Raw genomic sequence first — 56,461 nt, 5'->3', positions numbered from 1 at the left:
GGCGGCCCCGGCGGGTGTCCCTGAGTCAAAATCCTTGGTTGCCATTTCAAGGACAATAGTCCATCGGACCCGCAGGCGCCCGGTCGGCGGCCGGGAGCGCAGGGAAAGCAAGCAGCCAGTTTCAGTTGATGACAAGAAAGGCCACCAATGCTCGAAGTCAGTGTACTTCGCTGGACTATCACCATCGGACTTATTCTCGGGCTGCTCGCCCTGGATCTTGGACTGGCTGCCGCACGGCCGCACGTCGTGAAGTTCCGCGAGGCCGCAATTTCATCGATTCTCTATATTGCCGTGGCCATTGCCTTCGGACTGGTCTTCGCAATGCAGGTGGGCTGGGACTTCGGCGCAGAATACTTCGCGGGTTATATCGTCGAGAAAAGCCTCTCCATCGATAACCTCTTCGTCTTCGTGATCATCATGTCGACCTTCGCCGTCCCCGAGAAGTACCAGCAGAAAGTCCTGATTTTCGGCATAGCACTGGCCCTGGTCCTGCGGGCGATCTTCATCGCACTGGGCGCAGCACTGCTCCAGCTGTTCTCCTTCATGTTCCTGATCTTCGGCCTGATCCTGATTGTGACGGCTGTGCAGCTTTACCGGCACCGCAACGCCGACCCGGATGTCCATGACAACGTGCTGGTCCGTGTGGCCCGCCGCGCGCTGACCGTCACAAAGGACTACGAGGGCGGGCGGATGTTCACGCGCAGCGCCGGCCGTAGGGCAGTGACGCCCCTGTTTATTGTGCTGCTCGCAATCGGCAGCACCGACCTGCTGTTCGCGCTCGACTCAATCCCGGCTATTTTCGGTATTACCGCCGAACCGTATATTGTCTTCACCGCCAATGCCTTCGCCCTGCTAGGGCTGCGGGCCCTGTTCTTCCTCGTTAAGGGGCTTCTGGACCGCCTGGTCTACCTCTCCACAGGTCTGGCGCTTATTCTGGCATTCATCGGCGTGAAACTTGTTCTGCACTGGGGGCACGGCATCGATGGCCGCGTGCCGGAGATCAGCACCAACATCAGCCTCATCGTCATCGCAGTCATCCTGACAGTGACCACAGTCGCAAGCCTGATCAAGGTCCGCAGGGACCCCACCGCACGCGCCCACTCCGGCTCGCTGACAGCGGCGGACCCGTCCGATTCAGACCGGACCGGCTGACCAGGCACATGAACTTGTTGGTCATCGGCGGAACAGTTTAGCGGCCGGCTGACACTACGTGCCCTGCTCGAGCAGCCGAATCCGGCTGGCCCCTTTCCGTCTCCGAGGGAATTCATGACCCACCCAAACGCTGCCCTCACACCGCGCCACCGGCTAAAGGTCGCCCGCCTCGTCGTCGATGACGGTTGGCCGATCAGCGAAGTTGCCGCCCGATTCCAGGTCTTGTGGCCCACGGTCAAGAGATGGGTCGAGCGGTACCGAGTAGACCAGTCGATGCAGGACCGATCCTCGCGGCCACACCACTCGCCGAACAAAACCAGCGCGAAGACCAGTCGTCGATGCATCACCCTTCGTTTGCGTCTCCCCGAGGGGCCCGTTCAGTTGGCTTTCCGTTTGGGATTGCCCCGTCGACGGTTCACCGCATCCTCACCTCGGTTCACCTGAACCACCTGTCGCATGTCGCATGTCGACCGTGCTACCGGTGAACCGATCCGTCGATACGAGCATGACCACCCCGGCTCCATGATCCATGTAGATGTGAAAAAGCTCGGCAACATCCCCGACGGCGGAGGCTGGCGCTACGTTGGCCGCCGACAAGGCGAGAAGAACCGCGCCAAGACACCCGGCAAGCCGCGCAACAAACACAGTGACCCACTTCTGGGCTACGCCTACGTCCACACCGTCATCGACGACCATTCCCGCGTCGCCTACGCCGAAATCCATGATGACGAAACCGCCCAAACTGCCACAGCGGCGCTCGTTCGCGCTGTCGAGTGGTTCAACCAGCGGGGCATCACCGTCGAGCGCGTTCTGTCTGACAACGGTGGCGCCTACCGCTCACACGTGTGGCGGGACACCTGCGCCGAACTTGAAATCAAGCACAAGCGCACCCGCCCGTATCGCCCACAGACGAACGGCAAGATCGAGCGCTTCCACCGCACACTGGCCGACGGCTGGGCCTACGCCCGCTGCTATACCTCCAAGGCTGAGCGTCGTGGGGAGCTACATGGCTGGCTGCACTACTACAACCCTCACCGACCCCACACCGCATGCGGCAGCCAGCCGCCCTTCTCACGATTGATCAACGTGTCCGGTCAGTACATCTAGCTACCCCCGGCCGATGAACGGCATTCCCGCAGCAGTGATCACCACCGAGCCCACACTGGCCGACGACGGCATGCCGGCCATCAGGAGCACGGCTCGCGCGGCGTCCTGCACCGGGAAAGTGGGCTCCACCCTGCGGCTGCCGTCAGCCTGCAGGGCGCCGGAGTCCACGCCGATGGTGGACATGATGTCCGTGGCCGTGTTGCCGATGTCGATCTGGCCGCAGGTGATGCCGAAGCCCCTGCCGTCCAGCTCGATGCTTTTGGTCAGGCCCGTCATGGCGTGCTTGGTGACCGTGTAGGCCACCGTCCGCGGCCGCGGCGAATGCGCTGAAATGGACCCGTTGTTGATGATCCGGCCACCCTGCGGCTCCTGGGATTTCATGGCCCGTACGGCAGCGGCGGCGCAGAGCATGGAGCCGGTCAGGTTCACTGCCACCACCGCGTCCCAGTCGGCCGCGCTGATTTCATCCACCGACGCGGCCGGGCCGAACACGCCCGCGTTGTTGAACAGGACGTCAACTCTCCCCCACTTTCCGAGAGCCGCAGCGAAAAGGCGCTCGACGTCGTCGGGCATTGTCACGTCGCAGGGCACCGTCAGCGCCTGGCGGTGGCCGGCCGCGGACTCCAGCAGCGGAGCCTCACGGCGGCCGGCCAACACCACGCGGTACCCGTCGGCCAGCATGAGCCGCGCCACCGCCCTGCCAATCCCGGAGCCTGCACCGGTCACGACGGCGACCGGTGCCGGCCGGTGGGGATGTGCGGGCCGGTGGGTTGCAGTCATGGGTCGCTCCTTGAGTTGATGGCCGGGCTAAGGCGCAGCGGGCACGTCCGCTGCCGTTATTGGCCAGCCTATGACGGTCTTGGGCCGCGGGGTGGCGTAGGTCCGGACCTTTGAGGTGCTCAGCCGCAGCCGGACCAGCGATTCAGCGATGGTGACGGCAGCAGCCACGCCGTCCACCACGGGGACTCCGGCACGCTTCCGGATTTCCTCGTCCAGACCGGCCATGCCGCCGCACCCCAGGACAATGACTTCCGCCTTGTCCTCGCGGACAGCCAGCAGCGCCTGTTCGATGATGGCTTCCACAGCGCGCTCCGGCTCCTCCTCCAGTTCCAGGACGGCCATGCCGCTGGCCCGGACCGAGGCGCACCGGGCGTCTAGGCCGGCCAGCTTCAGCCGGTCCTCGATCAGCGGCACGGCCCGGTCCAGGGTGGTGATCACGGAGTACTTGTGGCCCAGGAACATCGCGGTGCTCGCGGCCGCCTCGGTGATGTCCACCACCGGAACGTCCAGGAGCTCCTGGAGCCCTTCGCGGCCGTGCTCGCCGTAGCCGGCCTGGATGACCGCGTCGAACGGCTCCGGATAGTTGACCACGGCGTCCATCACCGCGATCGCGGCGAGGTAACTCTCAAAGTTTCCCTCGCAGGAATCGGCACCAAAGCGGGGCGTGATTCCAATGATTTCCGTTCCGAGTGCCGCCACACTGCGGGCCGAGGCGGCGATGGAGTCGGTCATGGACTGTGTGGTGTTGACGTTGGCCACAAGGATGCGCATGGTGCTTTCCCCTTTCGGGACGGGTTGGTTAGTGGGTGCTGACGATGGCGATGGGCTCGCCGTCGACGTCGTCGAACTGCTGCCTGCGATCCGCAATCAGGTAGTACACCACTGCCGCGATGCCGGCTGCGAAGAACCAGGAGAACGGGGCGGCTCCCTCGAAGGCCGGGACAAAAGCGATCACGAGGGCGACGGTGGCAGCCGGTATCAGTGCCATGATCGCCTTAGGGTTGTAACCCTTTTTGTAGAAGTAGGCTCCCGTGGGCGACTCGATGTAGAGCTCCGGCACGTTGACCTTGCCGCGGCGCAGCAGCCAGTAGTCTGCCATGACCACGCCGAACAGGGGCCCCAGCAGCGCGCCCAATCCGCCGAGGAAGTACACAATGACCAAGGGGTTGTTGTAGAGGTTCCAGGGAAGGATGATGAGGCCGATCGTACCGCTGACCCAGGCCGCCTTGCGGAAGTTCAGGTGCTTGGGGAACAGGTTCGTCAGTGCATAGACGGGGGCCACGAAGTTGGCCATCAGGTTCACGGCGATGGTCAGGATCAGCAGGGCCAGGCAGGCCAGGACAAGAAAGAGCGTGTTCGGGATGGTCTGGACGATGTCCGAGGGGCTCTCGATGATCTTGCCGCTGATTTTGAACTGGCCGCCTGCCATGACGACCACGATGGCACCGAAGACCAGCATGTTGATGGGGATGCCCCAGAAGTTTCCGCGGACCACGGCCTTCTTGGAGACCGCCGAGCGTGTGAAGTCGCAGAAGTTCAGGACGAAGGTTCCGTAGATGGAGACCCACAGTGCGCCGCCGGCAAAGATGGTGCGCCACATGTCGGCGCCTTCGAGCGCATTGTCCGGTGCCCAGGCGATGGAGCCGCCGGCTTCCGCGAAGATCCAGATGGCGATGGCAGCCATGGTCACCAGGATGATGGGCCCGGCGAAGGCCTCATACTTGCGGATCATTTCCATGCCGAAACTGACGATGACCAGCTGGACGATCCACAGTGCAACGAAGGCAATCCAGCCGAGTGTGGACAGGCCCATAATGGAGTTGCCATCCAGCTCCTTGAGGGAGGGCACCATGGCCACGAGCATTACGCGGAGGACCACCGAGGCCAGGTACGTCTGGATCCCAAACCAGGCGATGGCGACGGCGCCGCGGAGCAGGCTGGAGATCTGGGCACCGCGGATACCGAAGCTGATCCGGCTCATGACCGGGAACGGTACACCGGTCTTGACCCCCATGAAGCCGGAGAAGTTGAGCAGGGCAAAGAGCAGCACGGCTCCGATGCCCAAGGCAAGGAGGATCTGCCAGCCTCCAAGCCCAAGGGCGAAGAGGCCGATGGCGAAGGCATAGTTGCCGAGGCTGTGGACGTCGTTGGCCCAGAGCGTGAAGATGCTATAGCCGGTCCACCGGCGGCCTTCACGCTTGGTGGGGGCAAGGTCTACGTTGTACAAGGTGGGGCTGATGGCCTGGCCTGAGACGGCGGTGGCTGAATCACAAAGCGCGTCGACACCCATAGAGGGGTGGGCCGCTTTGCCCAGGTCAGCTTCTGTCTCGGGTGCCGGGTCAACGCCGGTCAACGGTGGTGTTTGCATCGTTATCTCACTTCTTGAAGAGGTCTTCCATGCGTTCCGCAATGGGATTCGCGCCGGAAACTACCGGCAGGAGCGTCATTGCAATTTCCACAATGCGGAAGATGGGTATCGAGTAGTGAAATAACGGTATGACCTAGGTCACGCATCAGTCAAGGGGTCGCCGGATCACGGCCGGTCACAAACGGTCAGCAATGGTGTCAGCGGGAGGGAACCAGCCCTCCGTCCTTCAGACCCAGGTAGATCTTGTCCCGGCCGATCGGCAGCTCCGCGAACCGGACCCCCGTGGCGTTCCGGATCGCATTGGCCAGGGCCGGGGCCACCGGGTTGAACGGGCTTTCGCTCATGGACTTCGCCCCGAGCGGGCCCACCTGGTCGTTGGTGGAGGCGAAGTAGACCTCGCTGCGCGGCACGTCCGCGAAGGACGGGATGTGGTACTGCCGCAGGATGTCCGTGGTGACCCGGCCGGCGTCGTCCACCCGGACCTCCTCATACAGTGCAGCGCCCAGCGCCTGCGCGATGCCTCCCTCGATCTGGCCGCGGCACTGCCGCGGATTAACCACCACGCCGGCGTCGGCTGCCTGCACGCTCTGCAGGATCCGTAGCTCCCCCGTGCCGGTGTTGACCGCCACCCGGAACCCGTGGACGTTGAACGCGACCGATCGCGGGGTCCCGTCCCAGTTGCCCTCGACGGCGAGCTGCACGCCCTGGTGCCGCGCGGCGTCGTGGATGTCTGCGAGCGGAACCCGCCGCCCGGCACAGTCCACGCCGCCGTAGTCGAGCACGCACTCGGTCTCCGGAACGCCGGTCAGCGCCGCGGCGACGGTGACCATCCGGGAGGCCAGTTCGGTAGCCGCCATCAGGGTGGCCTTGCCGGCCACCACCGTCCCGGCCGAACCGAACGCACCGGTGTCGTGCTCCACCAGGTCGGTATCGGACTGCCGCACGGCCACCTTGCCCGCTGTGGTGGCGAGCGCCGTCGCGGCCAGCTGCGCGTGCACCGTGGTGGTGCCGTTGCCGAATTCGGCGGTCCCGACGTCGGCCGCGAACGTGCCGTCCGGGAGCAGGCTCACGCGGGTGTGGGCGAAGTGGCCGCGGGGCGGGACGGTGTCGATCATGGACAGCGCGGAACCTTCGCCGGTAACCCAGTCCGGACCGAGGTCATCGAGGCCGGCGTCGCGGTAGCGCTGCTTGCCGCGGTCCAAGGCATCACGCACCAGGGAGATGCACTGGTCCAGGCCGTAGCTGCCGTAGTGGACGTCCTCCTCGGGCTCGGGGTTGGTGGAGAGCATGTCATCGCCTTCGCGCACCATGTTCCGGCGCCGGAATTCCAGGGGATCCATGCCGATGCCGACAGCCAGTTCATCGATGGCCGACTCGATCGCGAAGATCATCTGGCTCAGCCCGTAGCCGCGGAAGGCCCCGGCTGGCACGGTGTTGGTGTAGACGGCATGCGCGTCCACTTTCTTGTTGGCGCACTTGTACACGGCCAGCGATTCGCCGCAGCCGTGGAACATCACACCGGGGGCGTGGTTGCCATAGGCGCCGGTGTTGGTGACCGCGTCCAGCTGCAGCGCGGTGAGGAGACCGTCCTTGCTGGCGCCGGCCTTGAGTTTGATGGTGAAGGGGTGCCGCGTGGTGGTGGCGGTGAACTGCTCCGTGCGGGTGAACTCCACCTGCACGGGCCGGCGCAGCGTGAGCGTGGCGAGGGCTACGAGGTCCTCGGTGAGCACTTCCTGCTTGCCGCCGAAGCCGCCGCCCACGCGGCCGGCCACCACGCGGATGCGCTCCTCCGGCAGGTCGAACACGCGGCCCAGTGTGCGCCGGACCAGGAACGGGACCTGGCTGGAGGTACGGACCACGAGGCGGTCTTCTTCATCGAGCCAGGCGATGGAGGAGTGCGTTTCCAGGGCGACGTGCTGCACGCGCTGAGTCCTGTACGTGTGCTCATGGATGAAGTCGGCAGCGGCGAAACCGCCCGCCACACTGCCCAGCTCCGAGTGCAGCTCGGCCACGACGTTCTGCCGCGGCCGCGAGATCCGGGCCTTCACGGCGTCCTTGTCCCCGTGCAGTGCCGGGGCGCCGGGGAGCATGGCGTCCTGCGGGCTGAAGACGGTGTCCAGCAGCTCGTATTCCACCTGCAGGGCGCGGGCCCCGGCCTCGGCGGCACTCACGGATTCGGCCACGACGGCGGCCACCCGCTGGCCGATGAACCGGACCACGTCATCGAGGACGCGGGTGTCGTCGGGATCGTCGGTGTAGAGCTCGTGCTGGGCGGTGGAGAAGTGCTGCGCCGGGGCGTCCTCGTGGGTGAAGACCGCGACGACGCCGGGCACCTGGAGTGCGGCCGTCCTGTCGATGGATACGATCCGCGCGTGCGCGTGGGGTGAGCGCAGCAGCTTCAGGTGCAGCAGGCCTTCTAGCTCGTCGGCGGGGACGTCCAGGGTGTAGCGGGCGGTGCCGGTGACGACGGCGAGGCCCGCCGGGGCAGGCACGTTGTCGCCGAGCTGCCCGGCGGGGGCTGCCGTGGTGCCGGCGGCGGTATTGCTCACTGCGGTGCCGGCGGCGGTGGTTCCGCCCGCGGAAGCCGGACGGACCGCGCCAGCTGCCGCGCCGCCGTCGTGATTGTGCTTGCCGTGGGTTCCGCACACTGCGTCCGCGATGGAACGGTAGCCGGTGCAGCGGCAGAGGTTGCCCTTGAGGCTGCGGGGCAGGTTGGCTTTCTGTTCGTCGTCGAAGGTGGCTGCGGTCATCATCATGCCGGCGGTGCAGAAGCCGCACTGGAAGCCCTGTTCGGCCAGGAACTGCTCCTGCACGGGGTGCAGCGCACCTCCCGCTGCACCGGACGTCCCGGTGAGCCCTTCGATGGTGGTGACCGCCTTGCCGTCGGCGCGGACGGCCGGGTAGATGCAGCTGTGTACGGGGGCGCCGTCCACGTGGACGGTGCAGGCACCGCAGTCGCCGCCGTCGCAGCCTTTCTTGACCCCGAAGTTGCCCTGTTCGCGCAGGAACGTGCGCAGGCACTGGCCCGGGCGGGGTGTGGCCGGGGCGGCGGTGCCGTTGATTTCGATTGCCATGCTCAGGCCTCCTTCTGCTGCTTGTTCTGCGCTGTGTCGGGTTGCGCGCTCGGCTGCGGCGAGGTGGCGTGCGGCCGGCCCGTCCAGAAATCGCCCGACACGGTGAGCCGTTCCTCCAGCAGTTCCGCACGGATCTCCTCGGCAAGCCGGAGGGTCATGTCCCGGCGCCACTCGGGCAGCCCGTGGATGTCGTCGTGGTACAGCTCCGCGGGAATGGCCTTCCCGACGGCGGCCGCCAGGGCGGCGGGGCCAGCCATCTTGGCAGCGGTGAACCGCAGCTGCACGGGGCGTTTGGTGGCGGCGGTGACTGTGATGACCAGGCCGCCGTCGGCGTCCCGCCGGCCGATCAGCAGGACTCCGGAACGGCCGAGGTTGCTGAGCGAGAGCCGCCGGAAGGCCACCTTCGCGGACAAGGCCGACGCCGGCAGATGGATGCTGCGCAGGAGCGCGCCGGGTGCCAGGCTGTTTTGCCCGTCCCCGGTGATGAACGTGGCCACCGGGACCGTGCGGCTGCTGCCGCCGGGGCCGAGGATGGTGGCGGTGGCGTCCAGCCCGGCGCAGAGCGAGATCATGGGCCCGGCCGGGAGCGAGGTGCACAGGTTGCCGCCCACGGTGGACATGTTCCAGACCTTGAACGATGCCACGAAGGAGTCGCAGCACGGACGGAACAGGTCCAGGCCCGGCCACTCCCTGCCGGCAACTTCGTCCGAACCCGGGAGGGCGTAGAGCTCCGCGACGGTGCACGTGGCGGCCAGTTCAATCCCTGCATCGCTCACGGTAACGGCGGGCCAACCCGCTTGGCCAAGGTCCAGCAGCCGCTTCAGGACCGTACTCCCGTAGGAGAACAGGACCGTGCCGCCAGCCAGCCAGGCATCGCCGTCGCGCCATTCGGCGGGGTCCGTCGTGGGCACGACGGCCTCGATGGTGTTCATGTCCATGGGTCCTCCTGGCGGGGTGCGTGGGTGGAGCGGGGTTCTGATGTGGGGTGGATGGGGCCGCTGACGTCCTTGAGCGAGGGCGCCTTGAGCGGCGCCGGCGTGGTGCTGCCCCGTCCTGCCCGGCCGCGGGAGGCGATAATCTCGGCCGTAATGGACACGGCGACCTCGGCAGGCGTGACCGCGCCAAGATCCAGGCCGATGGGCGAATGGAGCCGCTCCAGCGCTTCCGCCGGCGTGCCGTCCGCGAGCAGCGCGTCGATCCGCTGGCGGTGGCTGCGCCGCGAACCCATGGCGCCCACATAGGCGAGGCCCAGGCCAAGCGCGGTTTCCAGCAGCGGGATATCGAACTTGGGGTCGTGGGTCAGCACGCACACCACGCTCCGGCCGTCCACGCGTCCTGCGGCTGCTTCTGCGGCAAGGTAGCGGTGCGGCCAGTCCGTGACCACTTGGTCGGCGGCGAGAAAGCGACCCTGGTTCGAAAACGCCGGCCGGGCATCACACAGGGTGACGTCATAGCCCAGCAGTTTCCCGGCCGGGAGCAGCGCGGCGCCGAAGTCGTTGGCTCCGAAAATGAGCATGCGCGCGGCCGGGAGCCGGCTTTCCACGAACAGGGTGATGGGTTCGGGGTGGGTCTGGTCCCGGCTGTCGGAGCAGCCGTCGGGTGGTGCCACGCGGACCAAACCGGCGCGGCCGCCTTGGAGCAGCGGCTCGAGCTGGGCGGCTGCCGCGTAAACGGTAGCGGGATGATCACCCACCAGCCGGGCAAGTTCCGGGGACTCCATGGCGCGGAACCGCACAGGATCCTGCACGACGACGGCTCCCCCGCCGGCGTCGAGCCTGCGGATCAGCGCCAGGGCAGTGATGGAGTGGCGGCCCGCCAGGCTGTTCAGTATGGCGAAGTCCATGGCCTCCAGCGATGATCCGAGCGGCTGGATGTGGACTTCCAGCTCTCCTCCACAGGAGAGTCCGACGGCGAACGCGTCCTCGGCACTGTAGCCGAACGACTCAAGGCGGCTGCCGCCGTCGCGCATTACCGCAAGGGCGGCGTCCACTACGGCGCCCTCCACGCAGCCACCGGAGAGGCTGCCCAGGACGTCCCCGTGTTCCGACACAAGCATGGACGTGCCGAGCGGCCGGGGCACGGAGCCGCCCGCGGCCACGATGGTGGCGACGGCGCAGCGCTGGCCGGAGACCGCGGGCCGCCAGCCTCCCAGTGAAGGTATTAGGTCCAGCATGGCAACACGTCCTTTACCACTGAGGTCCCGGACGGGAAGCCTGTCCGGAACAGAGCGCGGTCTTGCCTCATAATCTCATTCCTTGCTGGTGTAGAGGGAAAGTCAGGGGAGTTGTTTGAGGGGACCGGGGCGGGGCCTCTAATCCCGCCCCGGTCCGTGACGGCCCAGCCGCACTCCACCGCCGCCCGCCGTCGTGGGTTCCGGTGCGGTGGACCACGGCGGCGGACGCCTACTCGATGCGGTGGGTGCGGATGGACCGCCGTTTAAGGCGCCCGAATGGGCGGTTGCGCCGGGACCTACGCGCCCAGAAGGGCGTTGATCGGCCCGCGGGCGAAGTAGATGATGAAGCCCGCGGTGACCACCCACATGAGCGGATGGACCTTCCTGGCCCGGCCGGACGCCGCACTGATGACCGCGAAGGAGATGAATCCGACGCCAATGCCGTTGGCGATCGAGTAGGTCAGCGGCATGGTGATGATGGTCAGGAAGGCCGGCAGTGCGATCGAGAACTTGCTGAACTTGATCTCGCGGATCTGTGCCATCATCATGGCACCCACCACCACCAGGGCGGCAGCCGCCACTTCGAGCGGCACCACCGAGGTCAGCGGCGTAAAGAACATCGAGCCCAGGAACAGCACTCCGGTGACCACGGAGGCCAGGCCGGTGCGGGCACCTTCGCCGATGCCGGCCGCGGAATCGATGTAGACGGTGTTGGACGAGCCGGACGTTCCGCCGCCCACCACTGCACCCATGCCTTCGACGATGAAGGCCGACTTCAGCCTGGGGAACGTGCCGTCCTTGTGCGCCACTCCGGCGCTCTTGGCGAGCCCGGTCATGGTGCCCATGGCGTCGAAGAAGTTGGTGAACACCAGGGTGAACACCAGCATGGTGGCCGCGAGGCCGCCGATCCTTGCGAACGAGCCGAAGAGATCGAACTGGCCCACCAGGCTGAAGTCCGGGGCGGAGACCAGCTGGCCGGCGAGCACGGGCACGTTAAGGTGCCAGCCGCCGGGGTTGTCGGCGCTGCCGGGTCCGATGTGCATAACGGCCTCGACGACGGCGGCGAGGGCGGTAGTGGCGACGATTCCGATCAGGAGGCCGCCCTGGATCTTGCGGGCCACGAGGATTCCCATGACCAGCAGGCCGACGATGAAGACGAGGGTGGGGATGGAGGTGATGGAGCCGTCGGTGCCGAGCTGGACCGGCGGGCCGCCTTTGGTGGGGCGGACAAAACCCGAGTCGACGAAGCCGATGAAGGCGATGAACAGGCCGATGCCGACGGTGATGGCGGCCTTGAGTTCTTTGGGGACTGCCTTGAAGATCGCCGTCCGGGCACCCGTGGCGCCGAAGAGGACAATCAGGATGCCGTTGATGACCACCAGGCCCATGGCTTCGGGCCAGGTGACGTCCTGGATGACGGCCACTGCCAGGAACGAGTTGATGCCCAGGCCCGCCGCGAGCCCGAACGGCAGGTTGGCGACGAGGCCGAACACGATGGTCATAACGCCGGCGGTGAGCCCGGTAACGGCCCCCACCTGCGCTGCCGAGAGCCAGCCGCCGGCGACGTCCGTGGGGGCGTTCTCGGCCGAGAAACCGCCGAGGATCAGCGGGTTGAGGATCACGATGTAGGCCATCGTGAAGAACGTGACAATGCCGCCGCGGAATTCGCGGGCCAGCGTGGAGCCACGCTTGGTGATCTGGAAGAAACTATCCAGGAAGGATTTCGACGCCGGGGGCCGGGGTGCCGCCGTGTGCTCTGCGCCTTCGGGCGCAGCCTGCTTTTCAGCTGCGGTTCGCATTTCTGCGGGGTCCAGGATTGTCATGTCAGCCACCGGATCCTAGTAGTCAATCCTGGAATCGAGCGTGTTCCAGGTGTTGAACGGTTCCAGGATGGCGGGAGCCTGGGGGTCGCCCAGTTCCAGCTTGGTGACCGGCATCAGTGCATCCCGGTCCTCGTTCTCGAAGTACTCGTAGAAGACGGCGTCGTCGAAGCCCACGGAGGCTGCGTCGTGCCGGTCGGCGGCGAAGACCACGTTGCCGATCCGGGCCCAGAGGGCCGAGGCCAGGCACATGGGGCAGGGCTCGCAGCTCGTGTAGAGGGTGGCTCCGCTGAGATCGAAGGTGCCGAGCTCGCGGCAGGCATTGCGGATGGCGGTGACCTCGGCGTGGGCCGTGGGGTCGTTCGTGGCGGTGACTCTGTTGACGCCTTCGAAGGCCCGGCCATCCGCGGTGACAACGACGGCGCCGAACGGGCCGCCGCTGTCCAGGACGTTGGCTGTTGCCAGATTTATGGATGCGGCCAGGAAATGTTCGGCCGTGACGGTTGTGCTCATTTTGCGACTTCCTTAGTGGCAAGGAAGCCCAGTAACCCTGAGTCGGGGACGCGCCAGTGATACGGCTACCAGGCTTCAGCATGTGCTTTTGAAGGTTCGCCTGGTAGATAGCTTCCCGGAGTCCGGGTGCCCGCCTTTGGCAAGATCGAGATTAGCACCGGATGTGTGAGCAGCGCCATAGTTTTCTGGAAACTTAATTTCGTGATGTGAAATTCAGGTTTCAAGCGGGTCACATTGACGCGCTTCCGCGTGCGTCCTACGCTGATTGCCACCGGCTACCCATGGGCAGACCGGCATCCTGGATCAGCAGACAGGGCATCACTGAGCTGGAACGCATTTGTTGCCGACCAGACAAGGAGCCATCCATGGCCCACCCGCACATCCCATCCCCAGTCCCGTCCACCGCCCCATCCCCGTCCAGGCTCTGGATCAAGAACCCGCTCGCCGCTTTCACCGCCAACGGGCTCGACGCCGGCGGCGGCATCGTGGTCAGTGGCGGCATCATCGCCGAGCTGGTTCCGGCCGGCGGGCAGCCGTCCGCACCCTGCTCCTCCGTCTTCGATGCTTCCGCGCATGTTCTGATGCCGGGCCTGATCAACACGCACCACCACTTCTACCAAACCCTCACGCGCGCCTGGGGTCCGGCGGCCAACTCCCCGCTGTTCCCCTGGCTGCAGAACCTCTACCCGGTCTGGGCGCGCCTGACTCCGGACAGCCTGGAACTCGCGGCGAAGGTGGCCCTGGCCGAGCTGCTGCTCTCCGGCTGCACCACGGCAGCCGACCACCACTACCTGTTCCCCGCGGGACTCGAGGGCGCAATCGACGTGGAGGTCGGCGTCGTACGCGAATTGGGCATGCGGGCCACGCTCACGCGCGGCTCCATGACGTTGGGAACGGACGACGGCGGCCTGCCGCCACAGTCCACCGTGCAGCGGCCGGAGGTCATCCTGGCGGACAGCGAACGCCTCATTTCGAAGTACCACGAGCGCGGCGACGGTGCCGTCATCCAGATTGCGCTGGCCCCGTGTTCGCCGTTCTCGGTGACCAAGGAGATCATGGCCGAGAGTGCCCTGATGGCCGAGCGGCTCGACGTCCGGCTGCACACGCACCTCGCCGAAACCGTCGACGAGGAAGACTTCTGCCACTCGATGTTTGGCTTACGAACCGTGGACTATCTGGAAAGCGTCGGCTGGCTGGGCAACCGCACCTGGCTGGGCCACGGCATCCACTTCAACGACGAGGAGATCGCCCGGCTGGGCGCCGCGGGCACAGCCGTCGCGCACTGCCCGACGTCGAACATGCGGCTCGCGTCAGGCACCGCGCGCGTGCTGGAACTCGAGGCAGCCGGGGTCCCGGTGGGGCTAGGAGTGGACGGATCGGCGTCGAACGATGCCTCCAACATGATCCTCGAGGCCCGGCAGGCGCTCTATCTGCAGCGGCTGCGCTACGGTGCGGACGTGCCGGTGGAGCGCGCTCTCGGCTGGGCGACGCGGGGCTCGGCAGCCGTGCTGGGGCGCTCCGATATCGGTCAACTGGCGCCAGGGATGCAGGCCGACCTGGCACTCTTCCGCCTCGACGAGCTGCGCTTCTCCGGGAGCCACGACCCCATTGCGGCACTGTTGCTGTGCGGCGCCGACCGCGCGGACCGGGTGATGGTGGGCGGGCAATGGCGCGTGGTGGACGGGCAGATCCTGGGCTTGGACGTCGCCGGGCTCATTGCGGAGCACTCGGCTGCGGCGCGGAAGCTCGTGAACGGCTAGGCCAGGGCAGGCTGCGGGCTGCGTCCGTTCCCGACGACGCGGAAATCGGCAGGCGACGCGCAGATGCCCTGTCGCTACCGGAATATCGGTAGCGACAGGGCATATCCGCATCATGGGGCCTTTCGCGCGTTCCACGGCGCACAGCCAGGGCCCGGCGGCGCAGACCACGGGGCACGCAAAAGCGGGCGGCACCTCCCCAGGTGCCACCCGCCCGTTGCTCTGTTGCGCAGAGTCCGCCCTGAACAGGGCCCACAGCCGCAGGGTTCCCTGTCCGAGCTTGCGAGGAGAGGGGCTGCTGGGGATGGAGCTCTTAGGGACGCTGCCGGCCGAATACCGGGAGCGCGCGCATCCAGCGGGAGAACCCGCCTGCACGGTCACAGTCGGCCGGAATATAGAAGTCGGGATCCGTGGCGCCGAACGGCAGGTACAGCTCCTGGCCGGGGGCCGGGAAATCCACGACGTTGTTCTTATCCTTCGAGTCCATCTGTTCCTCCTCGTTCTTGCTGTTTGGCTTTTCCGCACTTCGGAAAACTTTTATTGTTATGTGGAAATTCTATGAGCGCCCGGGATCCGCGTCAAGACCTCGGCCGCAGGGACGCGCCCCCGGCGGTCACAATCGGAAAGTACATAACAATTCCCAGGAGGTGATGTACACCACTGCCAGGAGTGGGCTACGCTTTTTTCACTTCGTGGCGCAGGTCACGTAACCTGGGAGCAGCAGGCAGGGTCGTAATGAGCTGGCATCAATGGATGCCGGCTCTTTTTTGTTGGGTCGGCTCCACCAGAAACGCGTTGGAAATACGCGCTTAATTTCGTTGGTGGACCGTAAAGGTTCCACCTCGCAGAAGTTGGGATATGACCATGAGCAACAAAATCGTCCTCGGCGACAACCAGTACGGCAAGGCAGAAGTCCGCGTCGTCAAAGTCACCCGCGACACCGACCGCCACCAGATCGAAGACCTGAACGTCACCTCGCAGCTGCGCGGCGATTTCGAGGCTGCGCACCTCAAAGGCGACAACGCCCACGTCGTCGCCACGGACACCCAGAAGAACACCATCTACGCCTTCGCCCGGGCGGGCGTCGGCTCCCCCGAAGCCTTCCTTCTTCGCCTCAGCGAGCACTTCACGTCAGGCTTCGACTGGGTTACGGGCGGCCGCTGGGAAGCCGAGTCCTACACCTGGGACCGCATCCAGTCGCACGGCTCCGAACACGACCACAGCTTTGTCCGGAACGGGCAGGAAGTCCGTACCGCCGTCGTGGTCCGGGACGGCAACACCACGCACCTGATCTCCGGGCTCAAGGACCTGACCGTCCTGAAGACCACCCAGTCCGGCTTTGTGGGCTACCCGCGAGACAAGTACACCACCCTGCCCGAGACCACGGACCGCATCCTGGCCACGGATGTTTCCGCCCGCTGGCGCTACAGCACGGGCCTGGACCACACGGCCACGGACTTCAACAAGAGCTACGAGGACATCAAGGCCCTGCTGCTCGAGGGCTTCACGGAGAACTACTCCCACGCCCTGCAGCAGACCCTGTTCGACATGGGCAAGAAGGTCCTGGAAGCACACGGCGAAGTGGACGAGATCAAGTTCTCGATGCCCAACAAGCACCACTTCCTGGTTGACCTCAGCCCGTTCGGGCTCGACAACCCCAACGAGGTCTTCTTCGCCGCGGACCGCCCCTACGGCCTGATCGAGGCCACGGTCCAGCGCGAAAACTCAGGCACGGCCCCCGCCGCCTGGAACGGCATCGCCGGCTTCTGCTGATCTGCCCACGCTGATTGAGCCCGTCGGGACCCTGGGTTTCGACGGGCTCAACCACCGGACAACCCCGGTGGTTGGGCACGTCTCCGGTGATTGAGCCCGTCGAAATCCCCCAAATTGTTAGCCAGACATTGTTAGCCAGACGAAGGCGTCTGCCATGAACCAAGAAAGTCTGCCATGAACAGCAAGAAGAATTCCCGGCCCGCGCCGACTAGTTCCGCGGCCCGCCCCGAGGACAAGCGCCTCTCCATCGGAAGCACGTTCGCGTACGGCTTCCAGCACGTATTGACCATGTATGGCGGCATCATCGCCCCGCCGCTCATCATCGGAGCCGCGGCCGGCATGTCCGCCACGGACATCGGCCTGCTCATCGCGGCCTGCCTGTTTGTGGGCGGCCTCGCCACCATCCTGCAGACCGTGGGCATCCCGTTCTTCGGATCGCAGCTGCCGCTGGTCCAGGGCGTCTCGTTCGCCGGCGTCTCCACCATGGTGGCCATCGTCCAGGGCGGCGGCGGCATCCAGGCCGTCTTCGGCTCCGTGATTGTGGCGTCCCTGATCGGCCTGGCCATCACGCCGCTCTTCTCCAGAATCATCAAGTTCTTCCCTCCCGTGGTCACCGGCACGGTCATCACCACGATCGGCCTGACCCTCATGCCGGTCGCCGCCAACTGGGCCATGGGCGGCAACGCCAAGGCCGAGAACTACGGGAGCGTGGCCAACATCGGCCTCGCCGCGGCCACCATGGGCATCGTCCTGCTACTGAGCAAGGTGGGCAACGCCGCCATCTCCCGCCTGTCCATCCTGCTGGCCATGGTGATCGGCACCGTGATCGCGCTGTTCACGGGCATGGCCGATTTCTCCAAAGTGGGCCAGGGCGACGTTGTCGCCTTCCCCACGCCGTTCGCCTTTGGCCTGCCGACCTTTGAGATCGCGGCGATCATTTCAATGCTGATTGTCATCCTGGTGACGCTCACCGAGACCTCGGCGGACATCATCGCCGTCGGCGAGATCGTGGACACCAAGGTGGACTCACGCCGCATCGGAGACGGCCTGCGTGCCGACATGCTCTCAAGCGCCATCTCGCCCCTGTTCAACTCCTTCACCCAGAGCGCCTTCGCCCAGAACGTGGGCCTCGTGGCCATCACGGGCATCAAGAGCCGCTTCGTGGTGAGCGCCGGCGGGCTCATCCTGGTGATCCTGGGCCTGCTGCCCATCCTTGGCCGGGTGGTTGCAGCGGTTCCGACACCCGTCCTGGGCGGTGCCGGCGTCGTACTCTTTGGAACTGTGGCCGCCAGCGGCATCCGCACGCTCGCCAAGGTGGAGTATAAAAACAACATGAACCTGGTCATCGTGGCCGCCTCCATCGGCTTTGGCATGATCCCGATTGCGGCCCCGAAGTTTTACGACCAGTTCCCGTCCTGGTTCTCCACCATCTTCCACTCGGGCATCAGCTCCGCCGCCGTCATGGCAATCCTGCTGAACCTGCTCTTCAACCACCTCAAGGCCGGAAACTCGGAGAACCAGTCAGTGTTTGTGGCCGGCACCGCCCGGGTGGTCACCGAAGCCGACTTGAAGATCCTGGCCGACGGCGACCGTTACGAAAGCGGCAAGCTGATCGACGCCGAAGGCAAGGAAGTCCCGGTGGAGTCGTCGTCGAAGTCTGACCACTGACGTCACCCCACCACCCACAACCCCAAGCGCGAACGGACACTTGGGGCCCAGAATCCGCAGATTCCAGGGCCCCAAGTGTCCGTTCGCGCTGTTGTGGTTAAGGGCTGACGACTGCGGGACGCATCAGTTCTGGTTGAGCTCCGCCGAGATCGCCATCGCGGCCTGGCGCAGCAGCGGCACGGCGCGGTCTGCAAAACTCTGGTCCACACGGCTAATCGGCCCGGAGACCGAGATGGCGGCAGGGGTGGGCGCGTTGGGCACGGCCATCGCGAAGCAGCGCACGCCAAGCTCCTGCTCTTCCTCGTCAATGGAGTAGCCGCGCTCACGGATCAGCTTGAGGTCCGCCAAGAGGGAATCTATGTCGCCGATGCTCTTGGCCGTGGGGGTGGGCATACCGGTACGGGCCACGATGCCACGCACCACGTCGTCGTCCAGCTGGGCCAGGATCGCCTTGCCGACGCCGGTGTCGTGCGTATGGGCGCGGCGGCCCACCTCGGTGAACATGCGCATGGAGTGCAGGGACGGCACCTGGGCCACGTAGATGACCATGTCCGAATCCAGCACGGCCATGTTGGAGGTTTCGCCGAGGCGCTCCACGAGGTTCTTCAGCTGCGGGCGGGCCACGGCTCCGAGCTGCTTGCTGGCGCCTTCGCCGAGCCGGATCAGCCGGGGGCCCAGTGCGTAGCGGCGGTTGGGCAGCTGGCGGATGTAGCCAAGCGAGACCAGCGTGCGGAGCAGGCGGTGGATGGTGGGCAGGGGCAGGTCCGTGGAGGAGGAGAGCTCGCTGAGCGTCACGTCTCCGCCGGCGTCCGTGATGAGTTCCAGCAGTTCGAAGACGCGCTCGACGGACTGCACGCCTCCGGAGGCTTTTTCAGCCATTCCGTTGCCTCCTTGGGGCTCAGATTCTGACAACTCTTATCCACATCGTGAAAAGAGTTGCTTAGAACACTCAACATACAGCACCGCCGGGCCGGACGCGATGCCCCCAAACATGACCGTCAGGGGGTTGCATTTCCACTTTGCAGATAATAATATCCATAATACGAAAACATTAGGTTGCATGAGTGGTCCGGGAACGGACCCCACGAGGAGGAAATTCAATGGCGAACCCGAGCCCCGGAAATTCGATCACCCTGCGCGTCGCGGCGCCGTCCAGCTTCACCGCCACGAGTGAACTCGCTGCCGCCGTCGGCGGAGCCGGTGCAGCCATCACGGCGCTTGACGTCACCGAATCCCACCACGACACCCTGGTTGTGGACGTCACCTGCAACACCACCGACGACGACCACGCCGCCCGCGTCAAGGACGCCCTGAACGCGCTCGACGGCGTCACGGTCCAGCACGTCTCGGACCGCACCTTCCTCATGCACCTCGGCGGCAAGCTCGAGGTGGTCCCCAAGGTAGCCCTGCGCAACCGCGACGACCTCTCCCGTGCCTACACGCCCGGCGTCGCCCGCGTCTGCCTCGCGATCGCCGAGGACCCGGCAGCGGCCCGCAACCTGACAGTCAAGCGCAACACCATCGCCGTCCTCACCGACGGTTCGGCCGTCCTGGGCCTGGGCAACATCGGCCCCTCCGCGGCGCTGCCCGTTATGGAAGGCAAGGCCGCGCTGTTCAAGCAGTTCGCCAACGTTGACGCCTGGCCGGTCTGCCTGGACACCCAGGACACCGAGGAAATCATCATGATCGCCAAGGCCATGGCGCCCGTCTACGGCGGCATCAACCTTGAGGACATCGCTGCGCCGCGCTGCTTTGAAATTGAGAAGCGCCTGCGCGATGAACTCGACATCCCCGTCTTCCACGATGACCAGCACGGTACGGCCATCGTCACCCTCGCGGCCCTCCACAACGCCCTGCGCGTGGTGGACAAGAAGCTCCCCGAGGTCCGCATTGTTGTCTCGGGCGTTGGCGCCGCCGGCTCGGCCATCATCCAGCTCCTCAAGGCCCAGGGCGCGCAGCACATCGTTGCCGCCGGCCGCTCCGGAGCCATCCACTCGGGCGAGCAGTACGACGACGAGCACCGCGCCTGGATTGCCGCGAACACCAACGAGGAAGGCTTCTCCGGAACCCTGCACGAGGCCATGACCGGCGCCGACGTCTTCATCGGCGTCAGCGCCCCGCACGTGATCGGCGAGGAGCAGGTCGCCGCCATGGCCGAGAATGCGATCGTCTTCGCCATGGCCAACCCGACGCCGGAGATCGACCCTGTCATCGCGTCCAAGTACGCCGCCGTGGTGGCCACGGGCCGCAGCGATTTCCCCAACCAGATCAACAACGTGCTGGCCTTCCCGGGCTTCTTCCGGGGGCTGCTCGACGCCGGTGCGAGCGACATCACGCCAGAGATGCTGGTGGCCGCCGCCGACGCCATCGCCAACCGGGTAGCTGACGACGAGCTCAACGCGAGCTACATTATCCCCAGCGTCTTCGATCCTCATGTAGCCGCCGATGTGGCTGCCGCAGTGGCAGGCGCCGCTCACGCCGCCCGCGCTCTCTAGAAAAGGACTTACGAATATGGCTATCACTGTTACCGACCGCCAGCCGGTCGCCCGCGCCGAAGAGATCCTCACGCCCAAGGCCCTGGCCTTCGTCGAGGAGCTGCACCGGCGCTTCGCCGGAACGCGCAACGAGCTGCTTGAGGCCCGCCAGGCCAAGCGCGACGGCGTCGCCCGCACCAGCCGCCTGGACTTCCTCCCGGAGACGCAGGGAATCCGCGACGGCGACTGGAAGGTCGCCGAGGCGCCCGCCGCGCTGCAGGACCGCCGTGTCGAGATGACCGGCCCGGCCACCCCGGCCAAGATGGCCATCAACGCCCTGAACTCCGGCGCCAAGGTATGGCTGGCGGACCTCGAGGACGCCAGCACGCCCACGTGGCCCAACGTCATCGACTCCATCCGGAACCTGCGCGACGCCGCAACCGGCACCCTGGCCTACACCTCGCCCGAAGGCAAGGAATACACGCTCCGCACCGACGCGCCGCTGGCCGTCGTCGTGGCCCGCCCCCGCGGCTGGCACATGCCGGAAAGGCACCTGCTGATCGACGGCGAACCCGCCGTGGGTGCGCTGGTGGACTTCGGCCTGCACTTCTTCCACACCGCCAAGCAGCTGCTGCTCAACGGCCACGGCCCGTACTACTACCTGCCCAAGATGGAATCGCACCTCGAGGCCCGCCTCTGGAACGAGGTCTTCGTGTTCGCCCAGGACTTCCTCGGCATCCCGCAGGGCAGCGTCCGCGCCACCATGCTGATCGAAACCATCCCGGCCGCCTTCGAAATGGACGAGTTCCTTTACGAACTCCGGGACCACGCCTCGGGCCTGAACGCCGGCCGCTGGGACTACCTGTTCAGCATCATCAAGTACTTCCGCGACGCCGGCGAGGAGTTTGTGCTCCCGGACCGAGCCTCGGTGGTTATGACTGCTCCATTCATGCGGGCCTACACCGAGCTGCTGGTGAAGACCTGCCACAAGCGCGGCGCCTTCGCCATGGGCGGCATGGCCGCCGTCATCCCCAACCGCCGGCACCCCGAGGTCACCGAGGCCGCCTTCGCCAAGGTCCGTGCGGACAAGTCCCGCGAGGCCAACGACGGGTTCGACGGCTCCTGGGTGGCCCACCCGGACCTGGTCCCCACCTGCCGCGAGGTGTTCGACGCCGTCCTCGGCGAGCGCCCCAACCAGCTGGACAAGCAGCGCCCCGAGGTTTCGGTTACCGCTGACCAGCTGATCGACATCGCCTCGGCTGACGGCCAGGTCACCGAGGGCGGGCTGCGCCTGAACCTGTATGTTGCCGTCGCCTATACCGCCGTCTGGCTCTCCGGCAACGGCGCCGTGGCCATCCACAACCTCATGGAGGACGCCGCCACGGCCGAGATCTCCCGCTCGCAGGTGTGGCAGCAGATCCGCAACAAGTCCGTCCTCGCCGACACCGGAAACACCGTCACCCGCGAACTGGTCGAAAAGATCCTGGGCGAGGAAACGGAACGGCTCCGGACCGAATTCGGCGACGAGGCCTTCCGCCTGTACTACCAGCCGGCCAGCAAGCTGATCGCCGAGATCTGCCTCTCCGAGGACTACACGGACTTCCTCACCACTCCGGCCTACGAACTGGTGGGCTGAGTCATGGCGGTCTCCCCCACGCCGTCGCTCTCCGCGGCGGACCTCGCCGCCATCGACGCACAGCTGGCCGCCACCGACCAGCTGCTGGAACGTAATTACCCGGGCGACGACGGCACCCGCCAGCCCGTGCACACCGTGTACGTGCCGGCGGACCGTTTCACGCCGTCGTTCGCGGCCGACTGGGGTGCCCAGGCGCTCACGACGGCGGAGGCTCACGGCGGGCTCGAGAAGCTCGGCGCGCTGCTGGGCCAGGAGCCGGAGCTGGCTGCCACCGTCGCCGCACGGGTCGGCGCGAAGCTGCGCACGGAACCGATCGAGGACCTTCGCCTCGACTTCGAGGATGGCTTCGGCGACCGCGGCAATGAGGCAGAGGACGTGGCAGCGGTCGCAGCGGCCAACGCTGTGGCCACCGCCGTCGCGGCCGGCACCGCGCCGCCGTTCATCGGCATCCGCTTCAAGTGCTTCGAGGCGCCCACCCGCGCCCGCGGCCTGAAGACACTGGACCTGTTCGTCTCCACGCTCGCCCAGGCCGGCGAACTTCCTGCCGGACTCATCCTGACCCTGCCCAAGGTCACCACCGTGGCCCAGGTCCAGGCGATGGACTTCGCCGTGTCCCGTCTGGAGGAAGTCCACGGGCTTCCCGCTGGCCGGCTCCGCTTCGAGGTCCAGGTGGAGACGCCGCAGCTGATCCTCGGACCGGAAGGCACCTCCCCCGTGGCGCAGTTGCCGCACGTGGTTCCGGGACGCATCAGCGCCCTGCACTACGGTACCTACGACTACTCCGCATCGCTGCAGATCTCGGCCGAGTACCAGTCCATGGAGCACCCGGTGGCGGACTTCGCCAAGGAAGTCATGCAGCTGGCCGTCGCCGGAACGGGCATCCGCCTCTCCGACGGCTCCACCAACATCATCCCCGTCGGCGACGCCGTCGAGGATGCCTGGAAGCTGCACGGACGCCTCGTCCGCCGCTCGCTGGAGCGCGGCTACTACCAGGGCTGGGACCTGCACGCAACCCAGCTGCCCAGCCGATTCGCCGCCACGTACGCGTTCTACCGGCAAGGGCTTCCCGCCGCCGCGGCACGCCTGCGCACCTACGTGGAACGAGATAACGCAGACGGCACCGAAGGCGGGGTCATGGACGAACCCGCCACCGCCCGGGCCCTGGCCGCCTTCGTCCTGCGCGGCGTCCAGTGCGGCGCAGTGGGGACCGAAGAGGTCCAGGCGCTCGCCGGCGTCGAACTTTCCCAGCTGACCGCACTGGCGCACCCGCGGCTGGCACACTCCACTTCAAAGTAAGGATCCAATGATGGGCAAGTACTACTACCCCCAGGGCGGGCTGCCGCCGCAGACGCACCTCACCACGGAGCGGGCCATCGTCACGGAGGCCTATACGGTCATCCCCAAGGGCGTTATGACCGACATCGTGACCAGCACCCTGCCGGGTTTCTCCAACACCCGCTCCTGGATCCTGGCCCGCCCGATCTCCGGGTTTGCCACCACGTTCTCGCAGCTGATCGTGGAGATTGGCCCCGGCGGCGGCGCTCCGAAGGCCGAGTTTGAGCCCGGCGTTGAGGGCGTTGTCTTTGTCACCAAGGGCAAGGTCAACCTGACCCTCGACGGCGAACTGCACCAGCTGGAGGAAGGCGGCTACGCCTACCTGGCCGCCGGCGCCACCTGGGGCCTGGAGAACGTCTCCGACGACATTGTGTCCTTCCAATGGATCCGCAAGGCCTACGAGCGGCTGGAGGGCTACGAGGCAAAGTCCTTCGTCACCAGTGATGCCGAGGTGGAACCCACGGCGATGCCGGATACCAACGGCGCCTGGAAGACCACCCGCTTCACGGATTCCAGCGACCTGGCCCACGACATGCAGGTGAACATCGTGACGTTCCAGCCGGGCGGGGTAATCCCGTTCCCGGAGACCCACGTTATGGAGCACGGCCTGTACGTACTGGAGGGCAAGGCCATGTACCTGCTCAACAACGACTGGGTCGAGGTGGAGGCCGGCGACTTCATGTGGCTGCGCGCCTTCTGCCCGCAGGCCTGCTACGCGGGTGGCCCGGGCGAGTTCCGCTACCTGCTCTACAAGGACATGAACCGCCAGATCAAGCTGACCTAGGCCGCCGCTTACCGGCCGCCGCTTACCGGCTGGCTCTACCGGCTGGCCGCAGAAATCGCTGGAACCATACCGGGTCGCTGCAAATTTGCGACCCGGACATGGTTCCGGCGATTTCGCGTTAACGGCCCATTCCCACCCCGCGGAAAATAAATTCCCACGCCATGGGAACTTTTTAATGCCGTCTGTGATTCCAGCCACTAACGTCGCTCTTATGCGTACAGATCCGAGCCAGTCCGTGATATCGGAAGGCAACGCCTCGCGGTTCGTCGACATCCTGCTCGAATTCGCGCGGCACCGGACTCTGACTGCAGCCCAGATCAGCAAAACAACGGGCATCCCCGCCAGCGCCGTGTACCGGCACCTGACACTGCTGGTGCAGTCCGGGCTGGTGACGCAGGCCAGGCGCCGCGGCCAGTACAGCGCCGGCCCGGAAACCCTGCGCCTCGCCGCCAACTTCCACCAGGAGGCCATGGTCAAGGGCCGCATCTCGGAGCAGCTACAGCTGCTCTCGGATGAAACCCAGGAGCTGGCCGCCTATCTGGTGGTCCGCGGTGCGGAAGCACTGTGCGTGGATGCCATCGAAGGCCCGCAGATTCTGCGCTGCAGTTATTCGCCGGGCCGCTCGCTCCCCCTGCTGAAGGGCGCCAGCGCCATGGCCCTGCTCGCACACCTGGACCCCCAGGAGCAGAGCAGGATCGTGGCCGGGCTCGGACTCAGCTCCGAGGACGCAGACAACCTGAACCACGAGCTCCAGCTCGTCCAGGGCCGCGGCTTCGGCCTCAGCTACGGGGCGGTGGATGCGGGCGTCTGGGGCGTCAGTTTCCCCGTGTTCGACGACGGCGGACGGCTTTTGGGTGCCGTCAGCACCATGGCTCCGGCGGACCGGGCGGTCCGGCGCGAAAAGCAACTCATAGCAAGCACCCGTGACGCCGCATTGGCGCTCGGACACGGAGAAGGATCCCGATGACCAACCCCACCACCCAGCACACGTGGACGGGCCGCGACGACGGCCACGGCCCAGAGCACCGGCGCTGGCACCACGCAGTAAACACGGCCCAGGCCGGCACCACGGGAATCGCCATCCTTGGGTTCCGCAGCGATGAAGGCGTCCGCCGGAACAAAGGCCGGGTCGGCGCCGTCGACGGTCCCGCAAGCATCCGCTCCGCTCTGGCACCCATGGCGGCGCCGGCGGAACTCCTGGTCCACGACCTTGGCGACACCAGCGTTGTGGACGGAAACCTCGAGGACGGCCAGGAGCGCCTCGGTGCGGCCGTCCGCCAGGCCCTGGACGCGGGCCACCTGCCCGTCATCCTTGGCGGCGGCCACGAAACCGCCTTCGGCACGTACACGGGCCTCCGCGCCAGCCAGGTCACCGGTGGACGCCGGATCGGCATCCTCAACCTGGACGCGCATTTCGATCTCCGAGCGGAGGCCATCCCGTCCTCGGGAACACCGTTCCGGCAAGTGGCCGAAGCGGAGCAAGCCTTGGGCCACGGGTTCAGCTACACGGTGGTGGGCATCAGCCAGCCCGGCAACACCGAGGCCCTGTTCCAGACAGCCCGGGAGCTCGGCGTCACGTACCTCCTGGACGAGGAATGCACCGAGTCCAGGACTGAGCAGGTCCGGCAGTTCACGCAGGACTTCATCGACTCCGTGGACGTGGTCTACCTGACCATCGACCTCGACGTCCTCCCCGCGTACGTCGCCCCCGGTGTCAGCGCACCGGCGTCGTACGGGGTTCCGCTCTCCGTCGTCTTGGACGTATGCCGCCAGCTGGCCCGCTCCCCCAAGCTCGCCGTCGTCGACGTCGTCGAACTGAACCCCAGGTTCGACATCGACTCCCGCACGGCACGCACGGCCGCAAGACTCATCCACACGATCGCCGCAGAGCGATCCGGGCACCGGCATGCGTAGCCGCAAGCCCGCCTCCCCTCCCCAGAAACTCACGGTCAGGGCTCAGTAGCCGTCCGCGGTTCAGGTTCGATTGCCCATGCGACTTCGTGCAGGAGACTGGCCAGCCGCCGCTGGAAACGGGCCAGTCTCCTACGTGCGCGTCCGGCTTGTCGTGGTGCCACAACGGGGGCATCGGGCAGGGCACTGCGGCTGTCGTTGTTTATGAGGTGGATGACTGCCCAAGCCATCATCAGCGAATTATCCATGGTTCTCTTCTTGTTCGGTGGGGCTCTTTTGGTTTCGCACTTCCCTGGTGCGGATTGGCTACATTTGGCTGTGCGCGGCAATGGCGGGATCCCCGCCGGTGCGGGCGCCGGACTCCAGTTCCGTGATTTCGGCTACCTCCGCGGGCGTCAGCGACACGGCGGCAGCGCCCAGGTTTTCCCGCATGCGTGCGGCCTGGACCGACTTCGGGATGACGATGGTGCCCTGGCTCAGATGCCACGCGAGCACAATCTGGGCAGGTGTGGCACCGTATTTCGCGGCAAGGGACTTCACGGTGGCCGCTGCCAGATCGGCACCCTGCCCCAACGGGCTGTATGCCTCCACCGCAATGCCTAGGGAGCGGTTCTTGGCCGCCAGTTCCTGCTGCTGGAAGGCGGGGTGGATTTCGATCTGGTTGACGGCCGGGACAATATCCGCCGCCGGCAGGAGCATGTCCAGGTGGGCAGCCAGGAAGTTCGAAACGCCGATGGCGCGGATCTGGTTGTTTTGCGTACAGCTGTTCCATGGCCTTCCAAGCCTCCGTGAAGAGTCCCTGTGCGGGCACAGGCCAATGGATCAGGTAGAGGTCCAGGTACTCCGGTACGCCGCGGCAGTGTCGATGTGGCGGTAGCCGGCTTCGAGGGCGTCCTCGACGATGCGCTGCGTTTCTTCCGGCGGGACCTGGAATACGCCGAAGCCGAGTTGCGGGATCTGGACGCCGTTGTTGAGGGTCACGGTGGGGATGGTAATTTCCTGTGGCTGGGACATCATGAGTTCTTCCGGTGGTTGTGTTGTTTGCTCGAACAGCCCTGCACGGGCGGGGTTATGCATTCAACGCTAGGCACGCCGGCAGGCCGTGTCAGCAGATATGCCATTCCCTCCTTTTCCTAGGACTGGCAGTCCTACCTTCGTCACTGGAAAGCGGGGACGCCGGCTTGGACAATGGAAGGCATGGGTCAGAGCGCGGAGTTTGGAAAGTTCCTGAAGGCAATGCGGTCGCGGCTGACGCCGGAGCAGGCCGGGATAGCCGCGACCACCGGTGGCAGGCGCGTCCCCGGGCTGCGACGCGAGGAAATCGCGCGCCTTGCGGACGTGAGCACCGACTACTACACCCGGCTCGAACAAGGCCGGAACATCCACCCGTCCCGGGCGGTGATGGATTCAGTGGCGCGGGCCCTGCGCCTGGATCCTGGCGAGCAGGCGCACATGTTCGACCTTCTGGAGAACTGCGCGAAGTCCCAGCATTCACCCATTCCGGAACAGGTTGTTCGGCCGGCTCTCCGCCAACTCCTGGACGCCGTGGGCAACGTTCCCGCCCTGATCCTGGGCCGCCGCACAGATGTTCTGGCCGGCAACCGCCTGGCGTTCCTTCTGCTTGCGGAATTCCCGGCCATGCCAGCGGCGGAGCGGAACCTCACCCGCTGGATCTTCCTCGATCCGCGCTCCCACGATCTCTTCCGGGACTGGGAGACCGTGGCGGCCGAAGCCGTCGGGACCCTGCGCGCGGATATCGGCCGGCACCCCAACGACCCCCAGGCCAATCAACTCGTCGGCGAACTCGCAGTACACAGCGAACGCTTCCGGCATTGGTGGGCCGGACACCGGCTGGCAACGGGGTCCGCAGGCAGTGTTCGGCTGCACCATCCCGTCGTCGGGGACCTGGAACTGAACTTCGAAGACCTGACGCTTCCCGACGATTCAGACCAGGTGCTGCGGGTGTATTCAGCGAAGCCGGACTCGCCGTCGGCCGATTCCCTGACCCTGCTCGGCAGCTTCGGTGCCGAAGTGCCGGCCGCCGCGGCAGCCCCTCTGGCCACAGAAGACAGGGACGCGTCCGGCGCCGGCAAGGCGCCCTGACTTCCGGGAAGGACAGCGAGTCACATCCTGCGGTGGGCATCTGTGACAAGACCTGCCACCGGCCCCCGTGGTAGTCGTCGTAGGTCCGCACCGGGCTCGCCGGTGAGGATCTACACGACCCGAAGGATGGAAATGCGCAGCGCCACAGTAATGACCAGGAAGTCTTTGATAGTTGGATCCGGGCTGGGGCTGCCGGCACTTGTCACCGGCTGCAGCAGGTCCGCCGCCGGGGCCGCGGCACCCTCGCCGTCCGCCTCCGCAGCTCCCCATGCCTGGTCCTACGACGGCGCCGAGGGTCCCGAACACTGGGGCGCCTTAAGTTCCGATTTCGGCTCCTGCTCGTCCGGCACCGCCCAGTCCCCCATCGACGTCGGCGGCGGTTCGGGCCTTTCCCCGGCACCGCTCGCCGTCGACTTTTCCGCCTCGGAAGGCGAGGTCACTGACAACGGTCACACCACCGAGCTGCACGCCCTATCGGGCCAGGGCATCACGGTTGGCGGCAAGCAGTACGCCTTCAAGCAGATGCATTTCCACGCCCCGTCCGAGCACACTCTGGGCGGTGTGCGGCACGAAGCGGAGTTCCACTTCGTCCACCAGGCCGACGACGGCGGGCTGGCCGTCGTCGGGATCCTCGCCACGGTGGGGGCTACCAATGCGGCGTGGACGCCGTTTACGGACGGCGTCCCCGCCGCAGCCGGAGGGCAGAGGGTGGCGGCCGGCGTCGTGGACTTCCCGGCTCTGTTCCCGGCGTCGCTGGATCATTTCGCGTATGACGGCAGCCTGACCACTCCGCCCTGTTCGGAAGGCGTGCGCTGGCTGCTCCTCGAGACCCCCATTGAGCTGGGAGCCGGACAGCTCGCCACACTGCACGCGGCGCACGCGGGCAACAGCCGGCCGGTCCAGCCGCTCAACGGGAGGGACGTCGTCGCGGCGGACCAGTAGAATCTCAGACCGTGGCGGGGTCCGTGTTGGCGCCACAGAGGATCACGGCCACGCGTTCGCCGTCGGCCGGGACGTAGGCGCCGGCGTGCAGGGCGGCGAAAGCCGTGGCCGCGCCGTGCTCCACGATGATGCGGTACTCCTCCCACAGCAGGGAGCGGGCGGACACGATGTCCTCGTCGGAGACCAGCACGGCGCGGACACCGGTACGGACGGCCACGTCGAAGCCGATCCGGCCGATCTGCCGGGCCCCCAGGGAGTCCGCGGCGATCCCGGAGACGGCCACGTCCACGGGGGTCCCGGCCGCGAGCGCGGCGTGCAGGGTGGGCGTTGATTGGGACTCAACGCCCACCACTTTGGCCCGGCCTTCCACGGCGGCCGCGACGCCCGCCATGAGCCCGCCGCCACCCACGGCCACCACCACGGTGTCCACGTCGCCCAGCTGCTCCAGCAGCTCGGTTCCGATGGTGCCGGCGCCGGCGGCGATCTCGGGCTGGTCGTAGGCGTGGCAGTAGACCGCGCCCGTCTCGGCGGCGTAGGCCATCGCGGCGTCGTAGGCCTCGGAGTATTCGGCGCCGCGCTGGACCACGTTGGCGCCGATGTCCCAGAGCTTCTTGACCTTCACGGCCGGGGCGGTCTCGGGCACGAACACCGTGGCCGGGACCCCCACTTCCGTGGCCGCGTAGGCGTTGGCGAGCCCGGCGTTGCCGCCGGAGGCCACCACAATGCCGACGTCGTCCTTGAGTTCGCCGCGCTCCCGGCAGGCCAGGACCCGGTTGAACGCACCCCGCGCCTTGAAGGTGCCGGTGTGCTGCATGAACTCGCATTTGAGCCACACCTCGCCGGGGAATTGGCCTCGGTCAGCCGCCAGCACGGGCGTGACGCGGATCCTCCCCGCAATCCGGGCAGCGGCTTCGTCGACGTCGGTGCGTGTGATCATGGGGATATCCTCGTTCCGGGGTGGGGCTGGGTTCAACGTTCAGGCTATCGCCCGCGTGGTGTCGCCGTCGTTCCGTCCCAGTGGCTCGGCGCAAAAGCGTCCCAAGAGAGAAATGGGCCGCTTGCGCGGGCCGGGTTCGCGGCATGCCGGATTACCGGCCCTGCTGCCGGTCGTGTTCCCAGGGCCGCTTGAATTTGTTAACCGATGAAGGTGACGAGGTCTTCGCAGAAGTCGCGTCCTGCCGTGTCCGCTTGCCTGTGACTGGCCGTCTCGCCGAGGTCCCTAATGAACTCGTCGTCGGAGGGGTCAGCAGGTGTGCCGCCGTGATCCATGAGGATCGCGAACCTGAAGGTACCCGTGTCCATGAAGAGACGCGTACCGTCCGGGCCGTAGACCTTCTGGACGCCGGAGACAGCGATCTCGACGGTCAGGGTGCCATCGCCGTTGTCGGTGATTTTGTGGTCCCGTGCCTGGCCTGACTCCGTGATCGTGAAGGTCTGCTCGTTCAGGGTGTTTGTCCACACATCGGTTGAGCGGATCGGGCCCCCTCCGTATGCGAGGCCGTCGCCGTGATGAACGAAGAGGAACATCCCCTCGGCATGCCTGTCGTGTCGCACCGGGAAGTCTACGATCCCGGCGCAGAATCCGGGGAATTCTTCCTGTGCAATGGCGCTGCTGGACTCCGTAAAGTGGTCGTGCTCGAGCGGCCGCGTGGCCAACGCAGGGGCAGCCGATGCGACCGAGATTCCGATCGCGGAGATCACCGCTCCCACGGTGGCGAGTACCTTGTGCTTCATTTCATCCTCCTCGATTGGTGGCCCGCAGCAGCGAGCCAGAGATCATCTGTTCGTTGCTTGGGTGGGGATCGACGTAGAGCAGGCAACCACGGCCAGGGAATTCAGAAGCGTCACGCACAAGACAATGAGTTTGAGATTCGGCTGTGATGCCGCTCCGCCACTTTTCACAAGGGGCACCTCCACACCAAGAATGTGTCCGGAGCCCAGATCAGCGGAGTTTTCTGATGGGGAAAACGCTACTCTCAGGGCGCCGTTGGCACCAGAGTTCAACACAAGAGACACATTCCAGTTCCGTCCTCGATTCAGGCTCATGCTGTCACTTAGCGAACGCATGAATCACAGAGGAGAAGTCCCCTTGCTCGTCGGATACATGCCGGCCCTCGCAGGGCGTAACGAACGAAATATCCCTGCGGGCGCCGGTGTTGCCCCGGATATGACAACCATCGGAATCATCGGCGCAGGACACATTGGCAGCCAGGTTGCCCGCAAAGCGGTGGAACTCGGCTACGACGTGGTGATCAGCAATTCCCGCGGCCCCGAAACGCTGGCCGCACTCGTGGCAGAACTGGGACCCCGCGCCCGGGCCACGACGCCGGCCGAAGCGGCAGCGGCGGGCGATTTCGCCGTCGTGACTATTCCTTTCAGGAGCCTCGGCAGCATCCCCGTGGAGCCGCTCGCGGGGAAGATTGTGATCGATACCGGCAACTACTACTGGAAGCGCGGCGGCCATGTTCCGGCCCTCGACGCCGGTGAAACCACGTCTTCCGCACTGATCCAGGAACACCTGCCCAGGTCCAAGGTGGCGAAGGGGTTCAACCACATCCGGTACAGCGAGATCACCATGGACGGCACGCCTCCCGGCACCCCTAACCGCCGTGCCCTGGCCACCGCGAGCGACTACGCCGAGGCCAGCGAGCTCGTGACGAAGCTGTATGACGAGTTCGGCTTCGACACGGTGAACCTCGGCCCGCTCTCAGAGAGCTGGCGCGCGGAGCCGGGCCGTCCGGCGAATGTGGTGCGGCAGAACGCTGCTGAACTCAGCGAGACCCTGGCCAAGGCGCCGCGGACCGTCTGACGCTTGGCGGGAGGTGCCGGCCTGGCAGTGCGGCTCTGGTCACCCGCCCGACGACGGCTGGTTGTCTGGAGGCCGTCCGCCGGCGTCGGCGTCGCTGAAGGCCAGGACTCAGCCGCGGGACCGATACCAGAACTACCTCGATCCCCCGCATTCCCGCAGATCTTTTGGGCTGCCGACCGGTCCGTGGCGGTCATTCCTTTCTACAATTTAAGTGGCGGCATAGGCGGCAATCAGCCGAACCAGCCGCACCACAAGGAGGACCGCAATGGGTTTGGGTGACAGGATCCACAACGCCGCGGAGAGGCTTCACGGCAAGGGAAAGAAGGCCGCCGGTGAGGTCAGCGGAAGCGACCGCATGAGGGCGGAAGGCAAGGCCCGCGCAGTCCGGGCCGACCTCAAGCAAGCCGGCGAAAAGATCAGGCACGCCTTCAAGCGGCACTGAATACGATCAAACGAACGGGCGGCTCTGCCAGGAGCCGCCCGTTCTTTATGCCCGGTCGGGAAGAGTTTGCTGCCCCCACTCCCTCCCAACCCACACACCCCCTTGACTCGGGCCCCCACCTTCCCTAAACTTTTCATAAAGCAGAATCTAAATTCCACAAAGCGGAAACTCGAGAAGAGCCAGGCAAGCGGAAGATGGATCAAAGCCCTCCTCGGAAGGACCTACGATGACGTACACAGTGAACTGCTCCATCCTCTTGACGGAGCTTCCCCTGCTCGAGCGCCCCGCAGCCGCAAAAGCTGCCGGCTTTGACGCCGTCGAGTTCTGGTGGCCCTTCGACACCTCCGTCCCCACGGACGCCCAGGTCACCGGGTTTGAGAACGCCATCAAGGATGCCGGCGTCCAGCTCACGGGCCTGAACTTCAACGCCGGCAACATGCCGGGCGGTGACCGCGGCCTGGTCTCTTGGCCCGCACGTTCCACCGAATTCCTGGACAACATCGACGTCGTTGCCGGTATCGGCGAGCGCCTCGGCTGCAAGGCGTTCAACGCCCTCTATGGCAACCGCGTCGACGGCGAATCGGCGGAGAAGCAGGACGCCATCGGCGCCGAAAACCTCGCCGCGGCAGCTGCCGGCGTCGCGGGCATCGGCGGCACTGTCCTCCTCGAACCCGTCAGCGGCGCCCCCAAGTACCCGCTCCTCACGGCAGCGGACGCCCTTAAGGTGATTGCCCGCGTCAAGGAAGAATCCGGCGCAGAGAACGTTAAGCTCCTCGCGGACTTCTACCACCTGGCAGTCAACGGGGACGACGTCGCAGCCGTCATCGAAAACCATGCCAAGGACTTCGGCCACATCCAGATTGCCGACAACCCCGGCCGCGGGGCTCCCGGAACCGGCGACCTTCCCCTCGGCGAATGGATCGCCCGCAGCCGCGAACTCGGCTACGACGGCTACATCGGCCTCGAATACAAGGAACCGGCGGAAACCGCCTTCAGCTGGGCCATCCGCCAGCGCGCCAGCCGCTAGGTTTCGACAAGCTCAACCACCGGTGATCGAGCCTGTCGAGATCCAGGGTTTCGACAAGCTCAACCACCGGTATCCGCACCACCAACAGACTTTCAGTAAAGGAACCACAATGAGCAACGTTGCAGTCATCGGCCTCGGAATCATGGGCCTGCCCATGGCCATCAACCTCGTCAAGGCCGGCCACACCGTCACCGGCTTCAACCGCAGCCAGGACAAGATCGACAAGCTCGTCTCCGAGGGCGGCCAGGGTGCCACGAGCATCGCCGACGCCGTCAAGGACGCCGACGTCGTCATCACCATGGTGCCGGACTCCCCCGACGTCGAAGGCGTAGTCAGCGGCAAGGACGGCGTCTTCGCCAACGCCAAGAAGGGCACCCTCTGGATCGACGCGTCCAGCATCCGCCCGGACGTTGCCAAGCGCCTCTCCGACGATGCCAAAGAAGCCGGCATCCGCCCCCTCGACGCCCCGGTCTCCGGCGGCGAACAGGGCGCCATCAACGCCGCACTCTCCATCATGGTGGGCGGCGAGGCAGCCGACTTCGAGGCAGCACCGGACGTCCTGAACGCAGTCGGCAAGACCATCGTCCACGTCGGCCCCTCCGGCTCCGGCCAGACCGTCAAGGCAGCCAACCAGCTGATCGTGGCCGTCAACATCCAGGTCCTCGGCGAAGCAATCGCCTTCCTTGAGGCCTACGGCGTGGACACCGACGCCGCCCTCAAGGTCCTCGGCGGCGGCCTGGCCGGCTCCAAGGTCCTCGACCAGAAGGGTCAAAAGATGCTCGACCGCAACTTCGACCCCGGCTTCCGCCTGGCCCTCCACCACAAGGACCTCGGCATCGTCACCTCGGCAGCCCGCGAAGCCAACGTCGCCGTCCCCCTCGGCGCTGTCGTCGCACAGCTCGTCGCCGCAACCGTCAACCAGGGCGACGGCGGCCTCGACCACTCCGGCCTCTTCAAGCAGGTCCTGCAGCTCAGCGGCCGCAAGTAGGCTTCGCTCCCCGGTGATCGAGCCTGTCGAGATCCAGGTTTCGACAGGCTCGGTTTCGACAGGCTCAACCACCGGTTTCGCCGGGCCTCCCTTCAGCACACCCAAAAACAGACTTTTCAAGGAGTACACAATGACTAAGATGCGCACCGTTGACGCTGCCGTCGCGATCCTGGTTAAGGAAGGCGCCATTGAGGCGTTCGGCCTGCCAGGGGCGGCAATCAACCCGTTCTACTCGGCAATGCGGAAGAACGGCGGCGTCCGCCACACGCTGGCCCGCCACGTAGAAGGCGCCAGCCATATGGCGGACGGCTACTCCCGGGCCAAGGATGGCAACATCGGCATCTGTATCGGCACTTCGGGCCCTGCCGGCACGGACATGATCACCGGCCTGTACGCGGCCTGGGCGGATTCCATCCCCATGCTCTGCATCACCGGCCAGGCCCCCGTGGCCAAGCTGCACAAGGAAGACTTCCAGGCCGTGGACATCCAGACCATCGCCGCCCCCGTGACCAAGATGGCCATGACCATCATGGAGCCCGGCCAGGTTCCGGGCGCCTTCCAGAAGGCCTTCCAGCTGATGCGTTCCGGCCGTCCGGGCCCGGTCCTGCTGGACCTGCCGTTCGACGTGCAGATGGCCGAGATCGAATTCGACATCGACACCTACGAGCCCATCGTTGTCCAGAAGCCCACGGCCAGTCGCAAGCAGCTGGAAAAGGCCCTGGACATGCTGACCGCAGCCGAGCGCCCGCTGATCGTAGCCGGTGGCGGCATCATCAACGCCGGCGCCTCCGCGCAGCTGGTGGAACTGGCCGAACTGCTGAACGTTCCGGTCATCCCCACCCTGATGGGCTGGGGCACCATCCCGGACGACCACGTGCTGATGGCCGGCATGGTGGGGCTGCAGACCAGCCACCGCTACGGCAACGAGACCATGCTGGCCTCCGACTTCGTGATCGGCATCGGCAACCGCTGGGCCAACCGCCACACCGGCGGCCTGGACACCTACACGGCCGGCCGCAAGTTCGTGCACATCGACATCGAGCCCACCCAGATCGGCCGCGTGTTCTCACCGGACCTGGGCATCGCGTCCGACGCCGGTGCGGCGCTGGACGGGCTGATTGAGCTGGCACGCGAGCGCCAGGCAGCGAAGTCCCTGCCGGACTACGCCGGCTGGGTTGCCGAGTGCACCGCACGCAAGGGCTCCCTGCAGCGCAAGACGCACTTCGAGAATGTGCCGATCAAGCCGCAGCGTGTGTACGAGGAGATGAACAAGGCGTTCGGCAAGGACACCACGTACGTGTCCACCATCGGCCTGTCGCAGATCGCCGGCGCGCAGCTGCTGCACGTGTTCGGCCCGCGCCAGTGGATCAACGCCGGCCAGGCGGGCCCTCTGGGCTGGACCGCCCCGGCCGCCCTGGGCGTGGTCCGCGGCAAGCCGGACGAGACCGTGGTTGCCCTGTCCGGTGACTACGACTTCCAGTTCATGATCGAGGAGCTGGCCGTGGGCGCGCAGTTCAACCTGCCGTACATCCACGTGGTGGTGAACAACTCTTACCTGGGCCTGATCCGCCAGTCGCAGCGCGGCTTCGAGATGGAACAGAACGTGTCCCTGGCGTTCGAGAACATCAACAGCCCGGAAACCAACGGCTACGGCGTGGACCACGTCAAGGTGGCCGAGGGCCTGGGCTGCAAGGCCATCCGTGTGGAAAACCCCTCCGATCTGCCGGCGGCCTTCGACAAGGCCAAGGCACTGATGGGCGAGTTCAAGGTTCCCGTGGTGGTTGAGGTGATCCTGGAGAAGATCACCAACATCTCCATGGGCGTTGAGATCAACGCCGTGAACGAGTTCGAGGAGCTGGCCGCCCGCGGCGCGGACGCCCCCACTTCGATCATCGCCCTGCTGGATTAGTAAGAAACAGAGAGGAGGTACCGGAATGCGTGTGGTCATCGCCCCGGACAAGTTCAAGGGCTCGCTGTCCGCCCCCGACGTCGCCGCCCGCCTGAGCGCGGGACTGCAGTCAGCTGTGGCGGACCTTGAGACCACACTCATTCCGGTGGCCGACGGCGGCGAGGGAACCCTCGACGCCGCCGTCGGCTCCGGCTTCACCCGCCGGACCGCCACGGTCACCGGCCCCACGGGCCAGCCGGTCCGCGCCGACTTCGCGGTCCGCGGCCGGGAGGCCGTGATCGAAATGGCCGCGGCATCCGGGCTCGCGCTGCTGCCCTCTGTCATCCACGGCGGCGGCCCGGACTCCGGAACGGCCACCACCGCCACCAGCCTGGGCACCGGAGAACTCATCCGTGCCGCCCTGGACCTGGGCTGCCGGCAGATCATCCTGGGCGTTGGCGGCAGCGCCAACACCGACGGCGGCGCCGGCGTCCTGCAGGGCCTCGGCGCGGTCTTCCTCGACAATGAGGGCAACGAGCTCCCCGGCGGCGGGGCCGCCCTGGCCCGCCTGGACCGGATCGAATTCTCCGGCCTGGACGTCCGGCTGGAGGACGCCCGCTTCACTCTGGCGTCCGACGTCGACAATCCCCTGCTGGGGTCCAGCGGCGCCGCCGCGATCTTCGGACCGCAGAAAGGCGCGACCCCGAGTGACGTCGTCGCCCTCGACGCCGCCCTGGCGAACTTCGTCTCGGTCCTCGCCGGCGAGATCGGCACCCGCGCCGAGCGGGCCGCCGTCGCACCCGGTGCGGGAGCAGCCGGCGGCGTCGGCTACATTGCCATCGCGGCGCTGGCCGCGGCACGCAGGCCCGGCATCGACGTCGTCCTCGAATTCACTGGACTGGAGCAGCGGCTGGCCGGCGCGGACCTGGTGATCACCGGCGAAGGAAGCCTGGACGAGCAGAGCCTGCTCGGCAAAACGCCCATGGGTGTGGCACGCGCGGCGGCACGTGCCGGAATCCCTGTGATTGCCGTCTGCGGCCGCAGTACGCTGAGCCCGGAACAACTCACCCAAGCCGGATTCAAAGCCGTTCACGCCCTGACCGATCTTGAGTCCAATGTAGAAAAATGTATGGCCGAAGCAGGCCCGCTGCTTGAACAATTAGGTAAGCACATCGGCGTGCACTTGCCTACGAGTGCAGCGCGTACCGACACCAAGGAGAACGTCCATGTCTGAAGAAACCACCCCGGCGGCCGGCTCGTTTGACCTCGTCATCCGCGGCCAGCGCATCCTCACCACCGCCGGCATCACCGCCCGCGAAGTCGGCATCCGCGGCGGCGTGATCGTCGCCATCGAACCTTTCGGCAACGGCCTCACCGGCACGCAGGTCATTGACCTGGCCGACGACGAAACGCTCATCCCCGGCCTCGTGGACACGCACGTCCATGTCAACGAGCCCGGCCGCACCGAGTGGGAGGGCTTCGCCTCCGCCACGCGTGCCGCCGCCGCCGGCGGTGTCACCACCATCATCGACATGCCGCTGAACTCCATCCCGCCCACCACCACGGTGGAAGGCCTCAAGCTCAAGCGCGAGGTTGCCGAGGACCAGGCGTTTGTGGACGTCGGATTCTGGGGCGGCGCCGTACCGGGCAACAAGAAGGACCTCCGCGGCCTGCATGACGAGGGCGTGTTCGGCTTCAAGTGCTTCCTGCTGCACTCCGGCGTGGACGAGTTCCCGCACCTCGAAGCGGACGAGATGGAGGAGGACATGGCCGAGCTCAAGTCCTTCGACTCGCTCATGATCGTCCACGCCGAGGACTCCCACGCGATCGACCGCGCCCCGCACCCCGGCGGCGACCACTACGAAACGTTCCTGGCCTCCCGTCCCCGCGGCGCCGAGAACAAGGCCATTGCCGAGGTCATCGAGCGCGCCCGCTGGACCGGCGCCCGCGCCCACATCCTGCACCTCTCGTCCTCCGATGCGCTGCCCATGATCGCGAGCGCAAAGCGCGACGGCGTCCACCTCACCGTGGAGACGTGCCCGCACTACCTCACCCTGATGGCCGAGGAAATCCCCGACGGCGCCACGGCGTACAAGTGCTGCCCGCCGATCCGTGAGGCCTCCAACCGCGAGCTGCTCTGGAAGGGCCTGCAGGACGGCACCATTGACTGCATCGTCTCGGACCACTCCCCCTCCACCCTGGATCTGAAGGATCTGGAAAACGGCGACTTCGCCGTGGCCTGGGGCGGCGTCTCCTCACTGCAGCTGGGGCTGTCCCTGATCTGGACCGAGGCCCGGCACCGCGGCATTACCCTGGAACAGGTGGTTTCCTGGATGGCTGAGAAGCCGGCCGCGCTTGCCCGCCTGCACAACAAGGGCCAGCTTGCCCTCGGCTACGACGCGGACTTCTCCATCTTCGCGCCGGACGACGCGTTCGTCGTCGACGTCACCAAGCTCAAGCACAAGAACCCCATCACGCCCTACGACGGCAAGGCACTCTCCGGCGTCGTACGCAAAACGTTCCTTCGCGGCAACGAGATCGACGGCCGCACGCCCAGCGGCAAGCTGATCCGCCGCGGCGGCGTCTGAGGCGCAGCGCGATGGCCGTCAACGTCCATGCCCCGCGGCCGCGGCTTCAGCCGCGCGGCCTGGCGGTATGGCTCCAGCCCTGTGAAGGCGACGACATCGACCCGGCGGTCTGGGCCGAAGCCGCCAAGGCGGTCCTGGCGCGTGCCCGCCGGCTTGCTCCGGAAGCCGAAGTCCACGTGTGGAGTGCGGCCGGAACGGCCGGCGCTGATGTTCCGGAAACGACGTCCGACGCCGGAAACGGCACCGCCGCCGTCGTCGCCCCGCCAGTCTCCCTGGCCGGGCGGCGGAGCATCGTGGCCGTGGATCTTGCCGCGGACACCGTCCTTCTGGATGGTGTCCCGGTCAGCTTCACCCACATGGAATTCAGCCTCCTGAGGTACCTCGTGGAAAACCAGTCGCGGACGATTCAACGTGAAGAACTGCAACGCGTCCTCGAGTCCCTGGACTGCCCCGGCGCGGCATTCCGCTCCATCGACGTGTATGTTGGACGCGTCCGGCGCAAGCTGGGATCGGCCCGCCACGCCATCGCAACAGTGCGCGGCGGCGGCTACCAGTTTGTGCCCGGACCGGGCAGCACGGTCCGCGGACCCGCGGAATACTGCATCTAGGCAGCCCGTTGCACCCATAGATTGATCGCCTGCCATGGCGGTTGCCCCACAAGTCAAGGATCGAAACATGACCCAGAAACTCCTCGCCGGAACCCAGGCCCCCGATTTCGCCCTGCTCAACGCCGACGGCCAGAAGGTCTCCCTGTCCGATTACCGCGGACGCAACGTCATTGTGTACTTCTACCCGGAAGCCGCCACCCCCGGCTGCACCACCGAGGCCTGCGACTTCCGCGACAACCTCGCCAGCCTGCAGTCCTCAGGCTACGAGGTCCTGGGCATCTCCCCGGACTCGCCGGAGAAGCTGGCAGCCTTCACCGGCGACTTCGCCCTGACATTCCCGCTGCTCTCCGACGAAAACCACGCAGTGGCGCTGGCCTACGGCGCCTGGGGCGAAAAGCTCGTCAACGGCGAAGTGGTTGACGGCCTGGTCCGTTCCACCGTGGTGCTCGACGCCGAAGGCAACGTCACGCTCACGCAGTACCAGATCAAGGCCCAGGGCCACGTCGCAGCACTTAAGGCAGAGCTCGGCATCTAAAGAAACCTGCGCGAACGGACACTTGCGGCCCTAGCCGAGCGGACGCACGACGGCGGGACCTCCCCCGTCGTAGCTGCTTCTTGCGGGTTATTTGTTGCGTCCGCGTGCAGCCACGCGCCAGCGGTCCACGATTTCGCCGCCGCTGACCACGGTGACTTCGTCGACGAGATTCATGGCAATGCAGACGTGATTGGGGACCACACGCAGCCGGTCTCCGAGAGCCGGCAGCGTTGCCTCCGCCGGCCAGACGACGGTGGCGTGGTGTTCTGACAGTGCGCTGATTCGCGCTTCCGGGTGGTCAAGGAGCCGCCCGAAGCCGGTGGCCCAGCCGGGCCTGTCCCCGCCGAGGATTTTGCTGCCGGAGTCCAGGATGACCCTTCGCGGTATGAGGTCGGTGCCTTCATGCCGGCTGACGACTGTTGCCGCGATGGTCAGTGCGATGTCTTCTGCCGCACAGCGATCCAGTTCCAGTTGTTGGGCATCCCCGAAGACGTACACGCCAGGCCGGACTTCTGTCGCTCCGGACGTGCCGGTGAGGGTGGCAGTGGGCGTGGACCCGCCGCTGCGGTGGGTAATGGGGAAACCTGCGGCCTCAAGCAGGTCGGCGGCATTGCCGAGGGCCAACCGTTCCTCATCCGCAGCCTTTAGCGGCATGCCGGGAGCATAGCTGTGTCCCGGAAACGTGAAAATTCCCGTTACGCTCAGCCCTGCCCGCGCTGCGGCCTGGGCAACGTCGACAGCGGCGTCCGGTGCTATCCCGCTGCGGTGGTGGCCGCTGTCGATCTCCAGCAGCACTTCAATCTCACCGATGGCATCGCCCAGGGACGCCGCCATGGTTTCGGCTGCTTCCCTCGAGTCCAGACCTACTGCGATCCTGGCTTTTGTTGCAAGGCGCTGGAGCCGTTCAGCCTGTCGGGGACCGACCCAGAGTGGATACGCGATGAAGATGTCTTTGGCCCCGTGCTCCGCAAAGACCTCGGCCTCTCCGAGCGTGGCCACTGTCAGCCCGACGGCTCCGGCTGCCAGCTGCATTTCAGCGATTTCGGGCACTTTGTGCGTCTTGACATGTGGCCGAAGGTGCAGGCCCTTGGCCCGGACCGCAGTTGCCATGCGGTCGATGTTTCGCTGGAGCACGTCCCGGTCGATGATGATCTCGGGTGTGTCGATTTCCGCTGGGATGGTCATCTTTACACTTTATGCGACAGGCGCCCTCGCATACTCTATGTATACAACACCACCCGTCGGGGGGACTGAAGGAGATGCAATGCGCAAACCAGAGCTGGAGTTCCACGAACCGCTCGTCGGCTGGCGGAAGGCAAACGGCGACGCGGAACACGGAATTTGGGAACAGATCCTCGCTGCGGACCCGACCAGCGGAGACTCGACCCTGCTCCAGCTATGAGCCCGGCGCCGACACCATAGCCAGCGGCGTGATTGTCCACGACTACTGGGAGGAGGTCATGATTCTCTCGGGCGAACTCACTGATGTGACACTCGGGAAGACGTTTACCACCGGCATGTATGCGTGCCGTCCACCGGGCATGCGTCACGGACCCTACCTCAGCGGCGCCGGCTGCAGCATGCTCGTTGTTGTTCGTCCGCAGCCAGATACACGTGTGTGAGATCTGGCTCCATGGTTGTGGTGTGACGGCTGTTGGCATCACCGCCGGAACCCTGCGCGAACGGACACTTGGGCCCCTGGTCGACCGGACGCACGACGGCGGGACCTCCCGCCGTCGTCCGCTTTCGTTAATGCCCCAACGGGGTCCGCAACGGAAAAGACAGCGGACCAAGTTCAGCCGAGTGGGGTGGGTTTGCCCCTGGCTTGGAGCAGGTGATCGCCGCGGCGCGGTTAGCGTGGGCGGCGAGCCCGTGCAGTTCATCGCGGGATAGGCTCTGGAGCCTGTCCCGCGCGCCGGCCCCGAGCGCTGCGAGCTGGTCCAGACCGGAGATGAGCGCGGCCATGAAGGAGTCGCCGGCGCCCACGGTGTCTGCCACGGAGACGGGTTCGGCTGCCATTTCCGCCCTCCCCTGGCGGGCAAGAATGACCGGGCCTGATGCGCCGCGCGTCAGGGCTACGAGTGCCGGTCCGAGTTCAAGCCAGGCTGCCAGGCTTTCCTCCGACGTCCGGTGCGGATAGAGCCAGGCGAGGTCCTCATCGCTGGCCTTGACGATGTCGCTCACGGCGACGAAACGCTCCGCCTGCGTGCGGGCCGCGGCCACATCGGGGCAAATCGCCGGCCGACAGTTGGGGTCGAAACTGGTCGTCGCCCGCTCGCGGGCGGCCTCCAGCAGTCCAAGCGTGGCCTTTTCACCGGGCGCCAGCACGGCCGCGATCGATCCCGTGTGGACGTGGGTGGAACCTTGGACCGCGGCCAAGGCCGGAAGCGACGCCCCATTGATGTCCCAGCTGATGTTGAAGGCATAGATGGCCGCCCCATCCGGACCGAGCGTGGCGGCCGCCGTTGACGTGGGCGAACTGCCGCCCCGGACCACACTCACGCCATTGGCCTTCAGGTGCCCCTCGATCATGTCCCCATGCGGATCACCGGCATAGTGCGTCACAAGGCTCGTCGCCAAGCCCAGCCGGGCCACGCCCACAGCCACGTTGAGGGGACTACCTCCCGGGTGGGGCTGGACCACCCCCGGCCGGCGGGGGTCGCTGATGATGTCCACGAGCGATTCGCCGATAACGGTGATCATGTTCAACGGCCCGGGTAGACGACGGCTTTGAGCTGGCCGGTCTGCTTGCCCGCTTTCAGGGCTTCTTCGGACTCGGCGAGGGTGAATTTCCCGGTGACGAGGATATCCAGATCCACCTTTCCATCGGCGATCAGTTGGATCGCCAGCGGCCAGGTGTTGGTGTAGCGGAACACACCGGAGAGCCAGATTTCCCGGTTCTGGATGTATGAGACTGGAAGCTCGACGTCGTCCGCCCCCAAACCGACAAGGATGACCCTGCCGGCCGGCCCGACGGCCTTGATCCCTGAACGGACAGCCTGCGATGCGCCGGAAGCGTCAATGAACGCGTCGACGTCGAGCCCTTCCACACTGTCCGTCTTGGCGTTGAGCGCGTGCGTTGCGCCGTGTTCGAGCGCGAAGGCGAGCCGGTCCTCGGCGATGTCAGTGATGTAGATTTCGGTGGCGCCGAACGCGCGTGCGGCCTGGGCGGCGATGATGCCGATCGGGCCGGCGCCGGCGATCAGGACCCGGCTGCCCGGTTTGATTTCCGCTCGCTCGCAGGCCCACAGCCCCACGGAAAGGGGTTCGATGAGGGCGGCCGCCTCGTCGCTGACACTGTCCGGGATGTCGTAGGCGAAGTCGCTCTGGATGGTGACGTATTCGGCGAAGGCGCCGTCGATCGGCGGAGTGGCGTAGAACTCGATGTCCGGGCACAGGTTGTAGCGGCCGGCCTTGCACTGTTTGCAGGTGCGGCAGGGGCGCTGGGGTTCGACGGCGACGCGGTTGCCGATGCGGGCGGGGTCAACGTCGCTTCCGACGGCGGCGATCCGGCCGGAGAGTTCGTGGCCCAGGATCAGCGGGTGGTCCACCACGTAGTCGCCGATCCGGCCGTGTTCGTAGTAGTGGACGTCGCTGCCGCAGATGCCGACGGCGGCCACCTGCACCAGGACCTGGTCGGCGTCGAGCTGCGGCAGGGGCAGCGTTTCCATGATCATGTCACCTTGGCGCTTCAGAACGGAGGCGCGCATGGTGGCTGGCAGTTCGGCGGGGGCCAGGATGGTGGACTGGGCGGTTGATGCTGTCATCGAAGTGGTCCTTTCGGGAATTCGGAAATGGAAGGCCGGGTGCCGGGCGGCGTTATTTCACGGCGCCGAGGGAGAGACCCTGGACGAGCTTGTCCTGGGCGGCGAAGCCGGCGAACAGCACGGGAAGGGAGATCACGACGGCGGCGGCGCAGACCTTGGCGAGGAAGAGGCCCTGGCTGGAGACAAACCCGGTGAGGAAGACCGGCGCGGTTCCGGCCATGACGCCGGTGAGGACACGGGCCAGCAGCAGTTCGTTCCAGCTAAAGATGAAGCAGATTAGTGCCGTCGCGGCGATGCCGGGCATGGCGACGGGCGCAATGATCTTCCGCAGCGTCAGGAGCAGGCCGGCGCCGTCGATCTGGGCGGCTTCCAGCATTTCCACCGGCACTTCGGCGAGGAAGGAGCGCATCATCCAGACCGCAATGGGCAGGTTCATTGACGTGTACATCAGGATCAGGAACCAGATGTTGTCCAGCGCGCCCACCGTCTTGGCGAACAGGAACAGCGGCAGTATCGCCGCGACCACCGGCATCATTTTCGTGGAGAGGAAGAAGAACATCACGTCGGTCCACTTCTTGACCGGCCTGATGGACAGTGCGTACGCCGCGGGGATGGCCAGGGCCAGGACAACGACCGTGGACAGGATGGATGCAGTTGCCGAGTTGATCAGCGGCGGCCAGGGGCTCACCCCGGAGCTTGCGCCAAAGAACTCCGCGTAGGCGTCCAGGGTCAGGTTCGCCGCGACAGACGGCGGGTTCGTGGCGGCGTCCGTTTCGGAGTGGAACGACGTCAGGATCATCCACAGGACTGGGGCGGCGAACAGCAGGGCGAGCAGCCAGGCGGCGAGGCCGGCGGCGGTGTTGTTGCGGGTGGGGTCCATGCGGGACTTGCCGCGCCGCCGGGGCCCGACGTTCAGTGCGGTGGGGCCAGCGGGCGTGTTGCGGGGTGCGGCAGGGGTGAGGGTGCTCATCGTGCTGCCTCCTTCTTGAAGAGCGAAAAGACGGTGCGGAGGGCGAAGGTCGCCACGATGATGGTGCCGATGACCACCACGACACCGGCGGCTGAGGCCAGGCCGTATTCGTTGGCGAAGTAGAAGGTCTGGTAGATGGCGTAGGGCAGGTTGGCGGTGCCCAGGCCGCCAGACGTAAGCGTGAACACTGCGTCGAAGTTCTGCACGATGTAGATGGCTCCGAGCAGGCCGCCGAGTTCCAGGTACTGGCGCAGGTGCGGCAGCGTGAGGTGGCGGAAGATCGCCCAGGGCGTGGCGCCGTCCATCTGGGCGGCTTCCACGGTGTCCATGGGCCGGGACTGAAGGCCCGCGAGCAGGATGAGCATCATGAACGGCGTCCACTGCCAGACCAGTGAGACGATCACAGCCATCAAGGGCGTTTGCGAGAGCAGGTCCGGCTGCGGCGGTGTGTCGCTGCCGAACAGTAACCAGATCCAGGTCAGGGTGCCGTTGATCAGGCCGTACGTGGGGTTGAGCAGGGCGTGCTTCCAGATGAGGGCCGCGGCTACGGGAACCACCAGGAACGGTGCAATCAGCAACGTGCGGGCGAGACCGCGCCCAATGAACTTCTTGTCCAGCAGCAGTGCCAGCCCCAGCCCGATGAGCAGGCTGGCCAGGACGACGGAGACGGTGAGCACGATGGTTGTGAAGATGGCCTGGCGCAGGTCCGCGTTAGTGAGGACCTGGATGTAGTTGTCGAACCCGGCGAACCCGGTCTGGTCCGGACGCAGGCTGTTCCAGTTGAGGAAGGAAATGATCAGGGTCACCACGAACGGCAGCTGGGTGACGATGATGAGGAAAATCAGGGCCGGCAGCAGCGGCGCACGCCGAGCCCAGGCCAGGGCGCGTTCACGGGACCTGGCGTTCTTGGAAGGTTTCGTTGCGCTGTGCCCGGTGCGGGCGGTGCGCGCTGTTGCGGTAGTCATGGTGTTCTCCTGCGGTTCTGTGGCCCGCCCTCAGGCGGGCCACAGATCCGGTTGTGGGGTGGTTACTTCTTGTACTTGTCGCCGATTTTCTGGGCGGCTTCCTGGCCCTTGGCCAGTGCGTCAGCCACGGTGCCCTGGCCGGCGATGGCCGAGCTCACACCCTGGGAGACAGTGGTGCCCAGGTCGGCGAACTCGGGGATGCCGACGAACTGGATGCCAACCACGGGGCGTTCCTGAACGCCTGGATTCTTCGGGTCGGCGTTTTCAATGGCGGAGCGTTCTGCCTCGAAGAACGGGGCGGCCTTTTGGAAGTCGGCGTTCTCGTAGGTGGAGATGCGCTTGCCGGACGGAACCTTGGCCCAGCCCAGTTTTGACGCCACCAGTTCCTCGTACTCCTTCGAGCTTGCCCAGGCAATGAACTTGCCTGCTGCGTCCTGCTTCTTGGACGCAGCCTGGACGCCCCATGACCATGTCCACAGCCAGCCGGAGGAGTCAGTCTTCTTCACGGGAGCCTGGGCGTAACCGATCTTGCCCTTCACCGGAGAAGCATCTGCTTCCAGGGCGCCGGCGGCTGACGTGGCGTCATACCACATGGCCACTTTGCTCTGGCTCATGTTGTTCAGGCACTCGGTGAATCCGGCCTGGGCAGCGCCTGCTTCACCGTGCTCGCGCACCAGTTTGGTATAGAACTCTGTGGCCTCGGTGAATTCGGGGGAGTTGACCTTGGCGTTCCAGTCCTTGTCGAACCAGGTGCCGCCGAAGGTGTTCACCACCGTGGTCAGCGGTGCGAAGACCTGGCCCCAGCCCGGCTGGCCACGGAGGCAGATGCCCTTCATTCCCGGGGCTGCGCCGTCGGCCTGTGCCGCTATCTCAGCCACCTCATCCCACGTGGGCTTCTCTGGCATCGTCAGGCCCTTGGCCTCCAGGATGTCCTTCCGATACATCAGGAAGGAGGATTCGCCGTAGAACGGTTCGCCATAGAGCTTGCCGTCCGTGCCGGTGAGGGAGGCCGTGTAGGCCGGCAGGATGTCGTCCTGGTCGAACTCCGCGTCGTTGGCCACGCTGTCAAGCGGCGCGAGCCACTTGTTCGCGGAGTAGAACGGGATCTCGTAGTTGGACAGGGATGCGACGTCGTACTGGCCCGCCTGGCTGGAAAACTCCTGGCTGATCTTGGCCCGGACATCGTTCTCCGGCAGGATCGTGTAATTGACCTTGATGCCGGTGTCCTTGGTGAAGTTGTCAGCGGTGAGCTTCTGCAGGTCCTCCATTTGGGGGTTGTTCACCATCAGGACGTTGATGCTGTTTTGGTCCCCGGCGGTGGTCCCACCGCCGGCTCCGGAGCAGGCGGACGCAGACAGTGCAAGACACAGGGCACCGGCGGCCAGCGAGGCAGCGCGCATTTTTGAGCGCATTAAGGACTCCTTTGTTCTTCATGGGGGTGCACAGTCACCTTGTTCCGGCTGCTTTGCCGAGGTAGGGACTGAAGCGGGGCACTGGATCTACAAGTTGGTGTCCCGCTGATGTTCCTCAACATTAGGCCTGTGGGATAGGGGACAACTAGCGTCCTGGTTGCCGATTTCTGATACTTATTTTCCGGTCCATTTCGAGGCAGTAGGCGTTAGTCTGGGGAAAGGCTGCCTAAAGCTGTCCATAATTCATAAGACCCAGTACGGAGATTCCCCATGACTGCCGCGGACACCGCCGACGGAGCAACGGCCAGGCTGGCCGAACGGCTGCTGGGCATGCGTGCCAGCAGGGAGGTCATCCCGGCGGACCCGAACCATTCCGTCCGGTGGCACGAGCATGACTACCCCACCGCGGCGGCCCGCTGGAACTACCATCCCGAGTACGAGATCCACCTGATCAGGAAGGGCACCGGCAAGTTCATCGTCGGGGACCACATCGGCACGTTCGAGGCCGGGCATGTGTCCCTGGTGGGATCAGGACTGCCCCACGACTGGGTTAGCGACCTCGAGCCCGGCGAGGTCATTGCCGGCAGGGACGCCCTGATCCAGTTCGATGGAAAGTGGGTGGAGCAGACTGCGGCCCTCGTCCCGGAGCTGGCCGAAATCGAACCCCTGCTGGAACAGTCCGCACGCGGCATCGAGTTTCTCGGGAGCACGGCACTGTCTGCGGCCGCATCCATCGAAGCGATGGGCACCGCCACCGGGCTGGGGCGTCTGCACCACCTGCTGGAACTCTTTGCCATCCTTGCGCGCTCACCGCAGGAGGACCGGCGCTACCTCGCTGACGAATGGTTCAGGCCGCAGCTGGACGGCCAGGCCGCGGCGGTGGTGGACATTGTCCTGGAGTACGTGTTCGGCAATCACGCCGGCACCGTCAAGATGTCCGAGGCGGCGGCCCTGGTAGGCATGTCCGAGCCGACCTTCTCGAAATACTTCAAGCGCGCCACCGGGCAGAACTTCAGCGATCTGGTCCGCAAACTCCGGCTGGCCCATGCACGGCGGCTGCTCGAGCGCAGCGACAAGCCCATCTCGGACATTTGCTACGAAGTCGGGTTCTCCAACCTGTCCAACTTCAACCGGCACTTCCTGAACGACGCCGGCGAAACGCCCCGGAACTACCGCCAACGAATGCAGGGGTGACCCACACCCAACGTGCCCTAAGCGGTCGGCGAGCTAGAGTGGAAGCCCACTTTCGAGGAGGCCATGCATGGAGAAGGAACCGATGCCGTCCGAGGCCAGGGATCCCGGGCCCTTCTACCACGGCACCAAAGCTGAACTGAAGCCAGGGGACTTGCTGAAACCCGGCTTTACGTCGAATTTCGGGGAGGGAAAGACGGCGAACTATATCTACCTGACCGCCACGTTGGATGCGGCTACCTGGGGAGCGGAGCTCGGGGTGGGCGAGGGACCAGGCAGGATCTACCGCGTGGAGCCCACGGGACCCTTTGAGGATGACCCCAATCTGACGGACAAAAGGTTCCCGGGCAACCCGACGAGGTCCTACCGCACGCAAGAGCCCTTGCGAGTGGTTGACGAGATCTTGGATTGGCAGCCCCATTCCCCCGAGGTGCTTCAGAACATGCGGAACCACCTTGAAGAACTCAAACGGCTGGGCATCGAGGCAATCAACTGAACTCCCGCCCCATCTGCTTGCCGAGCAGATTGGCTGAGTGCTCCAACCGGGCTGAGCGGCCATCTTCGTTACGCCAACGGAGCCGACGACGGCGGGACCTCCCGCCGTCGTCGGCTTCCCCAAGTAACACGGTGCTTTTGCGGCGATAAACTGCCGGATCCACTGGATGGTTTCCGGACGGTCCAGATGGAGGCCATGACCCGCGCCCGGGACCTTGACCTGCGTGGAGCGGCGAATGTGCTGGTGCAGTTGGACGGCGTTGGGCATGGGCGTCAGGGCATCGTCGGTGCCGTGGAGGATGAGGGTGGGCGCTTCCATGGAGCCGAGCCGGCTCCATGCGTCGTGGTCCCGGCTGGCGCGGAAGTGGCGTGCCTTGGCCCAGGCGGTTGCCCGTGAATTGAAGAAGGTGTGTGTTGCATCGGGGTAGCGCTTTGCCCATTCCGTAGCGAAGAACAGGGGCTCGAGGCGCCATGTCGCCGCTGACCAGGGCTTCCCATGGCGTCCTTGGTGGGCTCGGCGCCGTCGGGAGCCAGGGCAATCTTCACCGTGACGCTCTATCTTTACCCGCGGCCAGGCCGCTGCCGTGCAGGGCACGGCGGGCACACGCCGGGCCAGCCCGGAACGCCGTCCGGAGGGCCCTTAGTTTGCCACCACCCAGATGGCTTCTGCCGCGGAGGGGCCAAGATCAACGTCACGGTCCCCGACCCGAATCGTGGTCACGTCCGCATACGGGCGGTGTGCCAATACTTGAAGCCGGGTGTCCGGTCCCAGCCCGAGCTGAGTGAAGTACCGAAGCATGTCCGGGTCCGCGTCCGAGATTCTTGTGATGGTGACCGTCCGTTCCGGTTCCACGGATGTCAGGGGATCCCCTTGCGGGGGGTGCGGTAGCCCATTTGCCGAGGGAATCGGGTCGCCGTGTGGATCCCTGGTGGGGAAGCCAAGCTTCTCGTCGATGCGCTGGATCATGGTGTCGGAAACGGCGTGTTCGAGGATCTCGGCCTCGTCGTGTACCTCGTCCCAGCCGTATCCCAGAACCTGCACGAGGAATGTTTCCAGGAGGCGGTGCCTGCGCACCATTTCGACGGCGTGTGCCCGGCCGGCGGGCGTCAGTTCGATGCTGCCGTAGGGGGCGTGGGTGACCAGGCCCTGCTTTGCCAGCCGACGGATGCCGTCCGAAACGGTGGACGGTTTGACCGCCATCCGCTCGGCCATGGCGCCAACAGTGATGGGGGCCTCGGCCCATTCCGTTGAGGACCAGATCATCTTCAGGTAGTCCTGCGCGGAAGCTGTCAGCTCGGAGACGGTCATATCCCCATATTACCAGCCGAACATGAATGTTAGACTGGCCTAACAAAAGTGTTTGATCAATGGAGATGAAATGGACGGCACGCCGAAAAACGAAGGAAAGACGATGCCGACGCGGCGTGCCATGCTCGCAGGAGCGGCGGCTTTCGCCGCGGCGCCTGCGCTTGCCGGCTGGGTGCCGTTGGATTCCAAGGATCCCGGGCACCACGCCGGACACGGCGGCACGATGTCCGGTCAGGCAGCGAAGGCCTCCACGGACGGTTCCTCAGCGGCGGCCGCTGGTTCGCCCCGCACCGACGCTGGCCACATGGCGAACCATGCCGGTCACGCTGGCTTCGCCGGCGGTTCGGTCCCGCCGGACCGCGCCGGGATCGACCCGACCGCCATCCTGCACGATTTCGATCGAGGCAAAACCAGCACTCTTCCGGACGGCCGCACCCTTCGGGAGTGGGACATCGTCGCAGTGGATATGGACTTCGAGATCGCCCCGGGGGTGACGTTCCCGGGCTGGAGCTACAACGGCCGGATCCCCGGTCCGACGCTCTGGGCGCAGGAAGGCGACGCCCTGCGGATCCACTTCACCAACGCCGGAGCGCACCCCCACACCATCCACTTCCACGGGATCCACCGGGCCGAGATGGACGGCACGCCGGGGATCGGCGCCGGGTCCATCGCTCCGGGCCAAAGCTTCACCTACGAATTTGATGCCACACCATTCGGCACACACCTCTACCACTGCCACCAGTCACCACTGGCGCCCCACATCGCCAAGGGCCTCTACGGCGGCTTCATCATCGAACCCAAAGAAGGCCGGCCGAAAGCCGACAACGAAATGGTCATGGTGATGAACGGCTACAACACCGACGGCGGCGACGACAACGAGTTCTACTCCGTCAACGGCCTGCCCTTCCATTTCATGGACTTCCCTGTCCAGGTCAGGCAGAACGAGCTGGTCAGGATCCACCTGATCAACGTCCTCGAGTACGACCCCATCAATTCCTTCCACGTGCACGGGAACTTCTTCCACTACTACCCCACCGGGACCATGCTGACGCCCAGTGAATACACCGACACCATCTCCCAGGTGCAGGGCCAGCGCGGCATTGTGGAGCTCCGCTTCCCGTACCCGGGCAAGTACATGTTCCACGCCCACAAGACCGAGTTCGCGGAACTGGGCTGGATGGGCTTCTTCGAGGTGAGCGCATCATGAGCCTTGATGAAAAGTCAGCCGCCGCCCTGGCGGCATCACCCCACCGCCGGCCGCCGGTCCCAAGGTGGCTGCTCGGCATTGGCCCGCTGGTCCTGATCGCGATCCTGCTCGGCCTGTTCACCCTGCTCAACGCACCTGGCCTCAACAAACTCTCCGAGGGCGTTCCGCCGAAGGAGGAGGTCGCCGTCGAAGACGTCCGCCTGACGGCCGGCCAGATCACCATTACCGTCCGCAACGAAGGACCGGACCCGGTATCAGTCGCCCAGGTGAACGTCTCGGATTACTACGCCTTGTTCACGCAGACCCGGGAAACCATGGCGCCGCTGGAGTCCACCACCCTCACCATCATCTACAACTGGGTGGAAGGGGATCCCTACGAGGTGGCGCTGGTGACCTCGAACGGCGGCAAGATCCCAGCGGTTATTGACGCGGCCGCCCTGAGTCCGGAGCGCGGCAGCTCCTTCTTCGGACTCATGTTGCTCATGGGGATCTATGTGGGCGTGATACCCGTGGCCTTGGGAATGCTGTGGATGCCGTTCGTGCGCCGTTCGTCCGCGTCCTGGGTCCGCGTCCTCTTGGGAGTCACCGTCGGGCTGCTGGCCTTCCTGGCCTTCGACGCGACCCTCGAAGCCGTGGGACTCGTGGCTGGCAACGGCGCGTTCGGCGGCCCCATGGTCGTCTTCCTCGGCGCCGTGACCGCCTACCTCATCCTCGAGGGAACGGATGCGTGGATGCGCCGGCACCAGAACCCGACCACCGCGGGCAAGCCGGCAGCCCTGCCGCCCCAACGCCTGGCGCTGCTGATCGCCATCAGCATCGGCCTGCACAACTTCGGCGAAGGCCTCGCCATCGGATCCGCGTACGCGGTGGGTTCACTCGCCTTGGGCGCGTCCCTGATCGTCGGCTTCGCCATCCACAACACCACCGAGGGCCTGGCGATCGTCACCCCGCTCGCCAAACAGCCCCCCGGCCTGGGCCGCCTGGCAATCCTGGGACTCATCGCAGGAGCGCCCGCGGCCGCCGGAGCCCTCCTCGGAGCGACCGTGTACCAGCCGGCCCTTGCGGCCTTCCTGCTCGGCATCGGAGCCGGAGCCGTCGCCCAAGTGGCCGTCAAACTCCTGCCAATGCTCAAGGACACCGCGGGCAAGACCTTCACCCCGCTCACCGGCGCAGGCATCGTCCTGGGAATGGGACTGATGTTCGCCACCGGCCTGCTCGTCCAGGCGTAGGCCAGGAAACGGACGACGGCGGGACCTCCCGCCGTCGTGCTCTGGCGCTTAGTCAGGCTCCCCCGATCTTTTTCGCCCCACCTATTGCCCAGGGGCCTTCGCTTCAGGCACACTGGCTACAGATCCGCAGGAACAAATGCTTCCGCCGATCCAGCCCGCCGGACAATTCGGCCGGCCACCGCCCCATCAGAGATGCCGGGCAAACCCTCTGGAACCACCGCTTTCCGCCTCCCCGGGTACGCCCGGCCCCCGGAAGCCTGTGCCCACCCAGAGTCCCGGGATCCCGCCGAGAAAGAGACCACCATGATCAAGCGCCACTCTGACCTCGTCCTGGCAATCACAGCCCACGATCCTGACACCGTCGAAAACGACCTCAACACCGCCGTGGAAATGGCCCGCGAACACGCCATGAGGGAAAGCCGCCACGGCATCCTGGTCACACAGCACAGCTACACCAGCTACACGGTCGCCGTCAGCCGCGATGTCCCTTACGGGCAGACACACGAACGACGCGATCTCCCCGCGTAGCACTAACGTAAGCGGACGACGGCGGAACCTCCCGCCGTCGTCCGTTTCCGTTTGGAGCCTGCGGGAACGGGCACTTAAGCCCCATCGGGGCGCGGTAGTTTGGTGGCATGACGGAAACCTATCGGTACGGCGTGGAGGTCCTGCATCTCCTGGTGTCGCCGGCGCACGCCTACTTCGGCCGGGCCCGCGAGGGTGCCGCGGATGTCCCCACGACGGATGCCGGGCGGGTGGAGTTCGTGGCGGGCAAGGGCATCGTCGGTGATCGGTTCTTCGGCAAGGCCGCGCATATGGACGCCGCTGTCACCGTGTTTGCCATCGAGTCACTCGAGGCCATCGCTGCGGAGTTGGGGACCGCACAGCTGGACCCGCTCCTGACCCGGCGCAATGTTGTGCTCCGGGGCGCCCACTTGGCTCCGCTCCTGGGGCACGACTTTGCCCTGGAATCCCGAGGAGACCTGGTGCGCCTCACGGCCGGGCGGCCCGCCCACCCCTGCGTGTGGATGGATGAGATGCTCGCCCCGGGCGCCCACAAAGCGATGCGCGGCCGGGGCGGCGTGCGGTGCCGGGTACTTTCCGACGGAGTCCTGCACCGCGGGCCGGCGGTGCTGGTCAGCCCTGTGCCGCTGGAGCCCGAACGGGCTGGCGAGGCCACGGTACTTCGGGCGTCGCGGCTGCCCTAGGTCGCGGCTGCCCTAGCGACGTGGCCCCTCGCAGGTTAGACGTGCTGATCGACGAGCACCGGGTTGCCGTCCGGATCAACGACGATAAAGCTCCCCGGACCAGTGGTGGCCTCATCCGCCTCGGACACGAACTCCGTGCCCGCGGCTTTGAGTTCCCGCTGGAGGTCGCGCACATCGGTGAAGGAGTCCAGCGCTTCCGCGTTCTGGCTCCAGCCCGGGTTGAACGTCAGCATGTTCTTCTCAAACATCCCCTGGAAGAGGCCGATGACCGTCTCACCATTCTTGAGGATCAGCCAGTTCTGCGTGATGTCGCCGCCGAAACTCGTGAAGCCCAGTTTCTCGTAGAACGCAGCCGACGCCGCGATGTCCTTGACGGTGAGGCTGATCGAAAAAGCGCCGAGCTGCATGGGTAACTCCACTCTCAAAGGGACGGGTGTTCCGATGATACCCACAAGCCGCAAGCGGACGACGGCGGGAGGTCCCGCCGTCGTCCGCTCCCGGTCAGCCCCGCTCGAGTCGGGCGGCGGCGGAGCTGTAGTCCCGCTGGTGCAGCCGGTCGATGCCGTCGAGGAGCAGGTCCAGGGCGAACTCGAATTCAAACTGGTCGTCACAGCCGCTGCCGACTACCGAGCCGTCATCGTGGCTGGCAGCAGTCGCAACTTGCAGGACGTTCGGGTAGCTGGCGGACATTTCCTGGAACATGGCGGCCTGGACTTCCGGTGCCACCGGAGCGGGAGCGTCGCCATCGGAAGTGGCCGTGGAGTCGAACAGTTCCTGCGTGAAACCCCACATCCGGCTTCCGATGGCATGCATCACGTGGTGCGTGAGGTCTACGGAAAAGCCCCCGGCGAAGAACATGCCGATGAACGAGTCCATGTAGCCAAGGACGGCGGGGGTCGGGTTGGTGCGGGTTTCCAGGACGCGCCTGGCCCACTGGTGGCGCTGGAGCACCCGCCTCGCAGAGAGCACCCGCAGCCGCACCATGCTCTTCCAGTCAGAACCGGCAACGGGAGGGTCAATCTCGCCGATGACCACGTCCACCATGCCGTCGAGGAGCTCCTCCTTGTTGGCCACGTGTTTGTAGAGCGCCATGGGCACCACGTCCAGTTCTTGGGCGAGGCGGCGCATGCTCAGCGGGCCGATCCCCACCTCATCAGCCAGGGAGACGGCCGCCTGCAGCACACGATCCCGGTTCAACCGCGGCCGGCGCTCCACGGCAATCTGCTGAGTCACTGTTCCCTGCTTCCGACGCTGCAAACATCTTCCATTGACAAGTGTACTAAGTACACCTAATGTCAGTCCCATCAGATAGGTGTACGTCGTACACCTCACGGAAAATCGAGGAGCCAAACCATGAACCCAAGCCAGCCGGCGGCCGCTACAGCCGCGGGATCACGGACCATGAAAGCCGCGACCTACCGCCGGTTCGGCGGGCCGGACGTGGTCCGCGTCGAGGAGATCGCACAGCCCGCTCCGCGCGCCGGAGAGGTGCTCATCAAAGTCATGGCCAGCACGGTCAGCGTCGCCGACCACCGCGTCCGCAGCCGCAATGTCCCCAAGGGGCTCGTGGCTTTGACGGCGCTGGCCCTCGGCGTTTTCCGCCCGCGGACCCCGGTCCTCGGCATGGACGTGGCCGGCGTAGTGGAGTCCGTCGGACCGGGCGTGACCGCCTTCCAGGCCGGCGACGAGGTTATTGCGATGCTCGGCGCAGGGTTCGGCGGCCACGCGGAGTACGTGTCCGTTCCGGCGAATGGGCCCATCGCCGCCAAGCCGCGGAACATGGGCTTTGAGGAGGCCGTCACGCTGCTCTTCGGCGGACTCACGGCGAAATCCTTCCTGGGCATGGCGGCTATCAAGGCCGGCGACACGGTTCTGATCAACGGCGCCTCGGGAGCGGTGGGAACGGCCGCCGTCCAGCTGGCCAAGCACCTCGGCGCCCACGTCACCGCCGTGAGCAGCGGGGCCAACCAGGAACTGGTGGAATCACTCGGCGCGGACAGCTTCATCGACTACACCGCAGCGGATTTCACCGCAGACGGCACAACGTACGACGTCGTTATGGACTGCGTGGGGAACGCCCCGTTCGCGAGGGTGCAAGGGAGCATCGCCCCGGGAGGTGCCTTGCTTCTGGTCATCGCCGACCTCAAAGGCATGCTCGGCGCGCGGGGACAAAGCCGCCGAAGCGGCAAGCTGGTCACTTTTGGCGGCCTCAAGCTCACGTACACCGCCGACGATGTTGCCTACCTTGTGGGCCTCGCGGAGGAAGGCAAGTACCGGGCAGTCATCGACAGGACCTACGACCTGGCCGACGTCGTCGAGGCCCACCGCTTCGTGGACACCGGACGCAAGCGAGGCAACGTGGTCCTGCGCATCCGTTAGCCCGGGGTTTTCATGAGGGTGGCGCCCGCCGGGTGTGTTAAAGCGACGAAAGGTGCTTCTGAGCTGGGAAAATA

The 56,461-nt window shown here is 65.9% G+C and carries 51 protein-coding genes and 3 pseudogenes (1 of these 54 cut by a window edge); 30 read left to right on the top strand and 24 right to left on the bottom strand.

Annotated elements, in window-relative coordinates; genetic code table 11:
• Nucleotides 1-45, bottom strand: partial view of a helix-turn-helix domain-containing protein gene (locus CXR02_RS19635; RefSeq protein ID WP_104063511.1) — the 5' end (the start) only. It extends 294 nt beyond the left edge of the window; 45 of the gene's 339 nt are visible here — the first part of the coding sequence; its start codon is at nt 43-45; its stop codon lies off the left edge, out of view.
• Between the two features lie 102 nt (nt 46-147).
• On the opposite strand from CXR02_RS19635, the gene CXR02_RS19630 reads away from it, so the two are divergent.
• Nucleotides 148-1,152, top strand: coding sequence for a TerC/Alx family metal homeostasis membrane protein (locus CXR02_RS19630; RefSeq protein WP_104063510.1), 1,005 nt, complete (start codon nt 148-150; stop codon nt 1,150-1,152).
• 114 nt (nt 1,153-1,266) lie between these two features.
• Nucleotides 1,267-2,259 (top strand): annotated as a pseudogene (locus tag CXR02_RS19625) (IS481 family transposase).
• Here the strand turns inward: CXR02_RS19625 and CXR02_RS19620 are convergent.
• The 8 genes from CXR02_RS19620 to CXR02_RS19585 form a co-directional block, all read right to left on the bottom strand.
• On the bottom strand, nt 2,260-3,039 hold the full coding sequence (locus CXR02_RS19620; protein ID WP_104063509.1) for an SDR family oxidoreductase: 780 nt from the start codon (nt 3,037-3,039) through the stop codon (nt 2,260-2,262).
• Between the two features lie 27 nt (nt 3,040-3,066).
• The gene (locus tag CXR02_RS19615; RefSeq protein ID WP_104063508.1) at nt 3,067-3,810 is read right to left on the bottom strand and encodes an aspartate/glutamate racemase family protein; all 744 of its coding nucleotides are present in this window, start codon (nt 3,808-3,810) and stop codon (nt 3,067-3,069) included.
• A gap of 28 nt (nt 3,811-3,838) precedes the next feature.
• Nucleotides 3,839-5,329 (bottom strand): NCS1 family nucleobase:cation symporter-1, encoded by a 1,491-nt coding sequence (locus CXR02_RS19610; protein WP_258061137.1) that lies wholly within the window; start codon nt 5,327-5,329, stop codon nt 3,839-3,841.
• 275 nt (nt 5,330-5,604) lie between these two features.
• Nucleotides 5,605-8,481: a molybdopterin-dependent oxidoreductase gene (locus tag CXR02_RS19605; RefSeq protein WP_104063506.1), complete on the bottom strand. Its 2,877-nt coding sequence runs from the start codon at nt 8,479-8,481 to the stop codon at nt 5,605-5,607.
• 2 nt (nt 8,482-8,483) lie between these two features.
• Entirely contained in the window at nt 8,484-9,419 is a 936-nt protein-coding gene (locus tag CXR02_RS19600) for an FAD binding domain-containing protein (protein WP_104063505.1), read from the bottom strand.
• Nucleotides 9,410-10,654, bottom strand: a complete 1,245-nt coding sequence (locus tag CXR02_RS19595; RefSeq protein WP_104063504.1) for an XdhC family protein — start codon at nt 10,652-10,654, stop codon at nt 9,410-9,412. Before CXR02_RS19595 ends, CXR02_RS19600 begins: the two co-directional genes overlap by 10 nt.
• A gap of 296 nt (nt 10,655-10,950) precedes the next feature.
• The gene (locus CXR02_RS19590) at nt 10,951-12,477 is read right to left on the bottom strand and encodes an NCS2 family permease (protein WP_258061136.1); all 1,527 of its coding nucleotides are present in this window, start codon (nt 12,475-12,477) and stop codon (nt 10,951-10,953) included.
• A 15-nt stretch (nt 12,478-12,492) separates the two neighbouring features.
• Nucleotides 12,493-12,987, bottom strand: coding sequence for a nucleoside deaminase (locus CXR02_RS19585; protein ID WP_104063502.1), 495 nt, complete (start codon nt 12,985-12,987; stop codon nt 12,493-12,495).
• A 365-nt stretch (nt 12,988-13,352) separates the two neighbouring features.
• Between CXR02_RS19585 and CXR02_RS19580 the strand changes: the two genes are divergently transcribed.
• Nucleotides 13,353-14,747: an 8-oxoguanine deaminase gene (locus CXR02_RS19580; protein WP_104063501.1), complete on the top strand. Its 1,395-nt coding sequence runs from the start codon at nt 13,353-13,355 to the stop codon at nt 14,745-14,747.
• A 310-nt stretch (nt 14,748-15,057) separates the two neighbouring features.
• Here the strand turns inward: CXR02_RS19580 and CXR02_RS22485 are convergent, their stop codons facing one another.
• Nucleotides 15,058-15,231: a hypothetical protein gene (locus tag CXR02_RS22485; RefSeq protein WP_167349832.1), complete on the bottom strand. Its 174-nt coding sequence runs from the start codon at nt 15,229-15,231 to the stop codon at nt 15,058-15,060.
• A 371-nt stretch (nt 15,232-15,602) separates the two neighbouring features.
• Between CXR02_RS22485 and pucL the strand changes: the two genes are divergently transcribed.
• Both pucL and CXR02_RS19570 read left to right on the top strand, forming a co-directional pair.
• Entirely contained in the window at nt 15,603-16,517 is a 915-nt protein-coding gene (pucL, locus tag CXR02_RS19575; protein WP_181037298.1) for a factor-independent urate hydroxylase, read from the top strand.
• Nucleotides 16,518-16,691: 174 nt separating this feature from the next.
• Entirely contained in the window at nt 16,692-18,185 is a 1,494-nt protein-coding gene (locus tag CXR02_RS19570; protein ID WP_104063500.1) for a nucleobase:cation symporter-2 family protein, read from the top strand.
• Between the two features lie 123 nt (nt 18,186-18,308).
• On the opposite strand, the gene CXR02_RS19565 is transcribed toward CXR02_RS19570, so the two are convergent.
• Nucleotides 18,309-19,064 carry an IclR family transcriptional regulator gene (locus CXR02_RS19565; protein WP_104063499.1) on the bottom strand — a complete coding sequence of 252 codons (756 nt, stop codon included), beginning with the start codon at nt 19,062-19,064 and terminating at the stop codon, nt 18,309-18,311.
• 221 nt (nt 19,065-19,285) lie between these two features.
• On the opposite strand from CXR02_RS19565, the gene CXR02_RS19560 reads away from it, so the two are divergent.
• The 6 genes from CXR02_RS19560 to hutG all read left to right on the top strand — a co-directional run bounded on the left by CXR02_RS19560 (nt 19,286) and on the right by hutG (nt 26,328).
• Nucleotides 19,286-20,680, top strand: a complete 1,395-nt coding sequence (locus CXR02_RS19560) for an NAD-dependent malic enzyme (RefSeq protein ID WP_104063498.1) — start codon at nt 19,286-19,288, stop codon at nt 20,678-20,680.
• A gap of 16 nt (nt 20,681-20,696) precedes the next feature.
• Nucleotides 20,697-22,295, top strand: coding sequence for a malate synthase A (aceB, locus tag CXR02_RS19555; protein WP_104063497.1), 1,599 nt, complete (start codon nt 20,697-20,699; stop codon nt 22,293-22,295).
• Nucleotides 22,296-22,298: 3 nt separating this feature from the next.
• Complete coding sequence (locus CXR02_RS19550; RefSeq protein ID WP_104063496.1) at nt 22,299-23,591, top strand: aldolase; 1,293 nt, start codon at nt 22,299-22,301, stop codon at nt 23,589-23,591.
• Between the two features lie 10 nt (nt 23,592-23,601).
• Nucleotides 23,602-24,414, top strand: a complete 813-nt coding sequence (locus CXR02_RS19545) for a bifunctional allantoicase/(S)-ureidoglycine aminohydrolase (RefSeq protein ID WP_058931199.1) — start codon at nt 23,602-23,604, stop codon at nt 24,412-24,414.
• A 211-nt stretch (nt 24,415-24,625) separates the two neighbouring features.
• Nucleotides 24,626-25,381, top strand: a complete 756-nt coding sequence (locus tag CXR02_RS19540; protein ID WP_181037297.1) for an IclR family transcriptional regulator — start codon at nt 24,626-24,628, stop codon at nt 25,379-25,381.
• On the top strand, nt 25,378-26,328 hold the full coding sequence (hutG, locus tag CXR02_RS19535) for a formimidoylglutamase (RefSeq protein ID WP_104063494.1): 951 nt from the start codon (nt 25,378-25,380) through the stop codon (nt 26,326-26,328). The genes CXR02_RS19540 and hutG overlap by 4 nt, the downstream gene beginning before the upstream one ends.
• Nucleotides 26,329-26,631: 303 nt before the next feature.
• On the opposite strand, the pseudogene CXR02_RS19530 reads toward hutG, so the two are convergent.
• Nucleotides 26,632-27,339 (bottom strand): annotated as a pseudogene (locus CXR02_RS19530) (aldo/keto reductase).
• Between the two features lie 183 nt (nt 27,340-27,522).
• Here CXR02_RS19530 and CXR02_RS19525 point away from each other — a divergent pair.
• On the top strand, nt 27,523-28,428 hold the full coding sequence (locus CXR02_RS19525) for a helix-turn-helix transcriptional regulator (protein WP_104063518.1): 906 nt from the start codon (nt 27,523-27,525) through the stop codon (nt 28,426-28,428).
• A gap of 132 nt (nt 28,429-28,560) precedes the next feature.
• Nucleotides 28,561-29,370: a carbonic anhydrase gene (locus tag CXR02_RS19520; protein WP_181037296.1), complete on the top strand. Its 810-nt coding sequence runs from the start codon at nt 28,561-28,563 to the stop codon at nt 29,368-29,370.
• A gap of 4 nt (nt 29,371-29,374) precedes the next feature.
• Here the strand turns inward: CXR02_RS19520 and CXR02_RS19515 are convergent, their stop codons facing one another.
• Both CXR02_RS19515 and CXR02_RS19510 read right to left on the bottom strand, forming a co-directional pair.
• Nucleotides 29,375-30,307: a threonine/serine dehydratase gene (locus CXR02_RS19515; RefSeq protein ID WP_104063492.1), complete on the bottom strand. Its 933-nt coding sequence runs from the start codon at nt 30,305-30,307 to the stop codon at nt 29,375-29,377.
• Nucleotides 30,308-30,504: 197 nt separating this feature from the next.
• Nucleotides 30,505-31,104, bottom strand: a complete 600-nt coding sequence (locus CXR02_RS19510; RefSeq protein WP_104063491.1) for a hypothetical protein — start codon at nt 31,102-31,104, stop codon at nt 30,505-30,507.
• A gap of 433 nt (nt 31,105-31,537) precedes the next feature.
• Between CXR02_RS19510 and CXR02_RS19505 the strand changes: the two genes are divergently transcribed.
• From CXR02_RS19505 to bcp, 9 genes are all read left to right on the top strand, one after another.
• Complete coding sequence (locus CXR02_RS19505) at nt 31,538-32,179, top strand: NADPH-dependent F420 reductase (protein ID WP_104063517.1); 642 nt, start codon at nt 31,538-31,540, stop codon at nt 32,177-32,179.
• A gap of 265 nt (nt 32,180-32,444) precedes the next feature.
• Nucleotides 32,445-32,621, top strand: a complete 177-nt coding sequence (locus CXR02_RS19500) for a CsbD family protein (RefSeq protein WP_104063490.1) — start codon at nt 32,445-32,447, stop codon at nt 32,619-32,621.
• A 226-nt stretch (nt 32,622-32,847) separates the two neighbouring features.
• A complete protein-coding gene (locus CXR02_RS19495) occupies nt 32,848-33,648 on the top strand; it encodes a hydroxypyruvate isomerase family protein (protein ID WP_104063489.1) in 801 nt (266 codons plus the stop codon).
• Nucleotides 33,649-33,670: 22 nt separating this feature from the next.
• Nucleotides 33,671-34,636: a 2-hydroxy-3-oxopropionate reductase gene (locus CXR02_RS19490; RefSeq protein WP_258061135.1), complete on the top strand. Its 966-nt coding sequence runs from the start codon at nt 33,671-33,673 to the stop codon at nt 34,634-34,636.
• 130 nt (nt 34,637-34,766) lie between these two features.
• Nucleotides 34,767-36,545, top strand: coding sequence for a glyoxylate carboligase (gene gcl / locus CXR02_RS19485; protein ID WP_104063487.1), 1,779 nt, complete (start codon nt 34,767-34,769; stop codon nt 36,543-36,545).
• A 25-nt stretch (nt 36,546-36,570) separates the two neighbouring features.
• Nucleotides 36,571-37,758, top strand: a complete 1,188-nt coding sequence (locus CXR02_RS19480) for a glycerate kinase (protein ID WP_104063486.1) — start codon at nt 36,571-36,573, stop codon at nt 37,756-37,758.
• Entirely contained in the window at nt 37,751-39,112 is a 1,362-nt protein-coding gene (allB, locus tag CXR02_RS19475; protein WP_104063485.1) for an allantoinase AllB, read from the top strand. The genes CXR02_RS19480 and allB overlap by 8 nt, the downstream gene beginning before the upstream one ends.
• Before the next feature lie 11 nt (nt 39,113-39,123).
• Nucleotides 39,124-39,720 (top strand): winged helix-turn-helix domain-containing protein, encoded by a 597-nt coding sequence (locus CXR02_RS19470; RefSeq protein ID WP_104063484.1) that lies wholly within the window; start codon nt 39,124-39,126, stop codon nt 39,718-39,720.
• A gap of 67 nt (nt 39,721-39,787) precedes the next feature.
• Nucleotides 39,788-40,255, top strand: coding sequence for a thioredoxin-dependent thiol peroxidase (gene bcp / locus CXR02_RS19465; protein ID WP_104063483.1), 468 nt, complete (start codon nt 39,788-39,790; stop codon nt 40,253-40,255).
• Between the two features lie 87 nt (nt 40,256-40,342).
• On the opposite strand, the gene CXR02_RS19460 is transcribed toward bcp, so the two are convergent.
• On the bottom strand, nt 40,343-41,440 hold the full coding sequence (locus CXR02_RS19460) for a D-TA family PLP-dependent enzyme (protein WP_104063482.1): 1,098 nt from the start codon (nt 41,438-41,440) through the stop codon (nt 40,343-40,345).
• A gap of 79 nt (nt 41,441-41,519) precedes the next feature.
• Between CXR02_RS19460 and CXR02_RS22680 the strand changes: the two genes are divergently transcribed.
• Complete coding sequence (locus tag CXR02_RS22680) at nt 41,520-41,657, top strand: hypothetical protein (protein WP_219816455.1); 138 nt, start codon at nt 41,520-41,522, stop codon at nt 41,655-41,657.
• Between the two features lie 347 nt (nt 41,658-42,004).
• On the opposite strand, the gene CXR02_RS19450 is transcribed toward CXR02_RS22680, so the two are convergent.
• The 5 genes from CXR02_RS19450 to CXR02_RS19430 all read right to left on the bottom strand — a co-directional run bounded on the left by CXR02_RS19450 (nt 42,005) and on the right by CXR02_RS19430 (nt 47,369).
• The gene (locus CXR02_RS19450; protein WP_104063481.1) at nt 42,005-42,958 is read right to left on the bottom strand and encodes a carbohydrate kinase; all 954 of its coding nucleotides are present in this window, start codon (nt 42,956-42,958) and stop codon (nt 42,005-42,007) included.
• Between the two features lie 2 nt (nt 42,959-42,960).
• Nucleotides 42,961-44,022: an NAD(P)-dependent alcohol dehydrogenase gene (locus CXR02_RS19445; protein WP_104063480.1), complete on the bottom strand. Its 1,062-nt coding sequence runs from the start codon at nt 44,020-44,022 to the stop codon at nt 42,961-42,963.
• Nucleotides 44,023-44,074: 52 nt separating this feature from the next.
• Nucleotides 44,075-44,992, bottom strand: coding sequence for a carbohydrate ABC transporter permease (locus CXR02_RS19440; RefSeq protein ID WP_056340828.1), 918 nt, complete (start codon nt 44,990-44,992; stop codon nt 44,075-44,077).
• Entirely contained in the window at nt 44,989-45,957 is a 969-nt protein-coding gene (locus CXR02_RS19435; protein WP_104063479.1) for a carbohydrate ABC transporter permease, read from the bottom strand. Before CXR02_RS19435 ends, CXR02_RS19440 begins: the two co-directional genes overlap by 4 nt.
• A gap of 62 nt (nt 45,958-46,019) precedes the next feature.
• Entirely contained in the window at nt 46,020-47,369 is a 1,350-nt protein-coding gene (locus CXR02_RS19430) for a sugar ABC transporter substrate-binding protein (protein WP_056340831.1), read from the bottom strand.
• A 270-nt stretch (nt 47,370-47,639) separates the two neighbouring features.
• On the opposite strand from CXR02_RS19430, the gene CXR02_RS19425 reads away from it, so the two are divergent.
• Complete coding sequence (locus tag CXR02_RS19425) at nt 47,640-48,563, top strand: AraC family transcriptional regulator (protein WP_104063478.1); 924 nt, start codon at nt 47,640-47,642, stop codon at nt 48,561-48,563.
• Nucleotides 48,564-48,630: 67 nt separating this feature from the next.
• On the top strand, nt 48,631-49,056 hold the full coding sequence (gene arr / locus CXR02_RS19420) for an NAD(+)--rifampin ADP-ribosyltransferase (RefSeq protein WP_181037295.1): 426 nt from the start codon (nt 48,631-48,633) through the stop codon (nt 49,054-49,056).
• A gap of 234 nt (nt 49,057-49,290) precedes the next feature.
• Here arr and CXR02_RS19415 read toward each other — a convergent pair.
• Both CXR02_RS19415 and CXR02_RS19410 read right to left on the bottom strand, forming a co-directional pair.
• Nucleotides 49,291-49,650 (bottom strand): annotated as a pseudogene (locus CXR02_RS19415) (alpha/beta fold hydrolase); the annotation flags it as partial.
• Nucleotides 49,651-49,695: 45 nt separating this feature from the next.
• Nucleotides 49,696-50,364, bottom strand: coding sequence for a metal-dependent transcriptional regulator (locus tag CXR02_RS19410; RefSeq protein WP_104063477.1), 669 nt, complete (start codon nt 50,362-50,364; stop codon nt 49,696-49,698).
• A gap of 70 nt (nt 50,365-50,434) precedes the next feature.
• On the opposite strand from CXR02_RS19410, the gene CXR02_RS19405 reads away from it, so the two are divergent.
• The 4 genes from CXR02_RS19405 (at nt 50,435) to CXR02_RS19390 (ending at nt 54,008) form a co-directional block, all read left to right on the top strand.
• Nucleotides 50,435-51,571, top strand: a complete 1,137-nt coding sequence (locus CXR02_RS19405) for a multicopper oxidase domain-containing protein (protein WP_258061134.1) — start codon at nt 50,435-50,437, stop codon at nt 51,569-51,571.
• Complete coding sequence (locus tag CXR02_RS19400; protein ID WP_104063476.1) at nt 51,568-52,800, top strand: ZIP family metal transporter; 1,233 nt, start codon at nt 51,568-51,570, stop codon at nt 52,798-52,800. Before CXR02_RS19405 ends, CXR02_RS19400 begins: the two co-directional genes overlap by 4 nt.
• Before the next feature lie 303 nt (nt 52,801-53,103).
• Entirely contained in the window at nt 53,104-53,328 is a 225-nt protein-coding gene (locus tag CXR02_RS19395) for a hypothetical protein (protein WP_104063475.1), read from the top strand.
• Between the two features lie 107 nt (nt 53,329-53,435).
• Nucleotides 53,436-54,008 carry an MOSC domain-containing protein gene (locus tag CXR02_RS19390; protein ID WP_104063474.1) on the top strand — a complete coding sequence of 191 codons (573 nt, stop codon included), beginning with the start codon at nt 53,436-53,438 and terminating at the stop codon, nt 54,006-54,008.
• A 35-nt stretch (nt 54,009-54,043) separates the two neighbouring features.
• Here CXR02_RS19390 and CXR02_RS19385 read toward each other — a convergent pair whose 3' ends face one another.
• Together CXR02_RS19385 and CXR02_RS19380 are read right to left on the bottom strand one after the other, a co-directional pair.
• Nucleotides 54,044-54,415 carry a VOC family protein gene (locus tag CXR02_RS19385; protein ID WP_104063473.1) on the bottom strand — a complete coding sequence of 124 codons (372 nt, stop codon included), beginning with the start codon at nt 54,413-54,415 and terminating at the stop codon, nt 54,044-54,046.
• 94 nt (nt 54,416-54,509) lie between these two features.
• Entirely contained in the window at nt 54,510-55,241 is a 732-nt protein-coding gene (locus CXR02_RS19380) for a TetR/AcrR family transcriptional regulator (protein ID WP_104063472.1), read from the bottom strand.
• A 120-nt stretch (nt 55,242-55,361) separates the two neighbouring features.
• On the opposite strand from CXR02_RS19380, the gene CXR02_RS19375 reads away from it, so the two are divergent.
• Nucleotides 55,362-56,387 carry an NAD(P)-dependent alcohol dehydrogenase gene (locus CXR02_RS19375; protein ID WP_258061133.1) on the top strand — a complete coding sequence of 342 codons (1,026 nt, stop codon included), beginning with the start codon at nt 55,362-55,364 and terminating at the stop codon, nt 56,385-56,387.
• Nucleotides 56,388-56,461: the final 74 nt, after the last annotated feature.

This window comes from Arthrobacter sp. 4R501, assembly GCF_002929755.1.
Lineage (GTDB): Bacteria > Actinomycetota > Actinomycetes > Actinomycetales > Micrococcaceae > Arthrobacter.
Note: the sequence above shows the minus strand (reverse complement) of the source record. Positions and strands in the feature narration are given on the sequence as shown.

Excerpts from the sequence above, each read along its gene's own strand:
- CXR02_RS19540 (WP_181037297.1), top strand. The coding sequence starts at position 24,626 with ATGCGTACAGATCCGAGCCAGTCCGTGATATCGGAAGGCAACGCCTCG.
- CXR02_RS19500 (WP_104063490.1), top strand. The coding sequence starts at position 32,445 with ATGGGTTTGGGTGACAGGATCCACAACGCCGCGGAGAGGCTTCACGGC.
- CXR02_RS19590 (WP_258061136.1), bottom strand. The coding sequence starts at position 12,477 with ATGACAATCCTGGACCCCGCAGAAATGCGAACCGCAGCTGAAAAGCAG.
- CXR02_RS19400 (WP_104063476.1), top strand. The coding sequence starts at position 51,568 with ATGAGCCTTGATGAAAAGTCAGCCGCCGCCCTGGCGGCATCACCCCAC.
- CXR02_RS19610 (WP_258061137.1), bottom strand. The coding sequence starts at position 5,329 with ATGGGTGTCGACGCGCTTTGTGATTCAGCCACCGCCGTCTCAGGCCAG.
- CXR02_RS19435 (WP_104063479.1), bottom strand. The coding sequence starts at position 45,957 with ATGACTACCGCAACAGCGCGCACCGCCCGCACCGGGCACAGCGCAACG.
- CXR02_RS19565 (WP_104063499.1), bottom strand. The coding sequence starts at position 19,064 with ATGGCTGAAAAAGCCTCCGGAGGCGTGCAGTCCGTCGAGCGCGTCTTC.
- CXR02_RS19390 (WP_104063474.1), top strand. The coding sequence starts at position 53,436 with ATGACGGAAACCTATCGGTACGGCGTGGAGGTCCTGCATCTCCTGGTG.
- gcl (WP_104063487.1), top strand. The coding sequence starts at position 34,767 with ATGACTAAGATGCGCACCGTTGACGCTGCCGTCGCGATCCTGGTTAAG.
- CXR02_RS19545 (WP_058931199.1), top strand. The coding sequence starts at position 23,602 with ATGGGCAAGTACTACTACCCCCAGGGCGGGCTGCCGCCGCAGACGCAC.
- CXR02_RS19445 (WP_104063480.1), bottom strand. The coding sequence starts at position 44,022 with ATGACAGCATCAACCGCCCAGTCCACCATCCTGGCCCCCGCCGAACTG.
- CXR02_RS19460 (WP_104063482.1), bottom strand. The coding sequence starts at position 41,440 with ATGACCATCCCAGCGGAAATCGACACACCCGAGATCATCATCGACCGG.
- CXR02_RS19405 (WP_258061134.1), top strand. The coding sequence starts at position 50,435 with ATGGACGGCACGCCGAAAAACGAAGGAAAGACGATGCCGACGCGGCGT.
- CXR02_RS19605 (WP_104063506.1), bottom strand. The coding sequence starts at position 8,481 with ATGGCAATCGAAATCAACGGCACCGCCGCCCCGGCCACACCCCGCCCG.
- CXR02_RS19615 (WP_104063508.1), bottom strand. The coding sequence starts at position 3,810 with ATGCGCATCCTTGTGGCCAACGTCAACACCACACAGTCCATGACCGAC.
- CXR02_RS19585 (WP_104063502.1), bottom strand. The coding sequence starts at position 12,987 with ATGAGCACAACCGTCACGGCCGAACATTTCCTGGCCGCATCCATAAAT.
- pucL (WP_181037298.1), top strand. The coding sequence starts at position 15,603 with ATGACCATGAGCAACAAAATCGTCCTCGGCGACAACCAGTACGGCAAG.
- bcp (WP_104063483.1), top strand. The coding sequence starts at position 39,788 with ATGACCCAGAAACTCCTCGCCGGAACCCAGGCCCCCGATTTCGCCCTG.
- CXR02_RS19440 (WP_056340828.1), bottom strand. The coding sequence starts at position 44,992 with ATGAGCACCCTCACCCCTGCCGCACCCCGCAACACGCCCGCTGGCCCC.
- CXR02_RS19570 (WP_104063500.1), top strand. The coding sequence starts at position 16,692 with ATGAACAGCAAGAAGAATTCCCGGCCCGCGCCGACTAGTTCCGCGGCC.
- CXR02_RS19560 (WP_104063498.1), top strand. The coding sequence starts at position 19,286 with ATGGCGAACCCGAGCCCCGGAAATTCGATCACCCTGCGCGTCGCGGCG.
- CXR02_RS19620 (WP_104063509.1), bottom strand. The coding sequence starts at position 3,039 with ATGACTGCAACCCACCGGCCCGCACATCCCCACCGGCCGGCACCGGTC.
- CXR02_RS19515 (WP_104063492.1), bottom strand. The coding sequence starts at position 30,307 with ATGATCACACGCACCGACGTCGACGAAGCCGCTGCCCGGATTGCGGGG.
- CXR02_RS19630 (WP_104063510.1), top strand. The coding sequence starts at position 148 with ATGCTCGAAGTCAGTGTACTTCGCTGGACTATCACCATCGGACTTATT.
- CXR02_RS19595 (WP_104063504.1), bottom strand. The coding sequence starts at position 10,654 with ATGCTGGACCTAATACCTTCACTGGGAGGCTGGCGGCCCGCGGTCTCC.
- CXR02_RS19385 (WP_104063473.1), bottom strand. The coding sequence starts at position 54,415 with ATGCAGCTCGGCGCTTTTTCGATCAGCCTCACCGTCAAGGACATCGCG.
- CXR02_RS19550 (WP_104063496.1), top strand. The coding sequence starts at position 22,299 with ATGGCGGTCTCCCCCACGCCGTCGCTCTCCGCGGCGGACCTCGCCGCC.
- hutG (WP_104063494.1), top strand. The coding sequence starts at position 25,378 with ATGACCAACCCCACCACCCAGCACACGTGGACGGGCCGCGACGACGGC.
- CXR02_RS19510 (WP_104063491.1), bottom strand. The coding sequence starts at position 31,104 with ATGAAGCACAAGGTACTCGCCACCGTGGGAGCGGTGATCTCCGCGATC.
- CXR02_RS19580 (WP_104063501.1), top strand. The coding sequence starts at position 13,353 with ATGGCCCACCCGCACATCCCATCCCCAGTCCCGTCCACCGCCCCATCC.
- aceB (WP_104063497.1), top strand. The coding sequence starts at position 20,697 with ATGGCTATCACTGTTACCGACCGCCAGCCGGTCGCCCGCGCCGAAGAG.
- allB (WP_104063485.1), top strand. The coding sequence starts at position 37,751 with ATGTCTGAAGAAACCACCCCGGCGGCCGGCTCGTTTGACCTCGTCATC.
- CXR02_RS19525 (WP_104063518.1), top strand. The coding sequence starts at position 27,523 with ATGGGTCAGAGCGCGGAGTTTGGAAAGTTCCTGAAGGCAATGCGGTCG.
- CXR02_RS19375 (WP_258061133.1), top strand. The coding sequence starts at position 55,362 with ATGAACCCAAGCCAGCCGGCGGCCGCTACAGCCGCGGGATCACGGACC.
- CXR02_RS19470 (WP_104063484.1), top strand. The coding sequence starts at position 39,124 with ATGGCCGTCAACGTCCATGCCCCGCGGCCGCGGCTTCAGCCGCGCGGC.
- CXR02_RS19430 (WP_056340831.1), bottom strand. The coding sequence starts at position 47,369 with ATGCGCTCAAAAATGCGCGCTGCCTCGCTGGCCGCCGGTGCCCTGTGT.
- CXR02_RS19505 (WP_104063517.1), top strand. The coding sequence starts at position 31,538 with ATGACAACCATCGGAATCATCGGCGCAGGACACATTGGCAGCCAGGTT.
- CXR02_RS19395 (WP_104063475.1), top strand. The coding sequence starts at position 53,104 with ATGATCAAGCGCCACTCTGACCTCGTCCTGGCAATCACAGCCCACGAT.
- CXR02_RS19520 (WP_181037296.1), top strand. The coding sequence starts at position 28,561 with ATGCGCAGCGCCACAGTAATGACCAGGAAGTCTTTGATAGTTGGATCC.
- CXR02_RS22485 (WP_167349832.1), bottom strand. The coding sequence starts at position 15,231 with ATGGACTCGAAGGATAAGAACAACGTCGTGGATTTCCCGGCCCCCGGC.
- CXR02_RS19600 (WP_104063505.1), bottom strand. The coding sequence starts at position 9,419 with ATGGACATGAACACCATCGAGGCCGTCGTGCCCACGACGGACCCCGCC.
- CXR02_RS19410 (WP_104063477.1), bottom strand. The coding sequence starts at position 50,364 with ATGACCGTCTCCGAGCTGACAGCTTCCGCGCAGGACTACCTGAAGATG.
- CXR02_RS19425 (WP_104063478.1), top strand. The coding sequence starts at position 47,640 with ATGACTGCCGCGGACACCGCCGACGGAGCAACGGCCAGGCTGGCCGAA.
- CXR02_RS19480 (WP_104063486.1), top strand. The coding sequence starts at position 36,571 with ATGCGTGTGGTCATCGCCCCGGACAAGTTCAAGGGCTCGCTGTCCGCC.
- CXR02_RS19495 (WP_104063489.1), top strand. The coding sequence starts at position 32,848 with ATGACGTACACAGTGAACTGCTCCATCCTCTTGACGGAGCTTCCCCTG.
- CXR02_RS22680 (WP_219816455.1), top strand. The coding sequence starts at position 41,520 with ATGCGCAAACCAGAGCTGGAGTTCCACGAACCGCTCGTCGGCTGGCGG.
- arr (WP_181037295.1), top strand. The coding sequence starts at position 48,631 with ATGGAGAAGGAACCGATGCCGTCCGAGGCCAGGGATCCCGGGCCCTTC.
- CXR02_RS19450 (WP_104063481.1), bottom strand. The coding sequence starts at position 42,958 with ATGATCACCGTTATCGGCGAATCGCTCGTGGACATCATCAGCGACCCC.